Source organism: Mesorhizobium sp. M0174 (assembly GCF_040322275.1).
GTDB lineage: Bacteria > Pseudomonadota > Alphaproteobacteria > Rhizobiales > Rhizobiaceae > Mesorhizobium.
This window is the reverse complement of record NZ_JAMYTB010000013.1, coordinates 1-54,443: the sequence shown is the minus strand read 5'-3', so window position 1 is coordinate 54,443 and position 54,443 is coordinate 1. Positions and strand designations below refer to the sequence as shown.

The 54,443-nt window shown below is 63.3% G+C and carries 58 protein-coding genes and 1 tRNA gene (1 of these 59 running past the window's edge); 35 read left to right on the top strand and 24 right to left on the bottom strand.

Annotated elements, in window-relative coordinates; genetic code table 11:
• Both rlmN and NKJ13_RS22555 read left to right on the top strand, forming a co-directional pair.
• Positions 1 to 611, top strand: the end of a protein-coding gene (gene rlmN, locus NKJ13_RS22560; protein WP_352738363.1) for a dual-specificity RNA methyltransferase RlmN. The gene continues 622 nt to the left of window position 1, outside the view; only the last 611 of its 1,233 coding nucleotides appear in the window; its start codon lies off the left edge, out of view; its stop codon occupies positions 609 to 611.
• A complete protein-coding gene (locus NKJ13_RS22555; protein ID WP_352738365.1) occupies positions 608 to 1,060 on the top strand; it encodes a hypothetical protein in 453 nt (150 codons plus the stop codon). Before rlmN ends, NKJ13_RS22555 begins: the two co-directional genes overlap by 4 nt.
• Positions 1,061 to 1,106: 46 nt before the next feature.
• On the opposite strand, the gene NKJ13_RS22550 is transcribed toward NKJ13_RS22555, so the two are convergent.
• Positions 1,107 to 1,748, bottom strand: a complete 642-nt coding sequence (locus NKJ13_RS22550; RefSeq protein WP_254817881.1) for a LysE family translocator — start codon at positions 1,746 to 1,748, stop codon at positions 1,107 to 1,109.
• 168 nt (positions 1,749 to 1,916) lie between these two features.
• Here NKJ13_RS22550 and NKJ13_RS22545 point away from each other — a divergent pair, with 168 nt between their 5' ends.
• Together NKJ13_RS22545 and NKJ13_RS22540 are read left to right on the top strand one after the other, a co-directional pair.
• Positions 1,917 to 3,140, top strand: coding sequence for an argininosuccinate synthase (locus NKJ13_RS22545; protein WP_352738366.1), 1,224 nt, complete (start codon positions 1,917 to 1,919; stop codon positions 3,138 to 3,140).
• A 149-nt stretch (positions 3,141 to 3,289) separates the two neighbouring features.
• Positions 3,290 to 3,877 carry a hypothetical protein gene (locus NKJ13_RS22540; protein ID WP_352738369.1) on the top strand — a complete coding sequence of 196 codons (588 nt, stop codon included), beginning with the start codon at positions 3,290 to 3,292 and terminating at the stop codon, positions 3,875 to 3,877.
• Positions 3,878 to 3,968: 91 nt separating this feature from the next.
• On the opposite strand, the gene NKJ13_RS22535 is transcribed toward NKJ13_RS22540, so the two are convergent.
• The gene (locus NKJ13_RS22535; RefSeq protein ID WP_352479692.1) at positions 3,969 to 4,763 is read right to left on the bottom strand and encodes a lytic murein transglycosylase; all 795 of its coding nucleotides are present in this window, start codon (positions 4,761 to 4,763) and stop codon (positions 3,969 to 3,971) included.
• Between the two features lie 185 nt (positions 4,764 to 4,948).
• On the opposite strand from NKJ13_RS22535, the gene NKJ13_RS22530 reads away from it, so the two are divergent.
• The 8 genes from NKJ13_RS22530 (at position 4,949) to rpsP (ending at position 11,696) form a co-directional block, all read left to right on the top strand.
• Positions 4,949 to 5,686 (top strand): flavin monoamine oxidase family protein, encoded by a 738-nt coding sequence (locus NKJ13_RS22530; protein WP_352738371.1) that lies wholly within the window; start codon positions 4,949 to 4,951, stop codon positions 5,684 to 5,686.
• Positions 5,683 to 5,904: an FAD-dependent oxidoreductase gene (locus NKJ13_RS22525; protein WP_352778362.1), complete on the top strand. Its 222-nt coding sequence runs from the start codon at positions 5,683 to 5,685 to the stop codon at positions 5,902 to 5,904. The genes NKJ13_RS22530 and NKJ13_RS22525 overlap by 4 nt, the downstream gene beginning before the upstream one ends.
• 90 nt (positions 5,905 to 5,994) lie before the next feature.
• Positions 5,995 to 7,089, top strand: a complete 1,095-nt coding sequence (locus NKJ13_RS22520; protein WP_352701222.1) for a zinc-binding metallopeptidase family protein — start codon at positions 5,995 to 5,997, stop codon at positions 7,087 to 7,089.
• Positions 7,090 to 7,152: 63 nt separating this feature from the next.
• Entirely contained in the window at positions 7,153 to 7,755 is a 603-nt protein-coding gene (locus NKJ13_RS22515) for a DUF1236 domain-containing protein (RefSeq protein WP_352479695.1), read from the top strand.
• Between the two features lie 147 nt (positions 7,756 to 7,902).
• On the top strand, positions 7,903 to 8,871 hold the full coding sequence (locus NKJ13_RS22510; protein ID WP_352738375.1) for a CPBP family intramembrane glutamic endopeptidase: 969 nt from the start codon (positions 7,903 to 7,905) through the stop codon (positions 8,869 to 8,871).
• Positions 8,872 to 9,281: 410 nt separating this feature from the next.
• Complete coding sequence (ffh, locus tag NKJ13_RS22505) at positions 9,282 to 10,910, top strand: signal recognition particle protein (protein WP_352738377.1); 1,629 nt, start codon at positions 9,282 to 9,284, stop codon at positions 10,908 to 10,910.
• 7 nt (positions 10,911 to 10,917) lie between these two features.
• Complete coding sequence (locus NKJ13_RS22500; protein ID WP_254817890.1) at positions 10,918 to 11,244, top strand: chorismate mutase; 327 nt, start codon at positions 10,918 to 10,920, stop codon at positions 11,242 to 11,244.
• A gap of 50 nt (positions 11,245 to 11,294) precedes the next feature.
• The gene (gene rpsP / locus NKJ13_RS22495; RefSeq protein ID WP_254817891.1) at positions 11,295 to 11,696 is read left to right on the top strand and encodes a 30S ribosomal protein S16; all 402 of its coding nucleotides are present in this window, start codon (positions 11,295 to 11,297) and stop codon (positions 11,694 to 11,696) included.
• 71 nt (positions 11,697 to 11,767) lie between these two features.
• On the opposite strand, the gene NKJ13_RS22490 is transcribed toward rpsP, so the two are convergent.
• Positions 11,768 to 12,031 carry a YMGG-like glycine zipper-containing protein gene (locus NKJ13_RS22490; protein ID WP_023680734.1) on the bottom strand — a complete coding sequence of 88 codons (264 nt, stop codon included), beginning with the start codon at positions 12,029 to 12,031 and terminating at the stop codon, positions 11,768 to 11,770.
• 142 nt (positions 12,032 to 12,173) lie between these two features.
• Complete coding sequence (locus NKJ13_RS22485; protein WP_352778360.1) at positions 12,174 to 12,584, bottom strand: DoxX family protein; 411 nt, start codon at positions 12,582 to 12,584, stop codon at positions 12,174 to 12,176.
• A gap of 255 nt (positions 12,585 to 12,839) precedes the next feature.
• On the opposite strand from NKJ13_RS22485, the gene NKJ13_RS22480 reads away from it, so the two are divergent.
• Positions 12,840 to 13,247: an ACT domain-containing protein gene (locus NKJ13_RS22480; protein ID WP_352479699.1), complete on the top strand. Its 408-nt coding sequence runs from the start codon at positions 12,840 to 12,842 to the stop codon at positions 13,245 to 13,247.
• 186 nt (positions 13,248 to 13,433) lie between these two features.
• On the opposite strand, the gene NKJ13_RS22475 is transcribed toward NKJ13_RS22480, so the two are convergent.
• On the bottom strand, positions 13,434 to 14,468 hold the full coding sequence (locus NKJ13_RS22475; protein WP_352479700.1) for an aspartate-semialdehyde dehydrogenase: 1,035 nt from the start codon (positions 14,466 to 14,468) through the stop codon (positions 13,434 to 13,436).
• A gap of 106 nt (positions 14,469 to 14,574) precedes the next feature.
• Entirely contained in the window at positions 14,575 to 14,724 is a 150-nt protein-coding gene (locus NKJ13_RS22470; RefSeq protein ID WP_352778358.1) for a hypothetical protein, read from the bottom strand.
• Positions 14,725 to 14,926: 202 nt separating this feature from the next.
• Between NKJ13_RS22470 and NKJ13_RS22465 the strand changes: the two genes are divergently transcribed.
• The 3 genes from NKJ13_RS22465 to NKJ13_RS22455 all read left to right on the top strand — a co-directional run bounded on the left by NKJ13_RS22465 (position 14,927) and on the right by NKJ13_RS22455 (position 18,362).
• Complete coding sequence (locus NKJ13_RS22465; protein ID WP_352778356.1) at positions 14,927 to 16,774, top strand: DEAD/DEAH box helicase; 1,848 nt, start codon at positions 14,927 to 14,929, stop codon at positions 16,772 to 16,774.
• 88 nt (positions 16,775 to 16,862) lie between these two features.
• Positions 16,863 to 17,576 (top strand): DUF805 domain-containing protein, encoded by a 714-nt coding sequence (locus NKJ13_RS22460; protein WP_352507361.1) that lies wholly within the window; start codon positions 16,863 to 16,865, stop codon positions 17,574 to 17,576.
• Positions 17,577 to 17,684: 108 nt separating this feature from the next.
• Complete coding sequence (locus tag NKJ13_RS22455; protein WP_352738381.1) at positions 17,685 to 18,362, top strand: DUF805 domain-containing protein; 678 nt, start codon at positions 17,685 to 17,687, stop codon at positions 18,360 to 18,362.
• On the opposite strand, the gene NKJ13_RS22450 is transcribed toward NKJ13_RS22455, so the two are convergent.
• From NKJ13_RS22450 to leuD, 6 genes are all read right to left on the bottom strand, one after another.
• Positions 18,319 to 18,804, bottom strand: a complete 486-nt coding sequence (locus tag NKJ13_RS22450; RefSeq protein ID WP_352738383.1) for a GNAT family N-acetyltransferase — start codon at positions 18,802 to 18,804, stop codon at positions 18,319 to 18,321. The genes NKJ13_RS22455 and NKJ13_RS22450 overlap by 44 nt on opposite strands.
• Positions 18,805 to 18,808: 4 nt before the next feature.
• Positions 18,809 to 19,912, bottom strand: coding sequence for a 3-isopropylmalate dehydrogenase (gene leuB / locus NKJ13_RS22445; protein ID WP_352738385.1), 1,104 nt, complete (start codon positions 19,910 to 19,912; stop codon positions 18,809 to 18,811).
• 138 nt (positions 19,913 to 20,050) lie between these two features.
• Complete coding sequence (locus NKJ13_RS22440) at positions 20,051 to 20,395, bottom strand: VOC family protein (protein WP_352738405.1); 345 nt, start codon at positions 20,393 to 20,395, stop codon at positions 20,051 to 20,053.
• 51 nt (positions 20,396 to 20,446) lie between these two features.
• On the bottom strand, positions 20,447 to 20,830 hold the full coding sequence (locus NKJ13_RS22435; protein WP_352738387.1) for a RidA family protein: 384 nt from the start codon (positions 20,828 to 20,830) through the stop codon (positions 20,447 to 20,449).
• A gap of 318 nt (positions 20,831 to 21,148) precedes the next feature.
• On the bottom strand, positions 21,149 to 22,078 hold the full coding sequence (locus NKJ13_RS22430) for an Ivy family c-type lysozyme inhibitor (RefSeq protein WP_352738388.1): 930 nt from the start codon (positions 22,076 to 22,078) through the stop codon (positions 21,149 to 21,151).
• Positions 22,079 to 22,139: 61 nt separating this feature from the next.
• Entirely contained in the window at positions 22,140 to 22,745 is a 606-nt protein-coding gene (leuD, locus tag NKJ13_RS22425; protein ID WP_352738391.1) for a 3-isopropylmalate dehydratase small subunit, read from the bottom strand.
• Positions 22,746 to 22,900: 155 nt separating this feature from the next.
• On the opposite strand from leuD, the gene NKJ13_RS22420 reads away from it, so the two are divergent.
• The 4 genes from NKJ13_RS22420 to NKJ13_RS22405 all read left to right on the top strand — a co-directional run bounded on the left by NKJ13_RS22420 (position 22,901) and on the right by NKJ13_RS22405 (position 24,702).
• Positions 22,901 to 23,326 (top strand): GNAT family N-acetyltransferase, encoded by a 426-nt coding sequence (locus tag NKJ13_RS22420; RefSeq protein ID WP_352479709.1) that lies wholly within the window; start codon positions 22,901 to 22,903, stop codon positions 23,324 to 23,326.
• 92 nt (positions 23,327 to 23,418) lie between these two features.
• Positions 23,419 to 23,730, top strand: coding sequence for an ArsR/SmtB family transcription factor (locus NKJ13_RS22415; RefSeq protein WP_031213186.1), 312 nt, complete (start codon positions 23,419 to 23,421; stop codon positions 23,728 to 23,730).
• Entirely contained in the window at positions 23,730 to 24,176 is a 447-nt protein-coding gene (locus tag NKJ13_RS22410; protein ID WP_352479710.1) for an SRPBCC family protein, read from the top strand. The genes NKJ13_RS22415 and NKJ13_RS22410 overlap by 1 nt, the downstream gene beginning before the upstream one ends.
• Before the next feature lie 37 nt (positions 24,177 to 24,213).
• Entirely contained in the window at positions 24,214 to 24,702 is a 489-nt protein-coding gene (locus NKJ13_RS22405; protein ID WP_352738393.1) for an SRPBCC family protein, read from the top strand.
• 36 nt (positions 24,703 to 24,738) lie between these two features.
• Here NKJ13_RS22405 and NKJ13_RS22400 read toward each other — a convergent pair whose 3' ends face one another.
• From NKJ13_RS22400 to NKJ13_RS22380, 5 genes are read right to left on the bottom strand one after another with little or no spacing between them, the layout of a single operon-like run.
• Positions 24,739 to 25,905, bottom strand: a complete 1,167-nt coding sequence (locus tag NKJ13_RS22400) for an NAD(P)/FAD-dependent oxidoreductase (RefSeq protein WP_352738395.1) — start codon at positions 25,903 to 25,905, stop codon at positions 24,739 to 24,741.
• A gap of 30 nt (positions 25,906 to 25,935) precedes the next feature.
• On the bottom strand, positions 25,936 to 27,522 hold the full coding sequence (locus tag NKJ13_RS22395) for an ATP-binding protein (RefSeq protein WP_352751425.1): 1,587 nt from the start codon (positions 27,520 to 27,522) through the stop codon (positions 25,936 to 25,938).
• A complete protein-coding gene (locus NKJ13_RS22390; RefSeq protein WP_352507373.1) occupies positions 27,510 to 28,202 on the bottom strand; it encodes a response regulator transcription factor in 693 nt (230 codons plus the stop codon). The genes NKJ13_RS22395 and NKJ13_RS22390 overlap by 13 nt, the downstream gene beginning before the upstream one ends.
• 4 nt (positions 28,203 to 28,206) lie before the next feature.
• The gene (locus NKJ13_RS22385; RefSeq protein WP_352778354.1) at positions 28,207 to 29,319 is read right to left on the bottom strand and encodes a DUF4153 domain-containing protein; all 1,113 of its coding nucleotides are present in this window, start codon (positions 29,317 to 29,319) and stop codon (positions 28,207 to 28,209) included.
• The gene (locus NKJ13_RS22380) at positions 29,211 to 29,759 is read right to left on the bottom strand and encodes a hypothetical protein (RefSeq protein ID WP_352778351.1); all 549 of its coding nucleotides are present in this window, start codon (positions 29,757 to 29,759) and stop codon (positions 29,211 to 29,213) included. The genes NKJ13_RS22385 and NKJ13_RS22380 overlap by 109 nt, the downstream gene beginning before the upstream one ends.
• Before the next feature lie 278 nt (positions 29,760 to 30,037).
• On the opposite strand from NKJ13_RS22380, the gene NKJ13_RS22375 reads away from it, so the two are divergent.
• Entirely contained in the window at positions 30,038 to 30,919 is an 882-nt protein-coding gene (locus NKJ13_RS22375; protein ID WP_352507375.1) for an HpcH/HpaI aldolase/citrate lyase family protein, read from the top strand.
• A 28-nt stretch (positions 30,920 to 30,947) separates the two neighbouring features.
• A complete protein-coding gene (locus NKJ13_RS22370) occupies positions 30,948 to 31,154 on the top strand; it encodes a DUF1737 domain-containing protein (RefSeq protein ID WP_352470863.1) in 207 nt (68 codons plus the stop codon).
• Positions 31,155 to 31,448: 294 nt separating this feature from the next.
• Here NKJ13_RS22370 and NKJ13_RS22365 read toward each other — a convergent pair whose 3' ends face one another.
• The gene (locus tag NKJ13_RS22365; protein ID WP_023680515.1) at positions 31,449 to 31,871 is read right to left on the bottom strand and encodes a metallopeptidase family protein; all 423 of its coding nucleotides are present in this window, start codon (positions 31,869 to 31,871) and stop codon (positions 31,449 to 31,451) included.
• Positions 31,872 to 32,104: 233 nt separating this feature from the next.
• On the opposite strand from NKJ13_RS22365, the gene NKJ13_RS22360 reads away from it, so the two are divergent.
• The 4 genes from NKJ13_RS22360 (at position 32,105) to NKJ13_RS22345 (ending at position 38,827) form a co-directional block, all read left to right on the top strand.
• On the top strand, positions 32,105 to 32,857 hold the full coding sequence (locus tag NKJ13_RS22360; RefSeq protein WP_352507376.1) for a DUF3800 domain-containing protein: 753 nt from the start codon (positions 32,105 to 32,107) through the stop codon (positions 32,855 to 32,857).
• Between the two features lie 171 nt (positions 32,858 to 33,028).
• On the top strand, positions 33,029 to 34,111 hold the full coding sequence (locus NKJ13_RS22355; RefSeq protein WP_352507377.1) for an ImuA family protein: 1,083 nt from the start codon (positions 33,029 to 33,031) through the stop codon (positions 34,109 to 34,111).
• On the top strand, positions 34,044 to 35,522 hold the full coding sequence (locus tag NKJ13_RS22350) for a DUF6504 family protein (protein WP_352507378.1): 1,479 nt from the start codon (positions 34,044 to 34,046) through the stop codon (positions 35,520 to 35,522). The genes NKJ13_RS22355 and NKJ13_RS22350 overlap by 68 nt, the downstream gene beginning before the upstream one ends.
• Positions 35,519 to 38,827: an error-prone DNA polymerase gene (locus tag NKJ13_RS22345; RefSeq protein ID WP_352507379.1), complete on the top strand. Its 3,309-nt coding sequence runs from the start codon at positions 35,519 to 35,521 to the stop codon at positions 38,825 to 38,827. The genes NKJ13_RS22350 and NKJ13_RS22345 overlap by 4 nt, the downstream gene beginning before the upstream one ends.
• Before the next feature lie 31 nt (positions 38,828 to 38,858).
• Here NKJ13_RS22345 and NKJ13_RS22340 read toward each other — a convergent pair whose 3' ends face one another.
• The 4 genes from NKJ13_RS22340 to NKJ13_RS22325 all read right to left on the bottom strand — a co-directional run bounded on the left by NKJ13_RS22340 (position 38,859) and on the right by NKJ13_RS22325 (position 41,610).
• Positions 38,859 to 39,098: a Trm112 family protein gene (locus tag NKJ13_RS22340; RefSeq protein WP_352507380.1), complete on the bottom strand. Its 240-nt coding sequence runs from the start codon at positions 39,096 to 39,098 to the stop codon at positions 38,859 to 38,861.
• Between the two features lie 84 nt (positions 39,099 to 39,182).
• Positions 39,183 to 39,854, bottom strand: coding sequence for an LON peptidase substrate-binding domain-containing protein (locus NKJ13_RS22335; RefSeq protein ID WP_023675985.1), 672 nt, complete (start codon positions 39,852 to 39,854; stop codon positions 39,183 to 39,185).
• Between the two features lie 163 nt (positions 39,855 to 40,017).
• On the bottom strand, positions 40,018 to 41,010 hold the full coding sequence (trxA, locus tag NKJ13_RS22330) for a thioredoxin (RefSeq protein WP_352507381.1): 993 nt from the start codon (positions 41,008 to 41,010) through the stop codon (positions 40,018 to 40,020).
• A gap of 102 nt (positions 41,011 to 41,112) precedes the next feature.
• Positions 41,113 to 41,610 (bottom strand): prolyl-tRNA synthetase associated domain-containing protein, encoded by a 498-nt coding sequence (locus NKJ13_RS22325; RefSeq protein ID WP_254817917.1) that lies wholly within the window; start codon positions 41,608 to 41,610, stop codon positions 41,113 to 41,115.
• Positions 41,611 to 41,842: 232 nt separating this feature from the next.
• Between NKJ13_RS22325 and NKJ13_RS22320 the strand changes: the two genes are divergently transcribed.
• Positions 41,843 to 41,917, top strand: a tRNA-Gly gene (locus tag NKJ13_RS22320).
• Positions 41,918 to 42,058: 141 nt separating this feature from the next.
• On the opposite strand, the gene NKJ13_RS22315 is transcribed toward NKJ13_RS22320, so the two are convergent.
• Entirely contained in the window at positions 42,059 to 42,931 is an 873-nt protein-coding gene (locus NKJ13_RS22315; RefSeq protein WP_352778349.1) for a ferritin-like domain-containing protein, read from the bottom strand.
• 380 nt (positions 42,932 to 43,311) lie between these two features.
• Between NKJ13_RS22315 and NKJ13_RS22310 the strand changes: the two genes are divergently transcribed.
• Positions 43,312 to 43,650 (top strand): hypothetical protein, encoded by a 339-nt coding sequence (locus NKJ13_RS22310; RefSeq protein ID WP_254817926.1) that lies wholly within the window; start codon positions 43,312 to 43,314, stop codon positions 43,648 to 43,650.
• A gap of 187 nt (positions 43,651 to 43,837) precedes the next feature.
• Positions 43,838 to 45,076 carry a M24 family metallopeptidase gene (locus tag NKJ13_RS22305; protein WP_352738398.1) on the top strand — a complete coding sequence of 413 codons (1,239 nt, stop codon included), beginning with the start codon at positions 43,838 to 43,840 and terminating at the stop codon, positions 45,074 to 45,076.
• Between the two features lie 9 nt (positions 45,077 to 45,085).
• Here the strand turns inward: NKJ13_RS22305 and NKJ13_RS22300 are convergent, their stop codons facing one another.
• Positions 45,086 to 45,958 carry a helix-turn-helix domain-containing protein gene (locus tag NKJ13_RS22300; RefSeq protein ID WP_352701197.1) on the bottom strand — a complete coding sequence of 291 codons (873 nt, stop codon included), beginning with the start codon at positions 45,956 to 45,958 and terminating at the stop codon, positions 45,086 to 45,088.
• Positions 45,959 to 46,064: 106 nt separating this feature from the next.
• On the opposite strand from NKJ13_RS22300, the gene NKJ13_RS22295 reads away from it, so the two are divergent.
• From NKJ13_RS22295 to NKJ13_RS22270, 6 genes are all read left to right on the top strand, one after another.
• On the top strand, positions 46,065 to 47,336 hold the full coding sequence (locus NKJ13_RS22295) for an extracellular solute-binding protein (RefSeq protein WP_352738400.1): 1,272 nt from the start codon (positions 46,065 to 46,067) through the stop codon (positions 47,334 to 47,336).
• Positions 47,337 to 47,570: 234 nt separating this feature from the next.
• Positions 47,571 to 48,431 (top strand): carbohydrate ABC transporter permease, encoded by an 861-nt coding sequence (locus tag NKJ13_RS22290; protein ID WP_254817930.1) that lies wholly within the window; start codon positions 47,571 to 47,573, stop codon positions 48,429 to 48,431.
• Positions 48,428 to 49,294 carry a carbohydrate ABC transporter permease gene (locus NKJ13_RS22285; protein WP_352701196.1) on the top strand — a complete coding sequence of 289 codons (867 nt, stop codon included), beginning with the start codon at positions 48,428 to 48,430 and terminating at the stop codon, positions 49,292 to 49,294. The genes NKJ13_RS22290 and NKJ13_RS22285 overlap by 4 nt, the downstream gene beginning before the upstream one ends.
• A gap of 8 nt (positions 49,295 to 49,302) precedes the next feature.
• Positions 49,303 to 50,400 carry an ABC transporter ATP-binding protein gene (locus tag NKJ13_RS22280; RefSeq protein ID WP_023675944.1) on the top strand — a complete coding sequence of 366 codons (1,098 nt, stop codon included), beginning with the start codon at positions 49,303 to 49,305 and terminating at the stop codon, positions 50,398 to 50,400.
• 55 nt (positions 50,401 to 50,455) lie between these two features.
• On the top strand, positions 50,456 to 52,489 hold the full coding sequence (locus NKJ13_RS22275; RefSeq protein ID WP_352614659.1) for an aldo/keto reductase: 2,034 nt from the start codon (positions 50,456 to 50,458) through the stop codon (positions 52,487 to 52,489).
• Positions 52,490 to 52,628: 139 nt separating this feature from the next.
• Positions 52,629 to 54,410: an NAD(P)-binding domain-containing protein gene (locus NKJ13_RS22270; protein ID WP_352738402.1), complete on the top strand. Its 1,782-nt coding sequence runs from the start codon at positions 52,629 to 52,631 to the stop codon at positions 54,408 to 54,410.
• The last annotated feature ends 33 nt before the right edge of the window (positions 54,411 to 54,443 follow it).

Sequence of the window (54,443 nt, the reverse complement as noted above, 5' to 3'; positions counted from 1 at the left end):
AGCCGCTCTATAATTTCGAGGCGGTGAAGAAGGCGCTGCTGATCGCATCCGACGGCGACGGGCTTTCCCTCTCGAAGAGGCGCATCACGCTCTCGACATCGGGCGTCGTGCCCGAGATCTTCCGCACCGGCGAGGAGATCGGTGTGATGCTGGCGATCTCGCTGCACGCCACCAATGACGATCTGCGCGACCTTTTGGTGCCGATCAACAAGAAGTATCCGCTGAACGAGCTGATCGCTGCCTGCCGGGCCTATCCCGGTCTGTCCAACGCCAAGCGGATCACCTTCGAATATGTGATGCTGAAGGACGTCAACGATTCGATCGAGGACGCCAAGGCGCTGGTCAAGTTGCTCAAGGGCATCCCCGCCAAGATCAATCTGATTCCGTTCAATCCGTGGCCGGGCACCAACTATCAGTGCTCGGACTGGGAAACGATCGAGAAGTTCGCCGACTACATCAACAATGCCGGCTATGCTTCGCCGATCCGCACGCCGCGCGGCCGCGACATCCTCGCCGCCTGCGGCCAGCTCAAGTCGGACTCCGAGCGTATGCGCAAGGTCGACCGGCTGGCGCTGGAAGCGATGATGATCGCGGGGCATGGCGAGGTGTGAATCGCGTCGTCGCCTATCTGATCCGCTTCGCCGTCATCCTGGTCGGCTATGGCGTTGCTTCGCTGGCGGCAAGCGCCTTCCTTAACATCATGGTCCTGGCGTCTCTTGGGCTGATGACGGACGAGACGCAACCGGCGGCGCAGGCTTCGCTGTGGTTTTCAATCCCCTTCGTCGGGCTGTTCGTCGCTTATTTCGCTTTCATGCCGGCGGCGATCGCCATCCTGGTTTCCGAGATCCTTGGCCGGCGGGACTGGCTGTTCTATGCACTGGCGGGCGCGGCGGTAGCGGCGGTCTTCCTCGGCTTCGTCCACCAGACGGCCGATGCCAATTTCGAGGTTACCAACACAAGCGTCATGCTGGCGGTGATCGGCTGCGGTATGGTCGGCGGTATTTTCTACTGGCTGAGCGCCGGGCGCTCGGCCGGAAGCTGGCGCCAGATCAGCGCATGACCCCGAACCAAAGGCTCGGAAAGGATCATGCGCAAAATGAAAGTACCTATTTCGCCTGGGCCGTCAGGATCTTGAGCGCGAAGGCCGAAAAAACTCCGGCAAACAGATAGTCGACGACGCGGGTCACACGCGGGCTGGATTTCATCGCGGCCGAGAATTTTTCCGCCGCCAGCACCATCGGCGCCGTCACCGGGATCGCCAGCACGACGAACATCACGCCGAGGAAGAACAGCTTTCCCGGCGCGTTGGGATCATGCGCGGAGACGAATTGCGGCAGGAAGGTCATGAAGAACAGGATGATCTTCGGGTTGAGCAGATTGACCCCGAGCCCCGCGGCCCAGCTGCGGAACAGCGAGATCTGCGGCCCGCTCTTCTTCTCCGGTGAAAACGCCGACCCTTTTGTGATCGCCTGCCATGCCAGGAAGACCAGATAGCCGGCGCCGAAAATCTTCAGCACGAAGAACGCCATCGGCGAGGCGACGATCAGCGCCGAGACGCCGACCACCACCAGCGTGGTGTGAATCAGTGTGCCGCACAAGGCGCCGGCCATCGAGGCAAAGCCGGTGGCACGGCCCTGGCTCAGCGTGCGCGAGACGAACAGCGTCATGTCAGGCCCGGGCGTGATCGCCAGGATGAAGGTGGCGATGGCGAACTGGATAAGCGTCGTACTGTCGGGGATGAAGGACATGGCTCGTCTCCTAGCGGCAAAAGACGGCGCAGCCATAGCGCAGGACCCGTGTGCTCGCCAGCCTCTGAGCGATACAGCATCTGGTCCAAGCATCGTTCGTCCCTTGCGCTGGCCTAAAACGCCGTGATACCTCGCCCGCGAAGAACCCCTGTCGCGGAACTGCCCACCATGTCGAAAGCAAAAGCCGTCAAGAAAGTCGTGCTCGCCTATTCCGGCGGCCTCGATACCTCGATCATCCTGAAATGGCTGCAGACCGAGCTCGGCGCCGAGGTCGTCACCTTCACCGCCGATCTCGGCCAGGGTGGCGAACTGGAGCCGGCTAGGCGCAAGGCCGAGATGATGGGCATCAAGGACATCCGCATCGTAGATGTCCGCGAGGAGTTCGTATCCGATTTCGTCTTCCCGATGTTCCGCGCCAACGCCGTCTATGAAGGCAGCTATCTGCTCGGCACCTCGATCGCCCGGCCGCTGATCTCGAAACATCTTGTCGAGATCGCCAGGGAGACCGGCGCCGACGCGATCGCGCATGGGGCCACCGGCAAGGGTAACGATCAGGTGCGTTTCGAGCTTTCCGCTTATGCGCTGAACCCCGACATCAAGGTCATCGCACCCTGGCGCGACTGGTCGTTCAAGTCGCGCACCGACCTGATCAACTTCGCTGAGCAGCACCAGATCCCGGTGCCGAAGGACAAGAAAGGCGATGCGCCGTTCTCGGTCGACGCCAACCTTCTGCACTCCTCCTCCGAGGGCAAGGTGCTAGAGGACCCGTGGAGCGAGCCGCCGGAATTCGTCCACCAGCGCACCATCTCGCCGATGGATGCGCCCGATGAGGTCACCGAGATCGAGATCGAATTCCTCAAGGGCGATCCGGTTGCGCTCGACGGCAAGAAACTGTCGCCGGCGACGATGCTGGCGGCGCTCAATGATCTCGGCCGCGACAACGGCATTGGCCGGCTAGATCTGGTCGAGAACCGTTTCGTCGGCATGAAATCGCGCGGCGTCTACGAGACCCCCGGCGGCACCATCCTGATATCGGCCCACCGGGCGATCGAATCGATCACGCTCGACCGCGGAGCCGCCCATCTCAAGGACGAGTTCATGCCGCGCTACGCCGAGCTGATCTATAACGGCTTCTGGTTCGCGCCCGAGCGGCTGATGCTGCAGGCGATGATCGACAAGAGCCAGGAAGACGTTGAAGGCACCGTGCGGCTGAAGCTCTACAAGGGCAACGTGATTGTCACCGGCCGCAAGTCGAGGAATTCGCTCTATTCCGATGCGCTGGTCACCTTCGAGGACGACCGCGGCGCCTATGATCAGAAGGATGCCGAAGGCTTCATCCGCCTCAACGCGCTCAGGCTGAGGACACTAGCGGCGCGTAGCCGCAAGGGTTGAGCCAAATACTATTCCAGGAAAACCCGGCGGAGACGCCGGGTTTCTATTTGGTATCTCTAACATAAGAAAGTCAAACCAGCTAAATTGGCTCCTGTTGACCTTTTAAACGCCTCATCTAAATTCCCTCGCGCGACGGAGGGATTCTGATAATGAAAAACGCCATTTTTCTCCTGCTTGCGGCAGCCATCGTCTTTATTGGATGCCAGTCCTCGCAGGCGGCCTCGAAACGCGAGCAGAATCCAGACGGGTGCATCTCTGCTGTCCACCTGTGGAGCATCACGTTCAAGCACGAAATCGCCTCTTTCATGGGCGTCTCACAGGAGCGCATGCCGGCCTTGTTCTGCCAGCGCCTTGGCGAAGGAATACGCACCGGACGCATCAGCTACTCCGACATAAACGGCCTGCAGCTCGACCAATCGACCGAAATCTGGCTGGTCATCAAGGGCAAGTCAAAGGCGGCTGCTAGGGCCACCCCGGCGCCGCGGAACCCCAAATTCCGTACCTGCTCAAATGTTATCACCGGCTCCTTCGAGGTTGCCGCTTCCGAGAAATGCCCCTTGGGCGGCAGCTACTCGCAAGCTGCCGGAGTCCCGACGGTGATCGAGGGCAGGCCAAAGGCGGCTCCTTCAACGCCACCGAACTCCAAGTTCCGTACCTGCTCAAATGTTTACTCAGGCTCCTTCGAGGTTCCCGCTTCCAAGAAATGCCCATTGGGCGGCGGTTACGTGAACAATTGAGAGCCCAGGCGCTCGCCGCTCTTGGCATGCCACACGCACCGACAAAAAGCCCGGCACACGGCCGGGTTTTTTGTCGAACGGACATTTCTAGTCAGCCGCCGTCGATCGCGTCGGCGATATGGGCGATGGCCTGTTGGTAGACGCTCGCGGAATTCCAGCCGGCAATTGCACCGATATTCGCCTGCGCGCTGGCGCCCGGTCGCCAACCATGACTCTTGAGGAAGTTGGCGGTAGAAGCCAACGCAGTGGCCTTGTCGCGCAGGTTTTTGTTACCTACGCCATATGTCAAAACATTTCCGGGCAGGAACTGCGTGTGACCAATCTCGCCATGCGCGGCACCGACCGACGAGGCGCTCAACGCTCCGCGATCAACCAGCTTCAGGGCCGCAATGGCATGCGGGTAGAAGAACTCCGGACGGCGGCAGTCATAAGCAAGCGTTAAAATGGCGGAGACCGTATTCTGGTTGCCCATGGCGGAACCGAAGCCGGTCTCCATGCCCCAGATGGCGAGCAACACGCCCGGCGACACGCCGTAATTCTGTTCGATCTTGTCGAACAGCGCAGCATTGGCCTTCTTCAGCGCGCGGCCCCTGGCAATGATCGCGGACGCGCCACGGCGCTTCATGAAAGCTTCCACCGAGCCGCTGAAAGCCTTATGGATGGCGCGGTCGACGGAGATCGTCTTTGTCGCGTAGGTTGCGCGAGCCAGAGCGGCCAGACCCTTCGAGCCGACGCCGTCGGCCTTGGCCTCCGCGGCGAACTCCGGTTTCCACGCCTCGAAGCCGGCGCCGCTCTTGCCACAGCTGGCCGCCTGCGCGCCCGTCGCCAGCGCAAGCACCGCCACCACCGTGGCCACTACAAACATCTTCTTGGCAAGAAATGCCATGCTGCTCTCCTGGTTGCCGGAATCACGTTCCCAATTGCGAACTTGCCTGCGAAACACCTGCTTGTCACTGCCCCGGCGCCACGCCGATGCACTCAATACAGCAGGAACCTCAAATCCACCACACTGGCGGACGCCCGGGAATTTGCCTACGATCAAGTAATTATTGTGGCGGGGGCAGAATAAGCATGGAAGACGTTGACGTCGTGATCATCGGCGCCGGTTCAGCCGGGCTTTCGGCTGCCAAGACTCTGCGCGCTGCCGGTTTTTCCTTCAAATTGTTGGAAGCGATGAACCGCATTGGCGGCCGCGCCTGGACCAGCGATCAGCATTTCGGCGTGCCGTTCGACATCGGCTGCGCCTGGTTGCATGCCGCGGACCGCAATCCTTATTTTCCCGAGGCGAAAGCCGCCGCCTGGACGCTTCATCACCACGACATGAATGTCGATCATCTCTACTACCGCGAGCGAAAGGCAAGCGAAGCCGAAGAGGCGGCGATGAAGGTTGCCGACGCAAGGCTGTTCGAACTGGTGGCGGCACATCAGGTGAGGGAAGGCGACGACGACCGTCTTTCGGCATTGCTCGCCAAGGGACACGCGCCGCGCGCCGCCGCAACCTTCGCCGGGCCGATGGATTTCGGCGCCGACGAGGACGAGATATCGATCCGCGACTTTCAGGCGGCCGCCGATCTCGATCCGAACTATTTCACCAGGGAAGGCTTCGGTACGCTGGTTGCGCGCTTCGGCGCCGATGTGCCGGTGGCACTGTCGACGCCGGTGCGCAAGATCGTCTGGGATGGGCCGGGCGTAGCCTGCGTCACCGATCGCGGTACCATCTGCGCCAAGGCGGTTATCGTCACCGCCTCGTCGACCGGCTCTGCGGCATCTTTGGCGGCGACGTGCGAAAACATGTCGGACGCGCGATGATGACCAATTGGGGCGCTGAGCGGTTCGTGCGCGGCGCCTATGCGGCGGCGCGGCCAGGCCGCTCGCAAGCGCGCGCCACGCTGATGCAGCCGGTGGCGGAAAAGATCTTCTTCGCCGGCGAGCATTTGGCCGGTCCGCTGATGCAGACGTGCGGCGGCGCCAGGCTATCGGGCGCGGCAGTGGCCAAGGAGGTCGTCGCCCAGCTTGCGGCAAAATAGCGTCGGCCGGCAGGAACGTGGGCAGCTGACAGGCGTTTGGCGTTCTCCTGCTCGTATCGTCCTTCGCATTTCCAATGATTTGAGACGCCAATGAAGCTTTTCGACTGCCCGCATTGCGGCCATCGTCTCTATTTCGAGAACGCGCAATGCCTGAACTGCGCCAGCCTCGTGCTCTACGATCCCGAGCATGCGTGCTTCGCGCTGTCCGGCGGCGACGTCTTCCATTGCACCAATGCCGACGAATGCGCCTGCAACTGGATGGCGGAGCCCGGCCACGCCTTCTGCCGCGCCTGTGCGCTGAACCAGCTGATTCCGGATCTGTCGGTCGACGGCAACCGCCGCCGCTGGATCCGTGTCGAGGCGGCAAAGAAGCGTGCCGTGTATTCGCTGCTCGCCTTCGGCCTGCCGGTCGCACCCAAGCAGAATCCCGGCGACGAGATCGGCCTCGCTTTCGATTTTCTTGCCGATCCGATCGGCGGCGGTCCCGGTGGCGAGCGTATCTTGACCGGCCACGACAACGGCCGGATCACGCTCAACGTCGCCGAGGCGGATTCGGCAGAGCGCGAGCGACGGCGCGTCGAGATGGGCGAGAACTACCGCACGCTGCTCGGCCATTTCCGCCATGAACTCGGCCATTATTACTGGGACCGCCTGATCCGCGACGATCCGCAAAGGCTTGCCGGTTTTCGCGCTTTGTTCGGCGACGAGCGCGCCGATTACGAACAGGCGCTGAAGACCTATTATGCCGATGGCGCGCCGCCCGACTGGCAGCAGCGCCATATCTCGGCCTATGCGACGTCGCACCCATGGGAGGACTGGGCCGAGACATGGGCGCATCACATGCACATCACCGACACGCTGGAGATGGTGCATGCCCTGAATTTCCCGCTCGGCCGGTTGGAGACCGTTGAAGCCAACGAGCTGCCGCGCGCCGATACCGGCGGCAAGTTGCAGCCGGCACCATCGGAACCCGCCCCCAGGCCAGAGCCCTTCGAAAGGATTCTCGAGCGCTGGCTGGTGCTGTCGGAGGCGTCCAACTCGATCAACCGCTGTATGGGCCTGCCCGATCTCTATCCCTTCGTCATCTCGGACGTGGCGGCGCAAAAACTTGCTTTTGTTCACGAGCTTTTGACCGACCTGCCGAAAACGACTGGAACAAATCGTGAGCCGGCCGAAGCCTTTTAGCCGGAACGCATGCGGCTTTGCTTCGTTTTCGGTCCCGAGGGACTGTGAAACGGAGAGAAAACCATGAAACGCATATTGTTTCCGGCGGTGGCCGGAGCGCTCATAGCGATGTCGGGCTCTGCTTTGGCCGACACCGCCGTCTCGGCCATCACCGATCTCAATGTACGCGCCGGCCCCGGCCCGCAATATCCGGTCATCGGTGTGCTCGCGGCCGGCCAGTCGGCGACGCTCGACGGCTGCATCGCCAACAGCAAATGGTGTACCATCGCCGAGGCCAACGGCCAGGGCTGGGTCTATTCCGACTATGTGACGGCCGATTTCGGCGGCAGCCGTGTGGTCCTGACACAGCGTCCGGCCAGCGCCGACATTGCCGTCGTGACACCGCCTGCCGATAGCGCCGAATATTCCGACACCTATACCGGAGCGATCGTTGCCGGCGAGGCGATCGAGCCCATCCGCAGACCGCCGGCCGAGATCCGCACCTATGTCCGTACGCATCGGCTCGAACCGGTCTATCTCGAGGGCGAGGTGGTGACCGGCGCGACGTTGCCTGACACCGTCGAGCTGCGCGAGATTCCGGACTATGATTACCGCTATGTCTATGTGAACGGCCAGCCGGCACTGGTCGATCCAGGCACCAGGCGCATCATGTACGTCGAGCGCTGACAATACAAACAGGGCGGTCACCGTATAGCGGCGGCCGCTCGCACTGCCGACATTGCCACAAGCCGGTACTGCCGCTGCAATACCGGTTTCCACATTGCGGCCGATGTTCTAGACCTTGCGAGCCGAAGCACCAGCCAGCGAGCCCGCGTGACGATCGACCCAACCGCCTTCCAACAGTACCGGCACACCACCAACAACAAGACCACTTTGCCGCGGCTTCTGCTTGGAGCGGTGGTCGTCATCCTGTTCTGGCTCGGAACCACTGCCGCCGTGCTGTTCGGCGGCACATATGCCTTTGCCGTTTGGCAGGCGTCATCTGGCACCGCCCCGCTAGGTGGAGGAGCGGTGCAGGATTTCATGGCCTCTCCTGCGGGCATCCTCGCGGCGCTGGCTTCATTTGCCGGAATCTGGCTCGGCCTTTGGGCTGCAATGGGCTGGATCCATCGCGAAAAGCTGACCGCCCTGATTGGCGTCAGCCGGCGCATTTCTTGGGCGGGGTTCCTGAAAGGGTTGACCGCGGTGCTGATCACCTCGCTGCTTTCCGAGATCCTGCTTTATGGTTTGCAGCCCGACATCGCGCGCGGCGCGATCGGCCTGTCCTGGTGGCTTTTGTTCCTGATCCCGATCGCCACCCTGACCTTTCTGCAGACCTCGTCGGAGGAGATGCTTTTTCGCGGTTATCTGCTCAGGGGCCTGGCGAGCCGGTTCCAGAACCCTTTCATCTGGGCGCTGCTGCCGGGATTGCTGTTCACCTCCCTGCACTGGAGCCCAGGTTCGAGCGCCGCCATCAATGCCTGCGTGCTGGCCTCGATCGCCGCCTTTGCGCTGTTGCTGACCCTTCTGGTCTATGCCACCGGCAATCTCGGTGCCGGCTTCGGCGCCCATCTCGGCAACAATCTGACCGGTTTCCTGCTGATTTCGCACCAGCAAAGCTATAATTCCTTCGCCCTGTTCAACGCCAAGCCGCTCGAATCCGCCGGCTGGACGACTTTAGACGCCGTCCTCATCGCCGTGATCGGCATCGTCAGCACCCTGTTGACTGTTCTGTTGCTTTTGCATCCGCGCTCACCGCTGAAGGTCGAGCCGGATATGCCGCTCGCCGGCGGCGTGCGCTGATGCGCCTTGCCTGCCGCCCCGAGCATATTTGGCGCAAAGCCTGACGAAAGCTTGACTCTGCAGCCGATTTCCTGTCTACACGCCGCGAAATCCGCGACGAGTATTCCTCCGAGCAAACCGACCGGGACGCCGAAACCTCCTTGAGGTGAAGTGCTGTAAATCGATCCCGGAGGCCAACACCCGGCAGCGCTATGCGCCCCCGGGTGCTTTTTGGCTTTGGGCTTTTGCCCGGACCGGCTTTTGCTTGGACAGTTGGCGCGAACGCATTACCTCTCGGGCATCATCCGGGTGCCAGGGAAAAGGAAAAAGAATGTTTGAATCGCTACAGGAACGCACAAGAGGCGTGGAGGGCCATCGGCCCGACAGGGATCAAAATCAATCCAAGGCGCTGTCGCGCGGTGGGTTGACCAATGTTTGAGTCCCTGCAAGAGCGCCTTGGTTCGATCCTGAACGGCCTCACCGGCCGCGGCGCCTTGTCGGAGGCTGACGTCTCGGCGGCGCTGCGCGAGGTGCGCCGTGCGTTGCTCGAGGCCGACGTGGCCCTGGAAGTGGTGCGTTCCTTCACCGACAAGGTGCGCGAGAAGGCCGTCGGCGCCGCCGTGGTCAAGTCGATCAAGCCCGGCCAGATGGTCGTCAAGATCGTCCATGACGAATTGGTCGAGATGCTCGGCGCCGAGGGCGTCGCCATCGATCTCAATGCACCGGCTCCGGTCGTCGTCATGATGGTCGGCTTGCAGGGTTCCGGCAAGACGACGACCTCGGCCAAGATCGCCAGGCGCCTCACCGACCGTCAAAACAAGAAGGTTTTGATGGCCTCGCTCGACACGCGGCGTCCCGCCGCGCAAGAGCAGCTCCGCCAGCTCGGCGAGCAGGTCAAGGTCGCCACATTGCCGATCGTCGCCGGCCAGACGCCGGTCGATATCGCCCGCCGCGCCGTGCAGGCGGCCAAGCTCGGCGGCCATGACGTCGTCATCCTCGACACTGCCGGCCGCACCCACATCGACGAGCCGCTGATGGTCGAGATGGCCGACATCAAGAAGATGTCGTCGCCGCACGAGATCCTGCTGGTTGCTGATTCGCTGACCGGCCAGGACGCCGTCAATCTGGCAAAAAGCTTCGACGAGCGCGTCGGCATCACCGGCCTCGTGCTGACTCGCATGGACGGCGACGGCCGCGGTGGTGCGGCGCTCTCGATGCGCGCCGTTACCGGCAAGCCGATCAAGCTGATCGGCACCGGCGAAAAAATGGACGCGCTGGAGGAATTCCATCCCAAGCGTATCGCCGACCGCATCCTCGGCATGGGCGACATCGTCAGCCTCGTCGAAAAGGCGGCCGAGAACATCGACGCCGAACAGGCGGCGGCGATGGCCAGGAAGATGCAGTCGGGCAAGTTCGACCTGAACGACCTCGCCGGCCAGCTTCAGCAAATGTCGAAAATGGGCGGCATGGGGGGCATCATGGGGATGATGCCCGGTATGGGCAAGATGAAGGATCAGATGGCCGCCGCCGGTCTCGACGACAAGATGTTCGGCCGCCAGCTCGCCATCATCTCGTCGATGACCAAGGCGGAGCGCGCCAACCCCGATATTCTGAAGCACTCGCGCAAGAAGCGCATCGCCGCCGGCTCGGGCACCGACGCGGCCGAAATCAACAAACTGTTGAAGATGCATCGCGGCATGGCCGACATGATGAAGGCGATGGGCGGCAAGGGCAAAGGCGGCGGCCTGATGCGCGGCATGATGGGCGGCCTCGCTTCCAAGATGGGGCTCGGCGGCATGATGCCTGGCGGCCCAGGCGGTCCCGGAGGCGGCATGATGGGCGGCGGCATGCCGGATCTCTCCAAGATGGACCCCAAGCAGCTCGAAGCCTTGCAGAAGCAGGCGCAGGCGGCCGGGCTCGGCGGCATGAAGGGCCTGCCCGGCGGTCTTCCCGGTGGCGGTGGCCTGCCTGGGCTGCCCGGCGGCATGAAATTTCCCGGCCTGCCGGGCGGTGGCGGGCTGCCAATGCTTGGCAAGAATGGCCTCGGCAAGAAGAAGTGAGGGCGCCATGAACGAAGAGAAGGACATGGCGGACGCACGTGCGGCGCTGGCCAATTATCGCGCCTCGATCGACAACATCGACGCGGCGCTGATCCACATGCTGGCCGAGCGCTTCCGCTGCACCAAGGCAGTCGGTGTGCTGAAGGCGGAACATGGCCTGCCGCCTGCCGACCCGGCGCGTGAGCAGGAGCAGATCGCCCGTCTTCGCCAACTGGCCAAGGACGCCCATCTCGACCCGGATTTCGCGGAGAAATTTCTGAACTTCGTCGTCCGCGAAGTGATCCGCCATCACGAGCAGATCGCCGCATCCAACGGCGTGACGAAAACCGGCTGAGGACCAGCCACCAACCGATCAACCAAATCAGAGCTTTTAGGAGAAGAGAAATGCCACTGAAAATCCGATTGGCCCGTGCGGGCTCGAAGAAGCGTCCCTATTACCATGTCGTCGTCGCCGACGCGCGTTCGCCGCGTGACGGTCGTTTCATCGAGTCGCTAGGCTCGTGGAACCCGCTGCTGCCCAAGGACGGCGAACGCGTCAAGGTCGACGCCGAGCGCGTCAAGCATTGGCTGTCGCATGGCGCCCAGCCGACCGACCGCGTGCTGCGCTTCCTCGATGAAGCCGGCATCGCCAAGCGCGAAGCCCGCTCCAACCCGAAGAAGGCCGAGCCCGGCAAGAAGGCGCAGGAGCGCGCAGCCTTGCTGAAGAAGGCGCAGGAAGATGCCGCCGCGGCCGTTGCCGCCGCTGCAGCCGCGCCGGCCGAGGCGGAAGCCGCCAGCGCCGAATAAATCATCTCCACAACCACGAAACGGCGGGCCTTGCCCGCCGTTTTGCTGTTCGTCCGCATGGTGCGGCCCGATCAATAGCCCTCTGGGCAACTCGCAACGTACACACGACCGTTACGATCGCGATAACGGCACTGGCCGCTTTCGCTGGCACGGCCGATCAGCGCACCGGCCAAAGCGCCGGCCGCACCACCGATCACCGCGCCCTTGGTTGGGTTGCCGGCCACCGCAGCGCCGACCGCCGCACCGCCCAGGCCACCAACTGCCGCGCCTTGCTCAGTGCGGGAGCAGGCACCGAGCGGTACCAGCAAGGCCATCAAGATCATCACCTTTTTCATTGTCGTTCCTCTCCAACAGGGTGCCGTCCTCGCCGCTGAACCTCCTAACTCGCAACCAGGCGATTTGATCCAAAGAAGAAGATCGGCTGCCGCCCGGCGCTCTGGCGGCGTGGCCACCATCGAACGGCTTTCGAAGTCGCCGCTATTGGCTGAATGGGAACAACCCGCGCACCCTTGGATCGCGCAGATACAGGCCACCCCAGAGGATGGCGCCGAGATAGACGCCGAACAGTATGTGCGAGAACAAAGGGCTGCCGATCCGCACATGCGTGGCGACGGCGCCGCCGAGATAAGCGGTGAGCAGGATGGCGCCGAGCACCGAGGTGCGCGGCAGCGCGTAAAGCGCTGTCGAGACCAGTCCAATGATGCCGAGAATGCGCGAGACATTGGCATCGGCCGGCCAGCCGAGCTGCACCATGGTCTGGGTGACGGTTTCGAGCGGCGGTAGCTTGATCACGCCGTCGAAGATCATGAACAGCACGACGACGGCGCTGAGCACGCGGCCGGCCCACAAGGCACGCGATGAGACGGGTGCTGCCTGAGACATGGTCATTGATGTTCCCTCCGGTCGTTGTGAGCACTGGCTCCTCCGCCAGCTCGAACCAAGGACGCGGCCCATTACGGCGATCCGACATGCCTCCAGTTCTTTTCACTCCAGCGGCGAACCTTGGGTGTGTACGTTCAGTCAGCAACGAACCTGGCCAAGTCCACCTTGCGGGGTGAGGTGGAGGGCGTTATCGAAAATCCATAGAAGTGTCTTCGAGCGCTCGACGCAGCAGCCGCCTAGTCGCACAACGAAAGCAAATCGATGGCCGGAGAGACCGACCTGAAACAGTTGCTGGCGGCAATGACGCCGGAATTGCTTGCCGGGGTTCATGTGTTCACCACGTTGCCACCCGATGCGCCCGTTCCCGACAGGCTCCACCCGGTGATGCTATTTCGCGAGCGCGAGGGCATGACGCTGATCGTGCATGAAGACCATGCCAAGGCCGCTGGACTGAAAACCGTGTTCCGCTGCCGGATGCTGACGCTGAACATCCATTCGTCGCTGGACGCGGTCGGCTTCCTCGCCGCCATCACCGCACGACTGGCCGCGGCCGGCATCGGCGTCAATCCGGTCTCGGCCTTCTACCACGATCACCTGTTCGTGCCCGCCGACCGGGCGGAGGAGGCGCTGGAGTTGCTGTTGGACCTAGCGGAGGAGAACCGGCTGTGACGCCGGCACCTTGCTGGCCATTTGAGACGCCTGCGCTGCCCCTCATCCTCCTGCCGGAACCTTCTCCCGTGAGCGGGGAGAAGGGCGCTAACGGCCGAAGGCCGAGCCCGCGACTGCGGGCCGCCGGCCTTCCGGCGCCCCCGCGGAGGGCCAGCCGCGATAGCGGCGATACGGCCGTGAGCGAAACTACGCCGCCTTCTTCTTTGGCTGTATCAGCCCGCGCTCGACCAGCAGCTCGGCGATCTGAACCGCATTGAGTGCTGCGCCCTTGCGCAGATTGTCGGAGACGATCCACATCGAAAGGCCGTTGTCGATGGTCGAATCCTCGCGGATGCGCGAGATGAAGGTGGCGTCCTCGCCGGCCGATTCCAGTGGCGTGATGTAGCCGCCGTCCTCGCGCTTGTCGATGACCTGGCAGCCCGGCGCCTCGCGCAGGATCTCGCGCGCCTCATCGGCGGTGATCGGCTTTTCGAACTCGATGTTGACCGCTTCCGAATGACCGATGAACACCGGCACCCGCACGCAGGTCGCCGTCAGCTTGATCTTGGGGTCGAGCATCTTCTTGGTCTCGGCCACCATCTTCCACTCTTCCTTGGTGAAGCCGTCGTCGAGGAAGACGTCGATATGCGGGATGACGTTGAAGGCAATACGCTTGGTGAACTTCTTGACGTCGACGGTGTCGGCGACGAACACCGCGCGCGTCTGCGTGAACAATTCGTCCATGCCTTCCTTGCCGGCGCCGGAGACCGACTGGTAGGTGGCGACGACGACGCGCTTGATGGTGGCAGCGTCATGCAGCGGCTTCAGCGCCACGACCAGCTGCGCCGTCGAGCAGTTCGGGTTGGCGATGATGTTCTTGCGCGTGAACAGCGAGATCGCATCCGGGTTCACTTCCGGAACGATCAGCGGCACGTCCTGGTCGTAACGGAAGGCCGACGAATTGTCGATGACGACGCAGCCCTGCTTGCCGATCTTCGGCGACCATTCCTTGGAGACGTTGCCGCCAGCCGACATGATGCAGATGTCGGTGTCTGAAAAATCATATTGGTCGAGCGCCCTGACCTTCAGCGTGCGGTCGCCGAACGACACTTCCGTGCCTTGGCTGCGCCGCGAGGCCAGCGCCACCACCTCGCTTACCGGAAAGCCGCGTTCCTCCAGTATGTTGAGCATTTCCCGGCCCACATTGCCCGTGGCGCCGACGATCGCAACCTTGAAACTCATCGAAATCTCCTGTCCCTCTCCGCTCGGTTTCTGGAGAAAACCCGCCGGCCGATGCGGGTTTCAACCCCCGGGCCGGACCCGGGAGAGGGTGGTTAGGCCAAGGGAATCAGACCGTTTTGGTGGTCGTTTTGCCGGTTTTTTTGAGCAAGAACGTGATTTTGCTGGAACGAGGAGACGCAGCAACGCGCCCGGCCCAATGGTTCGCATTGGGGCCGGGGATGTCGAAGGCAGAAAGCGCCATCAAAGGGCCGCGCATCGAAAACTATCCCGTTCGGTGCCGGCTTTTACGCGGTTTACGTCTAGAGTCAATCGCAAGCAGGCCGACCCGCCCGCCCTGTACAATGACGGCGGCACCAAGTACGAACGAGCATCGTCTGGCTCGTGGCGCCCGTCTGTGGGCGCTTGCCGACATTTGACCCGTCGCCGGGTATTCAGAATCCGAATTTCGAAAGAGCAAGATGTCCAACTTCGAAGCTATTGTTCCCGCGCTGGCAAAGGCGCTGGAAAAACGCGGCTATGTCGAGCTGACGCCGGTGCAGAACGCCGTTCTCGAGCTTGGCCAGGCCGATGCGCTGGTTTCGGCCCAGACCGGCTCCGGCAAGACCGTCGCCTTCGGTCTGGCTTTGGCGCCGACCCTTCTCGATGGCGCGGAGCGCTTTTCCCACGCGGCGGCACCCCTGGCGCTGGCCGTGGCGCCGACGCGGGAGTTGGCCCTGCAGGTAACGCGCGAGCTGGAATGGCTCTACGAACTGACCGGCGCCACGGTGGCGTCCTGCGTCGGCGGCATGGACATGCGCACCGAACGGCGCGCACTGGAGCGCGGCGCCCATATCGTCGTGGGCACGCCCGGCCGCCTGCGCGATCACATCACCCGCAATTCGCTCGACATGTCGGCGCTCAAGGCAGTGGTGCTCGACGAGGCCGACGAGATGCTCGATCTCGGCTTTCGCGAGGATCTGGAATTCATCCTCGATGCCGCGCCCGCCGACCGCCGCACGCTGATGTTTTCCGCGACCGTGCCGCGCTCCATCGCCACGCTGGCCAAGGGCTACCAGCGCGATGCTGTGCGCATCTCGGCCTCCGGCGAGGAAAAGCAGCATCTCGACATCGAATACCGGGCGCTGAGCGTCGCCCAGGCGGACCGCGAAAACGCCATCATCAACGTGCTGCGCTATTACGAGGCCAAGAACGCGCTGGTGTTCTGCAACACGCGCGCCGCCGTCAACCATCTGACGGCACGCTTCAACAACCGCAACTTTTCCGTCGTGGCGCTGTCCGGCGAGCTTAGCCAGAACGAGCGCAGCCACGCGCTGCAGGCGATGCGCGACGGCCGCGCAAAAGTCTGCATCGCCACCGACGTCGCGGCACGCGGCATCGACCTGCCCAACCTCGAACTGGTCATCCACGCCGACTTGCCGACCAACCCGGAGACGCTCCTGCACCGAAGCGGGCGGACGGGACGGGCAGGACGCAAGGGCGTCAGCGCGCTGATCGTGCCCAACAATGCCCGCAGGCGCACCGAACGCCTGCTGCAAAGCGCCGGCCTTGCGGCGACGTGGGCGAGCCCGCCTTCGGCCGACGACGTCTTGCGCCGCGACGACGAACGCATCCTCGCCGACCCGGTCTTCAGCGAGCCGGTGACGGACGATGAGCGCGGCTTCGTCAACGCGCTTCTCGACCAACGTGGCGCCGAACTGGTGGCGGCAGCCTTCGTGCGTCTCTGCCGCTCCAGCCGCTCGGCGCCCGAGGATCTCTTGGACGTCGCTCCGTTCATGCCGTCGGGCGACAGACCCGCTGGCGACAGAGCCGCCCGCCGCGACGAGGCACCGAGCCGCCGCGACGATTTCGGCGACAGCGTCTGGTTCTCGCTGTCGGTCGGACGCCGGCAGAACGCCGAGCCGCGCTGGCTGATCCCGATGCTGTGCCGGGCAGGCGGCATTTCCAAGCGCGAGATAGGCGCGATCAAGATGCAGCCGGAGGAAACCTTCGTGCAGATCGCGGCGGACTGGGCCGAGCGCTTCCTCGCTGCGATCGGTCCCGACCGCAAGCTGCAGGGCAACATTGCGGTCAAGCGGCTGGACGCTACGCCGGATTTGTCGCGAGCCGGCTATCAGGAACCGCGGCCCGACAAGAAGCCGCATCGCGGCAAGCGCACCTTCGATCAGCACGCGCCCAAATTCGAGAAGCGCGCACCGGCCGACCAGCGCCCGGCATTCGAGGCGAAGCCCTGGGCCGGGAAACCGGCCAAGGCGAAGTTCGAAGGCGGACCTGCGAAACACAAGAAATCGAAGAAACGGCCGGGGTAAATAGCCAGCACTCTCCATTTCCGCACGCCCCTTGCGGTCTGCCGGAACTTTGCACAGTCTGGGGCGGGGAAATGGGGGTGGGCAGGACATGCGCGGCGAAGTTCTTCATTACGACGAAGACCAGGGTTTTGGTTTCATCACCGGAGCCGACGGCAACCGCTACACTTTGGCGCGCGAAGATTTGCGCCGCGAAGCATCGGTTGCCGGAGGTACGACCGTCGAATTCCAGCCGGCTGGCGGACGGGCACGCGATGTTTTTTCGATCCGCGTCCAACCTCGCAGTGCGCCTGCCGACGCCTCCACTGCAACCGCCGTGCCATCTCAGGCCGGCAATGCGCCAGCGGCACGTCAGCCGCAACATTTCGGCCGTTCCGCTGAACAAAGTCCGGCCGAATCCGCCGGCCTGTGGAACTATTTCTGGCTGGGTCTGACCGAGAATTACTTCAACTTCGCCGGCCGTGCCCGCCGCAAGGAATATTGGGGGTATTGCCTGTTCTGGACGATCGCGCTGATTGTGGTCATAGGCATCGGCGTCTTCATCGACGACGCCATGGGCAATCTCGACAACAGTGAATTGCCGGCAGTGACGGTCGGCCTTTTCGGCCTCTTTCTGCTGGCGACAGCCCTGCCGTGGTTCGGGCTGAACGTGCGTCGCCTGCACGACATCGGCCTGACCGGCTGGCTCTTCCTGCTTTTCCTGATCCCGACCTTCGGCACCGTGATCATCCTGATCTTCGCGCTGATCCCGACCCAGCCGCGTGAAAACCAGTGGGGTCCGGTGCCGGCAGGCGTCAGGGTTTAGCTGGCGCCGTGCCTAGCAGCCGCTCCATTCGCACATGTGATGCGTGCATATTGCAATTGAAAACAACCTTGGATAGTATCCGTACGGCACAGTATTTGGGGGCAAGCAGTGCGCGGCGCGATTTATCATTATGACCAGGATCAGGGTTTCGGATACATCAATGGAGCCGACGGCAAGCGTTACATCGTCGGGCATGAGGATCTGAGTCCCGGCGTGGCGTTGGTCAGAGGCGCACCCGTCGAGTTCCAGCCGGACCATGGGACTGCGCGCGCCGTCATTGCAGGAAGGCCAAGGGCTGCCGAATCCCGCAGCCTCATTCCCAACGGCGTTGAACCTGCCCAATCCACCGGATTATGGGCTTATTTCTGGCGCGCATTCAAAGTGAGACCTGTCAGCTTCACCGGCCGCGCCCGCCGCAAGGAATTTTGGGGCTTTTTTCTGCTCACGCTGATCGTGTTCTTCGCGCTTCTTGCGTTCGGCGTCCTCATCAATGCAGCGATCACAGCTGTCAGAGGCGACCTGGAATTTGGAGCTTTGGGTTATGCGCCAGCCTTCGTGTTCCTGCTACTGACTGTCCTGCCGTGGTTTGCCCTTATGGTACGACGCCTGCACGACATCGGCCTGAGCGGCTGGTTCGTTTTGCTGTACTTCGTTCCCGGCTTCAACACGCTGGGTCTGTTGGCGCTTGGGCTTATCCCATCCAAGGTCGGTGAAAACCTTTGGGGTCCGGTGCCGGCGGGCGTCAGGGTTTGGCGATCGCCTTCAGCGCCTCGCTCGAAAGCCTGAGGAAGACCTTCCGGCCCTGGCGCTCCGCGCCGAGCCCGACGTAGAAGCGCAGCGCACGCTCGTTCCAGTCCTCGGTGGTCAGGTCGATGCGGCCGATGCCTTCGCGCAGGCAATGGCCGGCAAGGAATGCCATCAGCGCTCGACCGACACCGCCATTGCGGGCATCATCGCGTACGAATAGGTCCTTGAGGAACAGCAGCCGCTCGAGATCGATGCCGGGATGCGCGATCGCAACCGAGGCCAGCCCGCAAACTTCACCATCGACGAAGGCGAGCGCAAAATGCGGATAGGCCGGACTTTCGTCGCCAAGCCATTTCTGCGCCGCCGACAAAGCTTGGCTGGCGTCGAGTGGCGGCTGCCGGTAATGCACCGCCATTTCGCAAAGCATGGCGGCGAGTGCGGCGGCATCCCCGGTCGTCGCCCAGCGGACGTCGACCGACACGGGATCAGCCCAGGAACTTGGCGATGATCGCGTCGCCCATCTCAGCGGTGCCGACCTCGGTCATCCCCGGCGAATGAATATCCCTGGTGCGCAAGCCCTGGTCGAGAACGGCGGCGATCGCGCCTTCCAGCCGGTCGGCCTCTTCAACCATGCCGAAGGAATAGCGCATGCACATGGCGAAGGAGGCGATCATGGCGATCGGATTGGCGATGCCCTTGCCGGCGATGTCGGGTGCCGAGCCGTGCACCGGCTCGTAGAGCGCCTTGCGCTTTTTTGTCTTCGCATCCGGCGCGCCGAGCGAGGCGGACGGCAGCATGCCGATCGAGCCGGTCAGCATGGCGGCGATGTCGGACAGCATGTCGCCGAACAGATTGTCGGTGACGATGACGTCGAACTGCTTCGGCCAGCGCACCAACTGCATGCCGCCGGCATCGGCCAACATGTGATCGAGCTTGACGTCGGCATAGCGCGCCTTGTGCGTCTGGGTGACGACCTCGTTCCACAGCACGCCAGATTTCATCACATTGCGCTTTTCCATCGAGGTGACGTGGTTCTTGCGCGTGCGTGCCAACTCGAAGGCAACGCCCGAAATGCGCTCGATCTCGAACGTATCGTAGACTTGGGTGTCGATGCCGCGCTTCTGGCCGTTGCCGAGATCGATGATCTGCTTCGGCTCGCCGAAATAGACGCCGCCGGTGAGCTCGCGCACGATGAGGATATCGAGCCCTTCGACCACCTCCTGCTTGAGCGAGGAGGACGCCGCCAGCGCCGGATAGCAGATTGCCGGCCTGAGATTGGCAAACAGCTCCATGTCCTTGCGCAGCCGCAGCAGACCCGCCTCCGGGCGGACCTCGTAAGGCACCGCATCCCATTTCGGTCCGCCGACGGCGCCGAACAGCACCGCGTCCGCGGCCATCGCCTTGGCCATGTCGGCGTCGGAGATCGCCGCGCCATGCGCGTCATAGGCGCAGCCGCCGACAAGGCCCTCATCGGTGACGAAATCGCTGCCGAGCCTGTCGTCCATGGCGGCGATCAGCTTCTTCACCTCGGCCATCGCCTCGGGGCCGATGCCGTCGCCGGCAAGCAGGAGAAGATTTTTCGAAGCCATGAGAACCGTCCCGATTGTTTAGCGCATGAACGCGGCCTTGCTAAACGCCAAGCAGCCGGCGCGCAAGCCTGCGGTTCATAGCATCGGACCCAAAAGTGGAAACCGGTTTGGCAGAATCCGATGCTCAAGCCAAAACGCCTACAGATGCGAAAGGATATTGACCAGCCTGCCGAACGGGTCGCGTACGAAGAAGCGCCGCACGCCCCAGGGTTCGTCCGCCGGACCGTATTCGATGGCAAAGCCGGCCGTCCTCATGCTTTCAAGCGCGGCATCGACGTCGTCGACTTCGATAGAGATGTCCGGCACCGGCGTTCCTGATCCCCCTTCGGCCATGAAACTGACCTGCATCGTCTCTTGCGAGCCGTAGGTAGCGATCCAGCCCATATCCATCTTGAGATCGAGGCCGAGCACATCCTGATAGAAGGGTTTTGCCGCCGCGATATCCTGCGTGTCTATGTTTGCAACGATGCGCCTGACCTTCACCATGGGCCGATCCTCGTGCTAACCGTGTCGTTGTCGCAACCGTGACAGGCATCAGGCTGTGCGCCGCAGCGCCGTCACCTCGATCTCGATCTTCATCTCCGGCTTGTTGAGCTGGCACACGATCATCGTTGCCGCCGGCCTGATCTCGCCAAAGGCCTCGCCGAGGATCGGGAACACCACATCCACGAAAGCCGCATCGGTGATATAGTAATGTGCCCGCACCACATCGGCCATCTCGAAGCCGCCGTCTTGCAGTGCCTTGGCGATGGTAGAAAGGCAATTACGCGTCTGTGCCTCGACCGTCTCCGGCATCGTCATAGTGGCATAATCGTAGCCGGTCGTTCCGGACACGAAACACCAGTCGCCCTGCACCACGGCACGCGAATAGCCGGCGGTCTTCTCGAAGGGCGAACCGGTGGAGATCAGTTTTCGCATGGGCGGCCTCGTTGGGTTGCTGAGCGTCGTCTAGCAGAGGGGGCCGGGCGGGCCATGAGCCAAGCTAGGCAAATTGTTGTCACGAGGCGGCAAGACGCTAACCTTGGAGATTGGCCGGAGCATCTATCCGTCGTCATCCTATGGCGGAGCAAGGAGCGTAGCGACGCAGCGTAGACCATAGGATCCATGCCGAGACATCATGGCTTTGCCACGGTGCAGAATTTCTGCTCAGCCGCGCCTTCCGACAACGGTCGCGGCATGGATCCTCGGGTCAAGCCCGAGGATGACGAATGCGCAGTGCGACCCCTTGTCGAAACCTTAATTCGCCGACCCCAGCGCCTTGTCCAGCGCTTCCTTGACGTCGGCCGGCCATGTACTCACCGCCGGCCACGCGTCCGGCTCGGGCTTGTCGCCGCGGCGGGCGAAATAGAGCTTATGGTTGACCGGGTCGACGGCCATGAAACCGTCATTGCCGCCGCAATCATGCGGCACGCAGCCGCTGGCAAAAAAGGCGCCCGAAGCGGTCGCCTCAGTACCGCCGCCGACCAGCAGGCTGGTCGCCATGTCGGGCATGTCCTTGCCGAGCAGCGTCTCGGCTAGCCTGTAGACGGCCTCGTTGTGAAAGGCATCAATGATGTTGTCGTATTTCGACGGATCGACGTCTTTCCAGTCGGTGCCCGGCTCCGGCATGTAGGTCAGAATACCGGACGTCGTCAGCCCGTCCGTCGGCGACCATTGCAGCGCCGGCTTGGAATCGCCCGGCAAAAGATAGGGTACGAAATAGATGGCGCTGTCGGAGATCGCGGCCGGCGGTGCGCCGCATTCATCCTGCTCGACCGTGGTCGTCTGGATCGTGCCGCCTTCCGGCTTCCACACGATCACCTTGGCCGGGCCGCATTGATTGCCGCCGTCGCCGACATCGACCAGCGCCACCTTGACACCGCCGACCTCGACGACCTTGTCGAAGAAGACGTCGTAATTGCGCGCCAGTTCCTTGCCGTCGAAGGCGAGCATCCGTTCCCCGTACTCTTCCTCCTGGGTGATGGTCAGCTGGCCGCCCTCGAACGGGATCGGCGCCTGTTTGTCATTGTCGGCTAGGGCCGCATTGCTCAACGCGCCCTGGTCGGCGGCCCCGCCGGACGCATCGTCAGCCGGCACGAGCACTATGTCGGTCTGTGCATGCGCGCCTGCCACCGGCATCAGAATCCACGCCAGCGCGCAGGCCCCGGCCAGAAGCGAACGTATCATGACTGTCCCCTCCGTTCAGCCGCCACGAACCCGGTCTGTCGCGACCAGGTCATCGTACCGCTCAGGCCCAGGGTCGCTCAGCAGCATTCTTCTTCTCGAACGAAGCGATGGCGCCGGCCTTCTCCATGGTCAGACCGATATCGTCGAGCCCGTTGAGCAGGCAGTGGCGCTTGAACTCGTCGAGGTCGAACTTGACCACGCCGCCGTCCGGCCCGCGGATTTCCTTGGCCTCGAGATCGATCGACAGCGTCGCGTTGGAACCGCGCGAGGCATCGTCCATCAGCTTCTCCAGGTCTTCCGGGCTGACGGTGATCGGCAGGATGCCGTTCTTGAAGCAGTTGTTGTAGAAAATGTCGGCGAACGAGGTCGAGATGACGCAGCGGATGCCGAAATCGAGCAGCGCCCACGGCGCATGTTCCCGGCTCGAACCGCAGCCGAAATTGTCGCCGGCGACCAGGATCTGCGCCTTACGGTAGGCCGGCTTGTTGAGCACGAAGTCCGGGTTTTCCGAACCGTCGTCCTTGTAGCGCATTTCGGCGAACAAGCCGGTGCCGAGCCCGGTGCGCTTGATCGTCTTGAGATAATCCTTGGGGATGATCATGTCGGTGTCGACATTGACGATCGGCATCGGCGCGGCGACGCCGGTGAGCTTGGTGAATTTTTCCATGGTTCTTGCCCGTCTTCTTCTCGTTGCGGGGAATTGCTGGCGCCCGGTTTACACAAAGCCGCGGGCAAATAAAAGGCGGGTGTTTCTGGACTTCCGTCGTCGATCGAAACACAAAACGCTTCAAAACCACCGGCCCATGGTGCACTTTTATCGACATGACAACGCGATCCACGATCCTTTACGCCAGCGAACCGGGCCTCGGCATCGCCGAGTTCCGCCGCGTGCTGGTGGAATCCGGCCTCGGCGAGACACGGCCCGTCGATGACAACACTCGATTGAAGGCGATGTTGTCAGCGGCCAATTTGGTGCTCACCGCGCGTCTCGATACAGAAGGCAAGCCGCTGGTCGGTGTCGCTCGCGGCATCACCGACTTTTCCTGGGTCTGCTATATCTCCGAGCTCGCTGTTTCTGCATCGGCGCAAGGGCTGGGTATCGGCAAGGGTCTGATGGATGAGGCACGCCGGCAACTCGGACCGTCCGTCGCCATCAGCCTGATCTCCATGCCCGACGCCGTCGGCTTCTATGAGCGTATCGGCATGGAGCGCATGCCCAACGCATTCTGGTTCGGCCGCAAGCGCTGAAATCCACTTTCAGCGACCTCAACCTGCGCAGCCTCGGCCAAGGTTCTGCCTCTTGACATGCAACCAGATGGTTGCATATTAGAGTCATGAGCATGGATGCCGTCTTTCGCGCCTTGGCCGACCCGACACGTCGGCGATTACTGGACAGCCTTCATGCAAGGAACGGGCAGACGCTGAACGCGCTGTGCGGTGAGATGGACATGACGCGCCAGGCGGTGACCAAGCATCTGGCGATCCTGGAAGAAGCAAACCTCGTCACCACCATCCGCAAGGGACGCGAGAAGCAACATTATCTGAATCCGGTTCCCATCAACGAGATCGCCGAACGCTGGATCGGCAAATTCGAGCGGGGGCGACTGGGCGCCCTCAGCGATTTGAAGAAACGCCTCGAAAGGGAAGACTGATGAGCAACATTTTCGTTTATGTCACCTACATCCGCACCTCGCCCGAAAAACTCTGGCAAGCGCTGACCGAGCCGGAGTTCCAGCGGCAATATTTCCTCGGCGCCCAGATGCTAAGCGACTGGAAACAAGGTTCGGCGTGGAAGATGGTTTACACCGACGGCCGCGTCACCGACAGCGGCGAGGTCCTCGAGATCGATCCACCCAAGCGCATCGTGCTCAAATGGCGCAACGAGTTCATGCCCGAAGTCAAGGCGGACGGCTACACACGCTGCACCTTCGCCATCGAGCAGGAGGGCGAGATGGTGAAGCTCGCCATCACACACGAGGCCGATGGACCGCACAAGCTGCTTGGCCATGTGGCGAACGGCTGGCCGCTCATCCTGTCCAGCCTGAAGAGCCTGCTCGAAACCGGCAAAGGCCTGTCCCGCCCCGCGTCGAAGGCTTGAGGTTGTTTCGATAGCGAAACGTTTCTGGAGACAGGCGATGTACAGTTCCGCGGTGCACAGCATGACGAATGGCAAGACCGTTATGGCGAGCGCCGATGTTTGCGCGCCGCCCGAGCGGATCTTTGACGCGCTCGTTACACGTGAGGTCGAGCGCTGGTGGGGGTCCGCCGCGACCTACCGGATGACCGGATGGACGGCCGACCTCCACGTCGGCGGCCGCTGGAGCGTCACCGTCGAGACGGCGGCCGGCAGACACCTGCCCGCCAGCGGCGAATTCCTGGAGATCGAAGAGCCGCGCGGGATCGTGCAGACGCGGAGATACGGCTGGGACCATCCGACGCTTGGCCGCCGCGAAACCAAAGTCGCCTGGCTGCTGGAGCCGATCGCCGGCGGCACACGCGTCACCATCTGCCATGGCGGCTTCGCCGGCCTCGCTGCTGCCGCGACGAAGCATGCCGAAGGCTGGGCCCAGGTGCTGGGCTGGCTTCAGGCGTATCTTGGTACGGACGGCTTAGTGGCGGCTTAATCCACCAAGCAACGGTAGCATCCCTTCGGGCTAGCGTTAAATTACATTCAATTCCCGAAACGGCCGCCCATCGGCGATCCGGCTATACCCGAACGCCGAGCAATCCACCGTGCGATAGCCGCCATGCACGATCAGTTCGGCCAGCGCCTTGCCGACCGCTGGAGCCTGCTGCAAGCCGTGACCGGAAAACCCGTTGGCGAAGAGGAAATTACCGACCTCGGGATGCGGGCCGATCACCGCATTCTGGTCGAGCGTGTTGTAGTCGTAATGGCCGACCCAGGCGCGCGTCGGCTTAATCGCCTCGAAGGCTGGAATGCGGGTCGCCAGCACCGGCCAGATCACCTCTTCGAACAGCGGCCAGTCGGGGTCGAAGTCGGCGGGGTCGGCCGGTCCTTCGCCCTCTTCCGGCTCGGCGCCGCCGGTGATGTAGACCGAGCCCTCCGGCCGGACATAGATGCCGCTCGGGTCGACCAGCAGCGGCATGTCGTCATATTTCTCGCGCGCCTCGAAGACGAAGACGTTGCGCTTGCGCGGCTCCACCGGCAGCGCCAGCCCGGCCATTGCCGCCACCTTGCCGGCATTCGGCCCGGCGGCGTTGACGACGGTGCCGGCCTCGAGCCGCTCGCCATTGTCCAGAAATACACCAGTGACGCGGCCGCCTAGCCGCTCGATACCCGTCACCGACGCCGTGATAAAGTCGATGTTCTTCGTGCGCAGTGCCTTGCGGAACAGCATCAGCATCGCATGCGCGTCGAACCAGCCTTCGCCGCTGCGGCCATAGGCGCCGGCGGAAATGCCCTCGACCGACAGCCACGGAAAGCGGCGGACGAGCGCCTCCGCATCCTCGAGCAGGATGTCGGCGCCCTCGGCCATCTGCGCTTCGTGGTTGGCCCGCAGGATAGGCAGCCCGTTTTCGCCGGCAAGGATGAGATAACCGCCTTCGCGAAAGCCGATATCGGCATCCGCGCCAAACTCTTCCCTGAGCCGCCGGAACAGTTTCAGCGTGAACTGCGACAGACGGATGTTTTCCGGGATCGAAAACTGCTGGCGGATGGAGGCGCAGGACAGTGTGGTCGCCGCATGAGAAAATTGCGGGTCGCGCTCGACAAGTGCAATCGAGCCCGAAAACCCTTCCTCGCGCAGATAATAGGCGACCGAGGAGCCGACGATGGCTCCGCCGATGATGACGATGTCATAATGCACCTTTTGGCCCTTCCGATCTGAACCGCCGAGTCACGCCGCCGGCAGGATGATCTCGAAGCGCGTGCCGCTCGCTGAGTCAACCAGCCGGATCGTGCCATCATGCGCTTTCAGGAGGGCCAGCACGATGCCGAGGCCCATACCGGTGCCGCCTGAATCGCGGCGCGTGGTGAAAAACGGCTCGAAGATGCGAGCCTGGTTGCTGGGCGAAATGCCGGCGCCGTCGTCGCTCACCTGGATCGTCGCCTTGCCGTCCGCGCTCGCCGCCGCAACGGAAACGAGCGTTGCGCCATGCCGCGCCGAATTGTCGATGAGATTGGCCAGCACGATTGCCGCGTTCTCGGCCGAGATGCGCAGGCCGATATCGCTGCCGGCCTCGAGGCGCATCGCCAGCCTGTCCTCGGCCGGCAGCAGCGCCAGCGCAGCACCGAGCGACGTGCTTTCGCCGCTCGGCTCGAGATTTTCGGCGCGCGCCAGGTCGAGCAGGCGGCGCACCAGAAGGTTGAGCCGGCCGGCATCGGTGACGATATTGTCCGAAAACCGCCGCCGCTCGGCCTCGTCCATCGCGCTGCCCGAATCGCGCAGCAGTTCGGCGGCCCCCTGGATCGCCGTCAGCGGCGATTTGAGCTCGTGCGAGACGTGGGTGGCAAAGGTCTGGATGCCGTCGGAGCGTGCGTGCAGCTTTTCGGCCATGTCGAGGAAAGCAGCAGAGAGTTCACCCATTTCGCGCGTGCCGTGGTGATCGAGCGGCCTGATCGCCGCGCGGTCGCCGGCGGCGATGCGTTTCGTGCGTTCCATCAGCGCATAGATCGGACGGCTGACGGCGCGCAGGAAGACCAGCCCGATCAGCAGCGCGCCGCCGAGGATGGCGATTGCCGCCAGCGCCACCTTGCCGCGCTCGCCATAGAGATGCTTGACGATGTTGTTCGGCGTCCGCGACAGATAGACGACGCCGGCGACCTTGCCGGAGACCGCAACCGGCATGGCCACGAAGACGCGAACCTTGGTGCCGCGGCTGACCGAATAGAGCGGCGGCGACGGCTGGTCGGGAACCCGCAGCCTGAGCGCGCTGGCGTAGCGGCCGGCAAGCGCTGCGCGAACCTCTTCGACAGCCGCGAGCGACAGGCCGGCCTCCTCACGGCCGGCGATGACCACGCCTCTGGGATCGAGCAGCCGGAAGCCGGCGAGCGTGGTCTTCTGCGTCTCGGCAAGAATGCCCGACAGGCGTGCGCCGATTGCCGCGAAGGCGGGATCGGCGCTGGCCGCGGTGGCCGCGGGCCGGGTCGGCAGGATCCCGTCGGACGCAAGATCGAGGCCCGGTTCGATCGGCTGGTAGGGAGAGGCCCGATCGCTGGTGTTGGGTGAAGGCACGGGTGCGCCTAGCTTTTCCGGGGCAAGGCCGGCCTCGCGAACCTCTTGCGCATAGATCGCGCCAAGGGCGGCGCCTTGGGCGATCAGCTCGGCCTCGGTCTGCCTGATCAGCTGGTTCTCGTAGAGCCGGAAGAAAAACAGGCCGGCCAGCGGCAGCGCCATCACCATGATCAGGATGGCGATGACGACCGTGGCGAGGCGAGGCCGCCATTTGCTGCCAATCAGTTCTTGGGCGCTCACGCGCCGCATCCGCCCAGCCGAAAACCGACGCCGTGCACGGTCTCGATCGCGTCGACGCAGCCGACGGCCGCCAGCTTGGCGCGGATATTGCGGATATGGCTGTCGACGGTGCGGTCTGCGACATGGATATTGGCCGCATAGGCGTTGGCCATCACCATGTCGCGGCCAAGCACATGCGCCGGCCGCGCCAAAAAGCCTTTCAGAATCGCGAATTCGATCGACGTCAGCGCCAGCGGCTTGCCGTCGAAGCTGGCTGTATGGCTTGCCGGAACCAGCAACAGTCTGCCATGCGAGAATTGCCGGTCGTCGGCTGGTTCCGGCGTGGGCCGGGAGCGGCGCAGGATGACGTTGACGCGGGCGACCAGCTCGCGCGGGCTGAACGGCTTGGTGACATAATCATCGCCGCCCATCTCCAGCCCGAGCACGCGGTCGATCTCTTCATCCCGCGCGGACAGGAACAGCACCGGCAGGTCGGATGTGTGGCGCAGCCGCCGGCACACTTCCAGCCCGTCCATTTCCGGCATGCCGATGTCGAGCACGACGAGATCGGGCGCATGGCGCTCTATCGCCTGCAGGGCAGCCGCGCCGTCCGGCACCGCCAGCGTTTTCATGCCGGCCTTTTCCAGCGCGAAGCAGATGATTTCGCGAATGTGCGGGTCGTCGTCGGCGACCAGTATGTGGTTCGGCATCAAATCAGCGGCCCGGCATGAAGGGTTCGGACATCGGAGGAACCACGAACGGGCCACGCCTGTCGAGGGCGCGGTTGAGCCGCCAGTCACGAAAGCTCCAGCCCCGCCAGTTTTCCTGGCCGGCGCGGAAGCGTGCTTCGTCCTGTGCATACCAGCCGGCGAGTTCGCGGATGGAGGCATCCTCCGCGGAAACCGTCCTGCTCTGGTGCTGGACGAAGCGATCGAGCGCTGGCAAGGCGCCGGGCCCGAGCGAGCGCAGGTACCAGACGTCGAGCTGGGTGCCTTGGCCGGTCATTTCGAAGCAATGGTCGACATTGTAGTTGGCGATCAGCGCGGCAAAGTTGATGAACGAGCAGGCATAGAGCGTCGCCGATAGCGTCAGAAGATTGGCGGCAAACAGCCATTCGTTGGACTTTTCGCGCGCGATGCGGGCTATGATCAGGACAAGGCCCGCCGCCACCAGCCCCATCCAGACGAACGCAGCGACACGCCAATAGGTCAGCGCATAGATACCGACATAGAGATCGAGCCGCAGGATCGACGAGACCACCAGGAGGATGTTCTGCGCCACCCAGGCATAAACCAGCCGGCGGATGAGCGGATCGCCGGAGGTCGCACTTCCCGGCCGCAGCGCCGCCAGCACGAAGCCGGCGGCCAGCAGCGCCGTGACGATCAGCGGATAGGCGCCGCGATGCGCGTAGGCGGCATAGGTCAGCCGGTCTGGAAGCGCGATGCCGCCCCACAGATAGGTGGCGTCGAGTGCGCTCTGCACCGCGAACAGGATGTTGAAGACGACGAGCGCGCGGAGGATAGCGGCCTTGCCGAAGACGATGTCCTCGATGGTGGTCCTGGTGGCCGGCGTCGCCGGTGCGCTGGCTGGCGACACCCTGCGGCGGCGGAGAAAGCGCGGCAGGCGCGGCTGCAGAAATGCCCAGACGCAGGCAAGCACGAACAGCCAGAAGGCGAGACGTGGCAGCTGGACGAGGTCGAGCAGTGCCATCAGGTCGATCAGCGAGAACCAATATTCAATGACCGGATTGGCGGCGCCGAACAGCGCGAGGAACACTGCGCCGAGGCCCAGCGGCATGACCCAGACGGCGATCGCCGCAAGGCGCACGCGCCGCCGGCCAAGCCGCCGCGCCGCCGTGCCGCCGTGCGCCAGCGGAAGAAATCAAGGACGAGCCGAAATGGCGTTGCAAGCAGGAACAGCGAGAGTTGGCCGGCAATACGGGCAAGGCCGCGCCGCAACCGTCCGGCCAGTGAAAGCGCGAAGATGGCCAGCCCCGCCAGCGCGATCGAGACGGACAGTGCGCTGACATTTTCCACAAGCGGCAGCAGCGCCATGAGCAGCGCAACCGGCTTGAACCAGAATTTGCCATCGTTGAAGGAGCCGAGAGGATGGAGAGCCATGCTCGCCGCGGCAATCGCAACGCCGAACAGGAAAAGCGTGATGCCCGCCGGTTGGCCATAGAAGAAAAAATCGGCCAGCGCGACGAGCAGGACGGCAACGCCGAAGCGGTTGCAATAGCTCGGCGCCGCCGGGAGGAATACTATCATGATCGGGCTTTCTCGGCGGCTTTGATGCGGCCGGTGGGCGGGGATTTCCGGACGAAAGGGAGGAGGTTTACCGAAGTCCGGGGCGGATCGACGAGCCACCAGCTTTCGCGGCGAAGCCGGTACGGCAGGGACCAACGGGAGTTCGTTTGCTCTTGCATGCCGCCCTTGTCGCATCCGGTCGGGTGGCAAGCGGGGCGGAGACGAGGAGATTTTCCGAAGTTGCGTGCAGTTTTTATGCACGGCTTGCCTCGGCCGGCTGCAGACGGCATAGATCGGAGATGACCACCGAAAGCTACCGCCCGCGCCGCTCGGTGCTTTACGTCCCGGCTTCGAACGACAAGGCGCTGGCCAAGATCCAATCGCTGGCCTGCGATACCGTCGTCATCGATCTCGAGGACGCCGTCGCCCCGGCCGACAAGCCTTCCGCGCGCGAAAAGCTGGTGGCGATTTTCGCCGGCCATTCCAACCGGCGCTGCGAGATGGTCGTGCGCATCAACGCGCTGTCGAGCGAGTGGGGCGGCGCCGACCTGCTGGCCGCGGCAAAATGCTCGCCCGACGCCATCCTGCTGCCCAAGGTCGACACGCCGCGCGACATTCTCGAGGCCGGCGACGTGCTCGACGACAATTTTATCGCCGACGAAGTCAAGCTATGGGCGATGATCGAGACGCCCAGGGCGCTGCTCAATATCGGGCCGATCGCTGAGCTCGGCCGCGACCCGGCCTCTCGACTGGTTTGTTTCGTTGCCGGAACGAACGACCTGGTCAAGGACACCGGCATTCTCGCCACGCCCGATCGGCGCTATCTCGTTCCATGGCTGATGCAGATGGTGCTCGCCGCGCGCGCCGGCGGCCTCGACCTGCTCGATGGTGTCTTCAATGATTTTCGCGATATGGACGGGTTTGCGCGCGAGTGCACGGAAGCGGCCGCCATGGGTTTTGACGGCAAGTCGCTGATCCATCCGGCTCAGATCGAAGCCGCGAACCGCGCCTTTGCACCGTCGCCCGAAGCAATAGCCGAAGCGCGCGCGGTCAAGGATGCCTTCGCGCTCGCCCAAAATACCGGTAGGGCGGTAGTTGCGCTGAACGGCAAGATGGTCGAGCGGCTGCATCTGGCGCAGGCCGAAAAACTGCTGGCGAAGGCCGCCGCTGTTCGCGCATGACTAACGCAACTGACGACAGGATTGAAGAATGAAACTCTACCGTTTTCTGTCCGGTCCGGACGATTCCAGCTTCTGCCACAAGGTGACGGCGGCGTTGAACAAGGGCTGGCACCTGTTCGGCTCGCCGACCTATGCCTATGACCAGGAAGCCAAGACCATGCGCTGCGGCCAGGCCGTGGTGAAGGACATCGAGGGCCAGGAATACGGCCCCGACACCAAGCTCAGCGATTGGTAGGGAGGTTCGCTGAAGCGCTCGTCCTTCGTCATCCTAGGGCGTAGCAGTCGCGAAGCGACGTCGCGGAGTACCCTAGGATCCATGCCGTTACCTCTGCCGAAGGGCACGGCGGATCAGGATTAGTCTAGTGTGATCTACCACCGATCGGGATAGCCCCGTTACCCAGAACGGGATGATGAGCGTTCGGTTCTGCACCGCCGGCGCACTGCATCACTATCACGGCATGGATCCTGGGGTCTGCGCCGCGTCGCTTCGCTCCTTGCTCCGCCCCAGGATGACGAGGAGCGGGGTCGCTCACTCCGCTGCCTCTTCGATCTTCTCCATATCGTCGTCCGACAGGCCGAAATGGTGGCCGATCTCGTGGATCAGCACATGGGTGACGATGTCGCCCAGCGTTTCCTCGTTCTCGGCCCAGTAGTCGAGGATGGCGCGACGATAGAGGGTGATGCGGTTCGGCCCCTCGCCGGTCTGCGGATTCCAGCGCTCGGCGATGCCGCGCCCCTCGAACAGGCCGAGCAGGTCGAAGGGCGTTTCCAGCGAAAGGTCGTCCATGATCTCGTCGGTCGGGAATTCGGCGATCTGAATGACGATCTCGCCGGTCAACTTGCGAAAGTCCTCCGGCAGATGGGCATAGGCCTCCAGCGCCAGGAGCTCGATTTCCTCCATCGTTGGCGAAAGCTGGTCGTGCCAGATGCGTGTTTGGTAGATGCGAGCCATGCTTTGTCCTTTGATCCCGGCATATAGGCTTTCAGGCCGAACTCGGCAAATGGTCGGGCTGCCGCCTTTGCCCCAGGATCATAAGCAGGAATAAATTCAGCGTGTCGTAATTCGCGTACGCACTGAGGAGGTGGTACCGTGCTGAACAAATTTCGAGCCGATGAGTCGACGGAAATGGTGGAAGGCGCGTCCTAGAGTTCCGCGACACCTTTCTTGCCCCTCGGGAAGGTTTGGTGGTCGTGATTGAGGTCTACCTAGACGAATCTGGCACTGACCATGACTCGCAAATTCTTTCCGTATCCGCCGTTTGGGCTTCAAAAGAAGACTGGCAGATCTGGACCCTCGAGTGGATCGTGGCGAAGGCGCCGATAAAAATTCACCACTCGGTCGATTGCCATAACAGGCATGGGGAGTACGAAGGGTGGACCCGTGAAGAGCGAGATAGACACGTCAAGCGCATCCTGCCGGTAGTCAAAAACCACTACATTCGGGGCATTATCGCCGCCGTCGACAGGCGGAAACTGAGCGAGGTCTTGGCTCACAAACATAGCTTAGCCATCAAGCCGGAAGACATGGTACGCGGCTGGTACTACATCTGCCTGCAATGGGCCCTTCGCAGCACGTGGGAGAAACTCGCATCGGAAGGCCACGATAACATCGCATTCGTCCATGAAGCCAACCAGTACAGCGCGGCGGCGACTGAGGCGTTCCAGCAAGTCCAGCGGCATTTTCCGGGAAAATCGGCGACTTTCAATTTCGGCTCAAAAACTAGGCACCCACCGCTTCAATGCGCAGACGTATTGGCATATGAGGGGAACCATCAAATGAGGAATTTTCGCGGTCCCCTACGAAAAACCCTCCAAGCTATCGACCCTAGCTTCAGCCGCTTTAGCTTTCGCAAATATGACGATGAAGAAGTCGATCAAATCGCCGACTTTACCGCCCAATATTTGAGACGCGTCGCTTCAGAATTGGCTTCAGGCTAGAGTCAAAAGCCGCCCCCTTTTTATCAACCCCAGGCTCCCGAGCGGTTTCCTTGAAAAGCTCGGATTGCTCTTTCTGGGAATAAATTCCCCATGACTCCGCTTGACTCTTCGGGCGGCCTCTGGAATCTATAGGAACATAACGGGAACAATTGTGAGTGGAAGCTGACCGTCATGGCGACAAGCGCCGTGGCGCGGGAGACTGTTTTTGCCCTGCGCCGCCAGATCGCGAAGATCGAAGGGACCTTGCCCGAGCGCCTGGAGGCGCCGGCCAGTTCGTCGTTTGACGCGGATGTCCCTCGTCAGAGTCTGACACCCTCTCGGCATCCGACACCCGCTCGGAATCTGACCATTGTCCGGCGCGGCCTCGCCGTGGCGCCGCCCGATGCGTTTTTGCGCACCGGCGCCGAGCGCCTCGATGCTGCGCTGAGCGGCGGCCTGCCGAAGGCGGCGGTGAGCGAGTTTCATGGCGCCGCGACCCGCGATGCCGGGGTCGTTGCCGGTTTTGCCTTGTCGCTCGTCAGCCTGATCCTAAGCCAGGGGCCGCGATTGCCGGTGCTGTGGATCGGCACATCAGAGGTTTTCCGCGAGGCCGGCTTTCCCTATGCCAGGGGGCTTCACGCCTTCTTCGGCATCGAGCCGGAGCAATTGCTGTTTTCCGAGGCGCCAAGGCTGCTCGATGCGCTGTGGATCGCCGAGGAGGCTGCCCGGATGACGGCGCTGGCCGCCGTCATCCTCGAAATCCGCGGCAGCCCGCAGCGGCTTGACCTCACCGCGACGCGGCGGCTGCACGCCCGCGCGCAGAGTGCGGGCCGGCCGCTGTTCCTGCTGCGCCAGGCCGGCGAGCCCGAACCGACGGCAGCGCCCGTCCGCCTCATCCTGTCGGCGGCACCGGCGGCAACGCGTAAGACGCTTGCCGGGCCGCTCGCCGGCTCGATCGGCCGGCCCGCCTTCACCGTCGCCATCGGCAAGAGCCGCACGGCCTTGCCCGGAAAATTCACACTGGAGTGGAACCCCGATGAACGCATATTCGAAGAAAGACGGGGCGAGCAAGGAAGGTCTCAGGAATGGGCCCCAGAACGGCCAAAGAATCCTATCCCTGTGGTTTCCGCATCTCGCCGCCGAGAGAATCCTGCGGCAGCGTCTGGGGCGGTCCTGGCGTTCCCGGCCGTCGGATCACCTGCCGCTGGTGATCAGTCACCGCGACCGGAACGCCCAGCGCATCGCCGCCCTCGACGAGCGGGCCGAGGCGCTTAATCTGAAGCGCGGCATGGGCATAGCCGACGCACGCGCCATGCATCCCTCGATCGACATCGTGGAGGCCGATCCGGAGGCCGACCGGCGCCTGCTCGAAGGCCTCGCCGACTGGTGCGACCGCTATACCCCGCTGGTGGCGCTTGACGGGACCGACGGCCTCTATCTCGACGTCACCGGCTGCACCCATCTTTTCGGCGGCGAACGCTCGATGCTGGACGATATCCTGTCGCGTTTTTTCCATCAGGGCTTCGATGTCCGCGCCGGGCTTGCCGCCACGCCTGGGGCTGCCTGGGCGGCGGCGCGGTTTGCTGGCGACCGCATCGTGCCCGATGGTAAGGAGGAAGCGCTTCTCGCGCCCTTGCCGCTGGCGGCGCTGCGCATCGACCCGGAGGTACGCGCCAGCCTCGAAAGCGTCGGCCTGCGCACGGCGGGCGCCGTCATGGCGGCACCGCGCGCGCCGCTGGCCCGCCGCTTCGGCGCATCGCTGCTCTTGCGTCTCGACCAGGCGCTTGGCCGCCTCGAGGAGGCCGTGTCGCCGCGCCTGCCGGTCGCACCGCTTTCGGTCGAGCGTCACCTTGCCGAGCCGATCATGCTGACCGAGGACATCGAGCGGCTGACCGGCATGCTGGCGACCACCTTGAAGAGCGACCTCGAGCGTCGCGGCGAGGGCGCAAGGCGGCTGGCGCTGCTGCTTTTCCGCGTCGATGGCGGCGTCAGCCGCATCGCCGTCGGCACCTCGCGGCCTCTGCGCGAGCCGCGGCTGATCCAGAAATTGTTCCACGAAAGGCTTGCCGCGCTCGAACAGGATATCGACGCCGGCTATGGCTTCGATCTCGTGCGCCTTTCGGTGCTGACCGCCGCCGCCTTCGACATGCAGCAGGCCGACCTTGCCGGCGAGACGAGCGACGACGGTGCCGATATCGCGCTTTTTGCCGACCGCATCCGCGCCCGGCTCGGCGAAGGTGCGGTCTTGAAACCGGTCGCCGTCGAGAGCCATCTGCCGGAGCGCGCCGTCGCCACCCTTCCCTTCGCGGAAGTGCCGCAGAGAACCTCGCCGCCGAAGCAGCCGGACAAGGCGAAGGACGCTCCCACGACCGTCTTCCAGCCGGAACGGCCGATCCGGCTTTTCCGTGCGCCCGAGCCGATCGAGGTGCCGGCCACCGAAATGCCGGAAGGCCCGCCTTTGAACTTCCGCTGGCGGCGCGCGCTCTACCGGGTCGCGCGCGCCGAAGGGCCGGAGCGCATCGCGCCGGAATGGTGGCGAGGGGCGGCGGGACGAGAAGATGCCCCGACCCGGGATTATTTCCGCATCGAGGATGCCGACGGCCGCCGTTACTGGCTCTATCGCCAGGGCCTTTACGGCGCCTCTCAAGTCCCGCCGCGCTGGTTCATGCATGGGATCTTCGCATGAATGCGCTGACGGCCATCCCCTATGCCGAATTCGGCATTCAGTCGAACTTCTCGTTCCTGCGCGGTGCCTCGAAACCGGAGGAGCTGGTGGTCGCGGCAAAATTCCTGGGGTTTTCGGCGATCGGTCTCGCCGACCGAAACACGGTGGCGGGCGTGGTGCGCGCCTGGCAGCAGGCCAAGGTGGAGGGTGTTTCCTATCATCCCGGCTGCCGCCTGGTTTTTTGCGACGGCACGCCGGACATCCTCGCCTACCCGCAGGACCGCAAGGGCTGGGGTCATCTGTGCCGCATGCTGACGCAGGCCAATCTGCGCGACGAGAACGAAAAGGGCGCAGCGCTTCTCAAACAGAGCGATCTTCTCGAATGGGGCGATCTCCTGTCGCTGGCCATACTGCCGGATCTGTCGGCGGACGCGGAAGCTGGCCTCGAACTGATTAGCCGGCTCAGGGATCGCTTCGGCGAAAACCTGAGGCTGGCGGTTTCGCCGGATTACCGCGGTAACGACCGCTTCCGTATCGAGCAGGCGGCGGCGATGGCCGAGCTGGCCGGCATCCCGCTGATGGCCACCAACGACGTGCTCTACCATACGTCGGAACGGCGCCCGCTGCAGGACGTGCTGACGGCGATCCGCCTCAATGTGCCCGTCGCCGAGGTGGGGCTGGAGCTGGCGGCCAATGCCGAGCGTCACTTAAAGCCGCCGCTGGAGATGGCACGGCTTTTCCGCAGGCATCCGCAAGCGCTGGCGGAAACGCTGCGTTTTGCCGGCGAGCTGACCTTCTCGCTCAGTGATCTGCAATACAACTATCCCGACGAGCCGACGGAATCGGGCCTCGGGCCGCAGGCCGAGCTGGAAAGGCTGGCCAAGGAGGGGGCCGCCATCCGCTACCCCTCGGGCGTGCCCGCTTTTGTGACGCAACGCATCGAGGAGGAGCTCGCCCTGATCGAGCGCCTGAACTACGCGCGCTATTTCCTGACTGTCCACGACATCGTCAAATTCGCCCGCAGCCAGAACATTCTCTGCCAGGGGCGCGGCTCCGCCGCCAACTCGATCGTCTGCTTCTGCATCGGCATCACCGAAGTTGGCCCGGACAAGATCGACACGCTTTTCGAGCGCTTCATTTCCGAGGAAAGAAACGAACCGCCCGACATCGACGTCGATTTCGAGCATGAAAAGCGCGAGGAGGTCATCCAGTACATCTATTCCAAATACAGTACCAAGCGCACCGCGCTGGCCGCTGCCGTCGTCAGCTACCGGGGCCGCTCGGCGATGCGCGAAGTGGCCAAGGCGATGGGCCTGTCGGACGACGTCCGCAGCGCGCTGTCCAGTTCGATCTGGGGCTGGTCGACCTCGGAACTCGGCGAAAAGGAGACAAAAGCCGGCGGCCTCGATCAGACCGATCCATCGACAAGGCACGTGATCGAATGCGCCAACGAGATCATGGGCTTTCCCCGTCATTTGTCGCAGCATGTCGGCGGTTTTGTCATCACCAGGGACCGGCTCGACGAGATCGTGCCCATCGTCAAGACGGCGATGGACGAGCGCAAGATGGTCGAGTGGGACAAGGACGACCTCGACGCGGTGAAAATCCTTAAAGTGGACGTGCTGGCGCTCGGCATGCTGACCTGCCTGCAGCGCGCCTTCACCCTGCTCCGGGATCATTATCCGGAGGCGCGGGACGATTACGGCCAACCCTATGTGCTGGCCACTCTGCCTGCCGAGGACAAGCGTGTCTACGACATGATCTGCCGCGCCGACACGATCGGCGTCTTCCAGATCGAATCCCGCGCGCAGATGTCGATGCTGCCGCGGCTGCGGCCGAAAAACTTTTACGATCTCGTCATCGAGGTGGCGATCGTGCGGCCCGGCCCGATCCAGGGCGACATGGTCCATCCCTATCTGCGCCGCCGGCAAGGCAAGGAAAAACCCGAATACCCCAAGCCGGAACTGGAAAAAATCCTCGGCAGGACGCTGGGCGTGCCGTTGTTCCAGGAGCAGGCGATGAAGATCGCCATCGTCGCCGGCGGCTTCAGGCCGGGCGAGGCCGATGAACTGCGCCGCGCCATGGCGACGTTCAAGCGCACCGGCACGATCGGCAATTACCGCAAGAGAATGGTCGACGGCATGGTCGCCAAGGGCTACGAAAAAGACTTCGCCGAGCGCTGCTTCAAACAGATCGAAGGCTTTGGCGAATACGGCTTTCCCGAAAGCCACGCCGCCTCCTTCGCCCTGCTGGTCTATGCCTCCTGCTGGTTCAAGACCTTCTATCCCGACGTGTTCTGTGCCGCGATCCTCAATTCCCAGCCGATGGGGTTTTACCAGCCGGCTCAGCTTGTCCGCGACGCGCATGACCACGGCGTCGAGATCCGCGACGTCGACGTCAATTTTTCCGGCTGGGATTGCGCCTTGGAGAAATCGCCTTTCGATCCGGATCGTATCCTTGACCGCCATGCCCAGATGCGCGGCGTCATCCGGACCAGCCATGCCGTCCGGCTGGGTTTTCGCCAGGTCAAGGGCCTGTCGAAGGAGCGCATGGAGACCTTTGTGCTGCGACGCGGCGACGGCTACGCATCCGTGCGCGATGTCTGGCTGCGCTCGGGCCTCAACGTCGACGAGATCGAAAAACTGGCACAGGCCGACGCTTTCCGCTCGCTTGGATTGAACCGCCGCGACGCTCTATGGGCGGTCCGCGCGCTCGACGGCAAGAGTGCCGCCGAAAAGCTGCCGCTGTTCGATCAGCCGGCGATCCGCTTGCGCGATCTCGAGCCTGAAACCCGGCTCCCGGCAATGCCGCTCGGCGAGCACGTCGTCCACGACTACCGCTCGCTCGGCCTGTCGCTGAAGGCGCACCCGGTCGCCTTCCTGCGTCAAAGGCTGGATCGGTCCGGCGTCACGCCCAATGCGCGGCTCGGCCAGGTGCGGGACGGCCGCCGCGTTTCGGTCGCCGGCCTCGTGCTGGTGCGGCAGCGGCCGGGCAATGGCAAGGCGATTTTCCTGACGCTGGAAGACGAGAATGCGGTCGCCAATATCATTTTCTGGGAAAGAACCTTCAACCGCTTCCGCCCCATCGTCATGGGCGCGCGTTTCATCCGCGTCACCGGCAAGCTGCAATCGGAATCGGACGTCATCCATATCGTCGCCGAGAAGGTCGAGGATCTGACGCCGTGGCTGTCGGTGCTGCTCGAGGAGGCAAGGCTTGTGGATGAACCTTCGAGCGGCCCCGAGGAGAAGCGGCCCGATAGCATCGCGCAAACGGAACTATTGGGAAAGGCAGAGAAGGTCATGCCCAAAGGGCGCAATTTTCAGTAGAACATGGCTGGCTATTGGCCTCTTCTCTTCGTCAGGCCGTTCCGCCCAGGCGCGGTGGCGTGGGCACGGCATCGTCAATGGTGATCGTACGTGCCTCCGAGGGCAGCATGATCGGAATGCCGTCCCGCACCGGATAGGCAAGCTTTGCCACCCGCGAGATAAGCTCGCCGCGCTCCGGATCCCAGGCAAGCGGCCCCTTGGTCAGCGGGCAGGCCAAGAGTTCCAGCAGCTTGGGATCGACAGTCCTGTTCCCGTCACGTCCATCCGCCATTCGATCCATCCTTTCCACAAGGCGACCGCTTCAGGTTTTTGCGCGTGGCCTCCCCTTCTCCCTTGTGGGAGAAGGAGGGCCAACCTACTGCAAACTCGAACCGAAATCCTCATTGTCGCGCGCCAGCGCCATTTCGGTGATGGCGATCAGGGTCTCGGCGCGTGTCTTCAGATCGGCCGCTTCGAGCAGCGCCTGTTTCTCGGCCGGCCCGTAGGGTGCCATCATCGACAGTGCGTTGACCAGCATGGCGTTTTCGGCGCGGCTGACGCTCTCCCAGTCGGCCTCCAGATCGTTGGCCTGCAGATAGGCGCGAAACGCTTTCAGCAGCGCCGGCCGGTCGATCTCGGCGTCTGCCTGCTCCTCGTCGAGATCGGCGAGAAAAGGTGCCAGCCGGCACTGGCGGAACGGCGTCTTGACCGTGAGTTCCTGAACAATGCGGAACCGGCACACGCCCTGCAGCGAAATCAGGTAACGGCCGTCGCCGCTCTCGGACAGCGCAATGATGCGCCCGGCACAGCCGACATTGCAGAGCTCCGGCTCGCCGTCTGGACGCAGCGCACCGTCGAGGCTGGGCTGGATCATGCCGATCAGCCGCGGCCCGGCGATCGCTTCGTCGACCATCTGCAGATAGCGCGGCTCGAAGATGTTGAGCGGCATACGGCCTCCCGGCAACAGCAATGCGCCCTCAAGCGGAAAGATCGGCATGGTCGACGGTAAGTCCGCAGCGAGCCGGTAATGCGCGTTTCCCGCCTGCACCTCAATCCTCCGATCGCTTTGTCAGGAAGCGCACCAAATCCGTCTCCTCCCGGCCGGCACAAGGCGCAACACCGGAAACCTGAAATCGAACGCCGTCCGAAAACCTAATCTGGCGCAGCTGCCGCCCACCGCAAGCCCGCGCGACAAAACAGTCTGCGCCGGCTCAGGAAAACAGCAGCGACGACAATTTGCGCCGTGCCGACAGCGTTGCTTCGTCGGTCATGCCCCATGCCTCGAAGAGCTGCAGCAACTGGGTTCTGGCGCCGTCGTCGTTCCACGAGCGGTCTGCCTTGATGATCGCCAGCAGATTGTCGGCCGCCGCCATGCGATCACCCTTGCCGTTCTGGATCATGGCAAGCTCGAACCGTGCCTGGTGATCCCCGGGATTTTCGGCCAGCCGCCGTTCCAGTTCCGCCGGATTGCCGAGCACTGCTGCTTGCGCGGCGAGCGCCATTTTGGCCCGCAGCGCGGCGAGCTGGGGCGCATCCTTCTTCGCTTCCGGCGCCCGCGCCAGCACCGCCTCGGCACCTTCGGCATCGCCGGCCTCGAACAGCAGGTCGCCCAAGCCGGCGATCGCCTCGATCGTCTCCGGCGCCTGTTCCAGGATGGCATCGTAGATGTCGGCCGCTGTCTGCACATCCCCGGCGTCGCGCGCCTCGGCAGCCGCGGCCAGCGCTTCGGCCACTTGCGGCGCGCCACCGTTCTTGCCGCCAACCTTCTGGATGAATTGCGTGATCTGGCTCTCGGGAATGGCGCCCATGAAGCCGTCGACCGGCTGGCCGTCCTTGAAGGCAATGACCGCCGGTATCGACTGGATGCCAAGCTGGCCGGCGATCGACGGATGGTCGTCGATATTCATCTTGACCAGCTTGACCTTGCCGCCGGCGGCTTTCACCGCCTTCTCCAGCAGCGGCGTCAATTGCTTGCAGGGGCCGCACCACGGCGCCCAGAAATCGACCAGCACCGGCTGGCGACGCGATTCCTGGATGACGTCTGCAGCAAATCCAGCGGTCGTTGTGTCCTTGATGACGTCGGCCGGCGCCTTCGCAAGCGCGACCTTCTCACGCGCGGCATCGGTGCCGCCATATTGCACGGTGGTGGCATACTGGCGGCCATTGCTGCCAAATGGGCCGCCAAAGGGGTTGCTATCGCTCATCTCTCGTCGCCTTTCGGTCGCGCCGCCGGCCAAGGGACGGGCGCAACATCCTTCTTTAGAACCCGGTTTCAGTCACCCCGGTCTTAGTCACCCATGTGGCGATCATGCCGAGACTTTCAAGATAACAGCATCATGTCCGGTTGCCTCGACGAATTTGACCAGGTCCGCGGCAGCGATGGAAGTCGTCGCTTCATTGGTCAGCGGGTGGGCATTGACCACCGCATGGCTCATCAGCTTCTCGTCCAAAACGACCTTGACCCTTCGCTCGGTGTCGTTGATCAGCCCGAACACCGTGACCGCGCCCGGGACGACGCCGAGAAGCTCCATCAGCATCTCCGGCCGGCCGAAAGACACGCGCCCCGCAGCGCCGATCAGATGGTGGATCTGCTTGAGATCGACCACCGCCTCCTCGTCGACGCTGACCAGGAAGAAATTGTCCTTCTTGTCCTTGAGGAACAGGTTCTTGGTGTGGCCGCCGGCAATCTCACCGCGCAGCGCCTGCGAATCGGCGACCGTGAACAGCGGCGGATGCCGCCGCGTCGATACCTCGATCCCGAGTCCGGCAAGAAAGGCGAAAAGTTCGGCTTCGGTCTTCGGCATCGGTCTTTCTTCTGGTGGCCCGCTTTCAACGGCTTGTTTGGCTAACGCCGTTTACGGCCAATGATGCGGCCAAGACAAGTCCGTCGCGCAACGCGGGGGGTGATTGCCTTGCGACGTCCGGAGGAGCGCTTCTCCGCATTGCCGGCGAAGCAAAAAAGCCTGCGAATTCCCTGTTGCAATCGCCGCGCTCTTCAGCCATATAGGCGCGGCTTGCGGCCCAAAAGCCGCGCGAGCGGGTGTAGCTCAGGGGTAGAGCACAACCTTGCCAAGGTTGGGGTCGAGCGTTCGAATCGCTTCACCCGCTCCATTTCTCTCAAGGGAAATCAAGCATCGAAAAGCCGCGGTCCGCCGCGGCTTTTTCGTTTTTGCGCGCCAACAGGGCGCAGCGCGCCGAATCGGCTGGCCGCGCGCGCAAGTTCATTTGCCACGAGATTCATCCGCAGACCGCTCAGGTGCTTTTGAGCGTTCCGTTCATTCCGTTCGGGTAGAAGCCGCCCTTGCTGACGCCTTTCTGGTCGGTCAGATAGACGATCCGAAGCACTTCTTGCGGCGTCCTCGTGAAGGCGATTGCATCCGGGGTCGATGGAACGATATTGGCTTTGCCGTCCACTCGGATGCCCTGGTCCTTGTCTTCCGGTCCATCGATCTTGTCGCGGGCGTCGGAAACCGCATTGGCGGCCTTCCAGGCATCCTCGCCCATTCGGTAAAGCGACGATCGCGCCATCCCCATGTGGTAGGCCTCAACGGCCAGAATGCCAGCGGCGGCGGCCTGGAAATCCTTGTTTTTCAGAAGGGGCGCGGCGCCGGCATAGGCAGTGACGCCGACATCCTCGAACAGCATGCCGCCGAGCACGAAGTTCATCTGGTTGCCGAAAGGATCGAAGTCCGCTCCGAGCCCCGCCGCCTTGGCAACCGCCGCAAAGCCCGCATCGAAATCGATTGCCGGCCGGTCGACGGCATCGCTTCCAAGTGTCTTGCGATAGAACCTGACATGGGCAAGTTCGTTTTCGGCGACCTCACGCATGAACTCGCCGATTGCAGGCGTGTCAAAGCGAACCTGTTTGCCGCCAGCCACAGCGCCGGCCTTCGGGCCGGCATCCGAGTCATCGATCCCTTTTCCGGTTGTGCCGCGCAGGTAATATTCGGCTTCCATATGTTCGAGATTGAGGGCGAACCGGAAAATGTCTTCGTCTTTGACCTCATCCTGCGCATAGGCGCGGGAAACCGGGGCAAGCCCGGTGGCCGAAGCGAGCGTCGCTCCCAGGCCAAACTGCAATGCGCGGCGGCGTGAAACACGAAATGCAGGCGTGACGCGGATCATGGCTTCCTCCCAAAAGCCCGCCGGCATCAAACATTTTGGCACCTCAAAAGCGGGCCTGCGCTCCCAACTTCACGAACTGTGGAATGTTCCTCAATCGCCTTAAATGATCTCGCCGGATGGCGAGCACCGAGGTTTCCTCGATTGTAACCTCATGTCAGCCGACGCACATGCGCTGTAGCGGCGCTGGATCTGACGGCAGCAAAATCCAGCCGTTGCTGTCGATAAAATTCAGGACTTTTGCGTGCCGGTTTCGGACCAAGGTCCATCTTGCAGAATACTGTATTTGAACAAAGCTAGTAACAGCCGGCTTTCACATTGGAAGTCCTGACGTTTTTCATCTGGAACCCATCCTGGCGGGAGGGCGACTCGAAGGAGGAACTATGAAAACGCGCACCTGTCTATTCGCGACTGTAGCCGCTCTCACCCTTGTCGCATCTCCGGTACTCGCTGCTCCCGGCGGCAATGGCAATGGCAACGGCAATGGCGGCAGCAACGGCAACGGCGGAAACTCGGCCGGGGCCGGCTCGCAGGGACACGGAGCCGCCACTTCCGCCGCGGCCAGGGACAAGTCGACGCACGGAGTTGCTCACGCAGCGGCGGTCGTTGCGACGACACCGGCCTCGCCACAGGCCACGTTGGCCTTGCAGGCAGCGCTAGCAAGACAGACCGCAGATGACGCGGCAGACACTGCCGACGACACTTCCGACGAAACCGAATAAGCTTTCGAAGCAGCCGCTTGTTGTGTTGAAAAGCCGCGGTTCGCCGCGGCTTTTTCGTTTCCCGACGACGAACTCTCAAGGTGAACAGCGCTTCCAGAAAAAAGCTGCTCCACGGCCGCACTGAAACTACGCTAAGGCCAAACGCCGCCGCATCGGCGTCGGTTTCGATTGCATATGAGGAGACCCCATGACCGGCTTTGTCGACCGCGAGCGCGCGACTGACCTGATGCAGCGCGCCGGCATCGAGGCGCTGGTGCTTTGCGAGCCCGAGGCGTTCCAATATGCCACCGGTGCCTGGATCGGCCCGGCCGGCCTGTTCCGGCGGGCCGGCGCCGGTTTCGTCGTTATTCCCAAGCGAGGCGACCTGCCGATCGGCGTCGTGGTGGCGGATTTCCAGGCTGCCCAGCTCCCGGCGGCGATGGCCGGCGCCGTGCTGCGCACGCATCCGATCTGGATCGAATCGGCGTCGCTCGAGCCGGCGACTGCCGACCGGCCTGTTGCGCAGCGCATCGAGGCCGGCCTGGTTGGCCGCGGCCCCGGTTTTTCACGTCCGGCGACCTTCGAGCTTGCCCGCTCCGTCCGCGAGCTGAAAACGATCCTCGCAGAATTCGGGCTGGAGCGTGCGACGCTCGGCATCGAGCTGGATTTCGTCTCGGCCAGCGATTTTTCCGCGATGCAGGCGATGTTGCCAGGCACTGCCCTGGTCAACGGTTCGCCGATCCTCGACCGGCTGCGGGCGATCAAGTCGCAGAGCGAGATCGACCTTCTGCAGCAGGGCATCGTCCTGTCGGAGGCCGGCCTGTCGCGGCTGCAGCAGCATGCAGCGGCCGGCATGCGTCAGTCTGAGCTGGTCGCGCTTTACCGGCAAGGCGTCGCGGATGCAGCCGCCGGGTCGTCGCAGCAAATCTCGACGGCGGAATACGTCACGCTGGGCGCCCGCCCAAAAGGCGCCGCTGCCGTGGCCGCCGCCGGCGATCCGCTGAAGGCCGACATGGTGTGCAGCGTGAACGGCTATGCCTCGGATATGTCGCGGAATTTCACCTTCGGGCCGCCGTTGCCCGAACAGGCCGAATTGCATGCCATAGCCGAACGCGCCTTCGCCGACGGGCTTGCCGCGCTTATGCCCGGAAAGCCGTTGGCCGCCGTGCATCGCGCCGCCAGCGAAAGCCTGGCGCGCCAGGGCCTGCGTTCCTATCGCCGCGGCCATTTCGGCCACGGCGTCGGCCATTCCGTGTTTTCCGAGCAATGGCCGTTCATCTCGGCCGACAGCAATGCCGTGATCGAGGCCGGCATGGTGCTGGCATTCGAGATCCCGCTCTACATCGACGGTCTCGCCAGCTTCAATCTCGAGGACCAGTTCCTGATCACGGCCAACGGGCCGTCGCCGATGAACCGCCTGCCGACACGTCTGGGGGTTATCGGCTGAATCCAGCCGTTATCTGGCGCCGGCCACGCCCCTGCGGAAATCCGACGGCGACATGCCGGCAAGCTTGCGGAACGACTTGTTGAAGGCACTGAGCGAGCCGAAGCCCGATTCCATGGCGACGCGCAGCACATTGGCATCCTGATGCATCAGCAGCGCCTGCGCGTAGCTGAGGCGCAGCAGATTCACATATTCATTGAGCGTCATGCCGGTCGATTTCTTGAAGATGCTCATGGCGTATTTGGGATGGATGTCGGCCGCCGCGGCGATGTCGACGCAATCGATCTCGTAGAGGAAATTCTCGGCGATAAAGTCGCACATGCGCCCGACATTGCGCAGCGATTGCTGATCGAACGGGCTGCCTAGCTCCTGTTCGACCGGCGTTTCCGGCACCAGCCGGTAGGGCTCGAACCGCACCCGCTCAAGCCGCAGCAAAAGCTCGTTGACGGCATGCTCCGCCTTGACCGGGTCGCCGGAGCGGGCATAGCGGTTCCAGCGCTCGAAATTGTGGTCGTCCGACCGGTCGGTGGCGTCGGTCACCAGCGTCGCGCCGGTCATCAGCCTGTTGCGGACGTCGACGGGCAAATGCAGCCGGAAGAAATGAACCAGCGGCAGATGCGCACCGGCGTAGATGGCATCGTCGGAGGCTTCGTCCATCTGGTGCGGCAGGCCGCCCCAGAACAGGCACATGTCGCCCGCAGAAAGCGAAAGCCCGTGCCCGTCCATGCGGTAATGCACGGCGCCACGCACGATGAAATTCACCTCGACCTGGGCATGCCAATGTGGCTTGAGCATCACCAGGGGCTGGGTGTGGAACATTTGCAGCAGCAGCGGCAGGCCCTCCACGCTGCTGGCGCCAGGCTGGTAAAACGGCCTTTCCGGCATCTTACTTTCCGCTCATTTCTTATTCCCTTTGTCGCGGACAAGGCTTTCCCGAAGCCTAGTCTAGCCACGCTCGCAAACAGAGAGCAACTGAAATGGGAGGATTTCAATGCGCTTAAAATTGACCTGCGCCGCGCTCGCGCTTGCCTTAGGCTCCAGCCCGGCCTTTGCGCAGTCCGGTGAAATCACGATCTGGAGCTGGAACATCGCCGCTTCGTCGCTGAAGGCCACCATAGCGGGCTTCAACAAGCAGTATCCCGACATCAAGGTCACGGTCGAGGACCTCGGCAACCAGCCGACCTACGACAAATCAATCGCCGGCTGTGCCGCCGGCGGCGAGGGCCTGCCGGACATCGTGACGATCGAGAACGGCGAAGCCGAAAACTACTGGAGCCAGTTCCCGGATTGCTTCGTCGACCTGCATACGCTCGGCTACACCGCGGAAGACCAGGCAAAATTCCCCGACTTCAAGCGTACCGAGCTCGAGGTTGACGACAAGGCCTATGCGATGCCCTGGGATTCGGGCCCTGTAGCGATGTTCTACCGCCGCGACTTCTATGAGAAGGCCGGCGTCGACCCGTCTTCGATCAAGACCTGGGACGATTTCATCGCCGCCGCAAAGAAGATCCAGGCCGCCAATCCCGGCGTGACGATGACCAACGCCGATTTCAACGGCGATTCCGAATTCTTCCGCATGATCTCCAACGAGCAGGGCTGCGCCTATTTCTCCGCCGATGGTCAATCGATCACCGTCAATCAGCCCAAATGCGTCGATGCCATGACCAAGATCAAGGAGATGAAGGACGCCGGCATCATTTCCTCTGCCGACTGGAGCACCAAGATCACCAACAACACCGCCGGCAAGGTCGCCAGCCAGATGTATGGCGGCTGGTATGAAGGCACCATACGCACCGAGTCGCCCGATGGCGCAGGCAAATGGGGCGTCTATCTGATGCCGAGCCTGACCGCCGACGGTCCGCGCGCCGCCAATCTCGGCGGCTCCTCGCTCGCCATCACTTCGGTGTCGAAGAACAAGGAAGCCGCCTACGCCTATCTGAAATACACGCTAGGGACGAATGAGGGCCAGATCACCATGCTGAAAGGCTTCGGCCTGGTACCGTCGCTGATCTCGGCGCTCAACGACCCTTACGTCTCCGAAGGCCTGCCCTATTGGGGCGGCCAAGCCGTGTGGAAGGACATCCTCGGCACCTTGCCCAAGGTCGTCCCCAGCCGCGGCACTCCGTTCCAGAGCGACGCCGAAATCATCATCCGCGCGGTGCAGACCAAATATCTGGCCAGCGGCTATCCCGACGCCAAGGCAGCGCTCGACGATGCCGCAAGCCAGATCGCCGCGGCGACCGGCCTGCCGGTCAAGTCGTGATCTGATACGGGATGGCTCCAGACTTCGTGATCTATTTCGAACGCTGGCGCTGCCCCTCACCCTTACCCTCTCCCCATAAAGAACGGGGAGAGGGGGATCGCCAGCGTTGCGGCCAAGCCGGCAGGCGGATGAGGGGCGACGCTGGCCTTCGAACAAGCCGCCGTTTGCGGCGGCGCATCACCTGAACATCAACACCGCGCGCCCCAGCAGGCGAAAGCAGAAAGGAGGAAAGGAATGCGCTACCAGAACGCCACGGCTTATCGCTTTCTCGCGCCCTATCTGCTGATCTTCTCGATCTTCTGGCTGTGGCCGATCATCGATTCCTTCCTGATCTCGTTCCAGGCGACGCGCACCGTGCCGTGGCGGTTCGCGCCGACCTTCAACTGGGGCCGGCTGATCGGCGATCCCGCCTTCTTCAATGCCTTGAAGAACACATTGCTGATCCTCGTCATCCAGGTGCCGGTGATGATTTCCCTGGCGATAGTGATGGCGGTGCTTTTGAATTCGCCGCTGCTCAAGGCACGTGGCCTGTTCCGCTTTGCCTTCTTCGCGCCAGTCGTGGTCGGTGAGGTCGCCTATTCGGCGGTTTTCCGGCTGATGTTCAATCTCGACTACGGCATCATCAACAAATTGCTGAACAGCATCGGCCTGCCCAGTGTCGACTGGTTTACCAACGTCACCCCGGCGATGGCGGTGATCATGATGGCGGTGACCTGGCGCTGGGCCGGCTACAACGCCATCATCCTGCTCGCCGGCCTGCAGTCCATCCCCGAGGATGTCTACGAGGCGGCGACCCTGGACCGGGTCAGCAAGGTCAAACAGTTCTTTTACATCACGCTGCCGCTGCTCAAGCCGATCATCGTGTTCTGCGCCGTGCTGTCGATCATCGGCACCATGCAGCTGTTCACCGAGCCCTTCCTGATTACCGAGCGCGGCGGGCCGGGCGGCGGCACCGAAACGCTCGGGCTGCTGCTTTACCGCCAGGGCTTCCGGTCGCTCAATTTCGGCTACGCTTCGGCCGTCGCCTACACCATGGCCGGGCTGGCGATTGCCATTTCGCTGGTGCAGATATGGCTGACGAGGGAACCGAAATGACCTCGCGCTCCCCAATCAGCCATTCCCAGGTCAGCCGTTCCCAGGCCAGATTGGGCCGCAGCATCGCGCTGCATCTGTTCCTGACGCCGCTGGCGCTGGTCTGGCTGTTTCCGCTGTGGATGATGGTGGTCTTTTCCACGATGCCCGACAATGGCATCTTCAGCCCCGACATCGAGCTTTTGCCGCACGGCAATTTCCTCGACAATGTCAGCAATCTGCAGCGCGGCACCAATTTCATCGGCGCCATCGGCATCTCCGTCTCGGTGGCGGTGACCTATACCTTCCTGTCGGTGATGCTCACCTCGATGGCCGGCTGGGCGCTGGCGCGTTACAACTTCTTCGGCAAGGGCATGGTCGTAGCCATCATCTTCGGCACCATCACGCTGCCCTATGCGGTCGTGCTGATCCCGCAATTCATCATGGTGGCGCGCGACTTCAAGCTCGCCAACACCTGGGTGGCGCTGATCGTGCCGCCGCTGTTCAACTCGCTGGGCGTGCTGTTCATGCGGCAGAGTTTTTCGATGATGCCGCACGAGCTGTTCGACGCGGCCAAGGTCGAGGGCGTCAAGGAATGGCGGATATTCCTGTTCGTCGCATTGCCTCTGGCGCGGCCGATGCTGGCGGCGCTCGCCATCATTCTCTTCCTTGCTTCCTGGAACAATTATCTGTGGCCGCTGCTGATCAATTCCAAGCCGGGCGCAATGACCGCGCCGGTGGCGCTCGGCACGCTGATCGGTCTCACCAAGGTGTCCTGGGGCGGCATCATGGCGGGCGCGGTGATGCTGACGGCGCCAATGCTCGTCGTGTTCGTGCTTCTGCAGCGCCATTTCGTCGCCGGCATCGCCGCCGGCGCCATCAAGTAAGGATCAGCATGGCTGCAGTCACACTCAAAAACGTCATCAAGCGCTTCGGCGTCTTCGAAATCGTCCACGGCGCCAATATCGATATCGATGACGGCGAATTCGTCGTCTTCGTCGGCCCTTCCGGCTGCGGCAAGTCCACGCTGCTCCGGATGATCGCCGGGCTCGAGGACATCAGCGACGGCGAGATCGCCATTGGCGGCAAGGTGGTGAACGACGTCGAGGCGGCCGATCGCGGCATCGCCATGGTGTTCCAGTCCTACGCGCTCTATCCGCACATGACGGTCGAGCAGAATCTGAGCTTCGGCCTGAGAATGACCGGCAACCCCAAGGCAGATACCGAGCGGCGGGTGAAGCGGGCTTCCGAAATCCTGCGCATCGCCGAGCTGATGAAGCGGCGGCCGCGGCAATTGTCGGGCGGCCAGCGCCAGCGCGTCGCCATCGGCCGCGCCATCGTGCGCGAGCCGCAAGTGTTCCTGTTCGACGAACCGCTCAGCAATCTCGACGCCGAGCTCAGGGTGCAGATGCGCGTCGAGATATCGCGCCTTCACAAGGAGCTTGGCGTTACCATGGTCTATGTGACGCACGACCAGACCGAGGCGATGACACTGGCCGACAGGATCGTCGTCCTCAACGCCGGCAACATCGAGCAGATCGGCGCGCCGCTCGATCTCTACGACGACCCCGCCAACCGCTTCGTTGCCGGCTTCGTCGGCTCCCCGAAAATGAACTTTCTGGCGGCGAAAATGGTCGGGGCCGACAACGGCGCTGCGGTCGTCGAACTGGTCAATCATCGCGGCGCGCGACTGCGCAAGCCGCTTTCGGATGCTCTGCCTGCGACAGGCGGCGATGTCGTGCTTGGCGTGCGGCCGGAGCATTTCTTCGACGCCGGCCAGGGCGATTGCGACCTTACCCTCAAGGCCGACGTCGCCGAGCACTTGGGATCGGTGAGTTATGTCTATGCCAATTCCGGTACCGGGGGCGGACGCGAGGAACTGATCATCGAGCGCGAGGCCTCGCGGCATCGCGCGAATGGCGACGACCTGGTGGTGTCGATCAAAGCCGACCGCTCGCTTCTCTTCGACGCCACCGGCGCACGCATTCGCTAACCCATCTTTCTTTTGTCCGATCGCGATTGCTCGCGGCCACCCACGGAGATTTGACATGACGTCCAAACCAGAAAAAGTTCGCTGGGGCATTCTCGGGCCCGGCAACATCGCCAAGGCTTTTGCCGGGGGCGTCGCCCATTCGCGCACCGGCACATTGGTCGCCTTAGGGGCGCGCAATCCCGGCAAGGCGGGGCTCACCGAGGCTTTCCCCGGCGCCCGCATCCTGGACGGCTACGAGGCTTTGGTTGGCGATCCGGATGTCGACGCGATCTATATTTCGACGCCGCATCCGAGCCATGCCGAATGGGCGATCAAGGCGGCCGAGGCCGGAAAGCACGTGCTTTGCGAAAAGCCGCTTGGCCTGACCGCATTCGAAGCCGACGCCATGATCCATGCCGCGCGCAAGGCCGGCACCTTTCTCGGCGAAGCCTTCATGTACCGGCTGCATCCGCAGACGGCCAAGCTGGTCGAGCTGATCAGGGCCGGCGCGATCGGCGACATCAAGATGATCAAATCCAGCTTCGGCTTCGCCATGCCGGGCTTCATGCCGGAGCACCGGCTTTACGCCAAGGATCTCGCCGGCGGCGGCATTCTCGATGTCGGCGGTTATCCCGTCTCGATGGCGCGGCTGATTGCCGGCGCAGCAGTGGGAAAGCCCTTCGCCGAGCCGGACAAAGTCGTCGGCGCTGCGCATCTCGGCCAATCCGGCGTCGACGAATGGGCGTCGGCGCTGTTGCATTTTCCGGGCGGCATCGTCGCGGAAGTGTCCTGCAGCATCTCGCTCGCTCAGGACAATGTCTTGCGTATTGTCGGCAGCAAAGGCCGCATCGAGGTGGCGGATTTCTGGTATGCCAGCGGCCAGCAAGGCGGCACCGGCGAAATCCGCATCATCCGTCCGGGTGACACCGAGGTGGTCGAGGTCACGGAGGACGGCTGGCTGTACGCATTTGAGGTCGACGCCGCCGGCGAGGCCATTCTCGGCGGAATGCAGGAGTTCGCCTGGCCCGGCATGGGCTGGGCCGACAGTCTTGGCAATCTGCGCGTGCTCGACAAATGGCGGGCCGCGATCGGGCTCGAATACGACATCGAGAAACCAGCAAAGCGCGTCAACACGATCTCCGGACGGAAGCTGCGCTCCGGCGGAACCGCCATCCCCAAGCGCAGCATTCCGGGCCTGCCGCGGCCGGCCTCGTGCCTGGCGCTCGGCTTCGAGGATTTCCGCACCTTTTCGTCGGGCGCCATCCTGCTCGATGCCTATTTCGAGGCCGGCGGCAATCTGTTCGACACCGCCTTCGTCTACGGCTCCGGCTATACCGAGACGCTGCTCGGCCAGTGGCTGAAGAACCGCGGCGTGCGCGAGCAGTCGGTGGTCATCGGCAAGGGCGCGCACTCGCCGCTCTGCTATCCCGACGTCATCGGCAAGCAGCTCACCCAGTCGCTCGAACGGCTGCAGACCGACCATATCGACGTCTATTTCATGCACCGCGACAATCCGGACGTGCCGGTCGACGAGTTCGTCGATGCGATGGACCGCGAGGTCAAGGCCGGCCGCATTCGCGGTCCGTTCGGCGGCTCGAACTGGACGATGGACCGCATGGACAAGGCGATTGCCTATGCCGAGCGCACCGGCAAGCAGAAGCCCGGCGCGCTTTCCAACAATTTCTCGCTGGCCGAGATGCTGGAGCCGATCTGGGCAGGCTGCGTCACCTCCTCCAGCGACGAATGGAAGGCCTGGCTCGCCGCCCGGCAGATGCCGAATTTCGCCTGGTCGAGCCAGGGCCGCGGCTTCTTCACCGACCGCGCCGGGCGCGACCGGCGCGATAATGAGGAGCTGGTCCGGGTCTGGTATTCGGAGAGGAATTTCGGCCGTCGCGACCGCGCCATCGAGCTCGCCAAACGGCTGGGCAAAAGCCCGATCCACGTCGCGCTAGCCTATGTGCTGGCGCAGCCGTTTCCGTCCGTCCCGCTGATCGGGCCGCGCACGCTCGACGAGTTGGAAGACAGCCTCCAGGCGCTCGACATCTCACTTTCGCCGGACGATCTCGCATGGCTGGATAGCGGTTCGGATCAGGCCCGCGCGCGGGCCTGACGGCAGCGGCAGTCGCTTCGGCCTACGCTGCGCCCTTAGCTTCCGGACTGTTTGCACGGCCCTTACCCTCTCCCGCAAAGAACCGGGAAAGGGTAAGAATGAGGTCAGCGCAAAGGCCACTGGAAGTTAGGCAAGACAGATGCTCGACATCGCACCGACGAAACAGGCTGCCACCTGGCTCGATTCCTTTGCCCGGGCGCTCGAGGCCGGCGACGTCGAGGCGGCAACCAATTTGTTCGTCGAGGACTGCTACTGGCGCGATCTCTTGACCTTCACCTGGAACGTCAGGACGATGGAGGGCCGCGTCGCGATCCGCGACATGCTGGCGGCGACGCTGGCAACGACAAAACCTGCCCGGTGGCAGCTCAGCGGCGAAGCGACTTCGGACGAAGGCACGATCGAAGCCTGGTTTTCTTTCGAGACGTCATCGGCGTGGGGCCAAGGCATCATGCGCCTCAGGGACGGCAAATGCCGGACACTGTTTACCGCGATGAGCGATCTCAAGGGGTTTGAGGAGCGCAAGGGCCCGGCGCGGCCGCTGGGTGTCCGCCACAAGGCCGATCCGGAGCGCGAGACCTGGCTGGAGGCGAGGGCGCGCGAGACGCGTGAACTCGGCGCCGGCCAGCAGCCTTATTGCCTGGTCATCGGCGGCGGCCAGGGCGGCATCATGCTGGGCGCCCGGCTCCGGCAATTGGCCGTGCCGGCCATAGTCATCGAGAAGAACGCTCAGGCCGGCGATTCCTGGCGCAATCGCTACCGCTCGCTCGTGCTGCACGACCCGGTCTGGTACGACCATCTGCCCTACATACCGTTTCCCGAGAACTGGCCCGTGTTCACGCCCAAGGACAAGATGGGCGACTGGCTGGAGATGTATACGCGCGTCATGGAGCTCAACTACTGGACCTCCACGACATGCGTGAGCGCGTCCTATGACGAGACCGAAAGGGTCTGGACGGTCGAGCTCGATCGCGCCGGCGAGCGCATCACGCTAAGGCCGAAGCATATCGTCTTTGCGACCGGCGCCTATGGCCCGCCCAGGCGCATCGACCTGCCGGGTGCCGATGTCTTCAACGGCGAGATCCTGCATTCCAACCAGTATTCCAGCGGCGAGAAATTCCGCGGCAAAAAGGTCGCCGTCATCGGCGCCGCAAGTTCCGGCCATGACGTCAGCGTCGACCTCTGGGAGAGCGGCGCCCAGGTGACGATGGTCCAGCGCTCGCCGACGACGGTGGTCAAGTCGGACACGCTGATGGAGATCGGTTTCGAGATCTTTTCGGAAAAGGCGCTGGCCCGCGGCATCACCACCGAGAAGGCCGACATGATCGTCGCCTCGACGCCGTTCGCGCTGCTGCCGCAAGGCCAGCGGGCGCTTTACGACATCATCAAGGCGCGCGACGCGGCCTTCTACGATCGTTTGCGCGGCGCCGGCTTCGCCATCGATTTCGGCGACGACGAGACCGGGCTCCTGATGAAGGCCTACCGCACCGGCTCGGGCTTCTACATCGATGTCGGCGCTTGCGACCTGATCATCGACGGCGAGATCGGCATCCGCAGCGGCGTCGGGATCAAGTCGCTGACGCCGACAGGCATCCTCTTCGACGACGGCACCGAACTGGCGGCCGACGCAATCATCGCCTGCACCGGCTATCTCTCGATGAACGAAACGGTGGCGGCGATCGTCTCGCGCGAAGTCGCCAACAAGGTCGGCCCGTGCTGGGGGATTGGCTCGGGCGTGAAAGGCGACCCGGGTCCATGGCAAGGCGAATTGCGCAACATGTGGAAGCCGACGGCACAGGAAGCGCTGTGGTTCCACGGCGGCAATCTGGCGCTGTCGCGCTTCTATTCGAAGTTCGTCGCGCTGCAGATCAAGGCGAGGATGGAAGGCATTGCGACGCCGGTTTATGGAGCGGCGGGGCGGTGAAGCTGTGATCTCCCCCTTTGAGGGGGAGATGGC

Bases quoted from the DNA above. Each gene is read 5' to 3' on its own strand.
- NKJ13_RS22550 (WP_254817881.1), bottom strand. From the start codon at position 1,748: ATGTCCTTCATCCCCGACAGTACGACGCTTATCCAGTTCGCCATCGCC.
- NKJ13_RS22545 (WP_352738366.1), top strand. From the start codon at position 1,917: ATGTCGAAAGCAAAAGCCGTCAAGAAAGTCGTGCTCGCCTATTCCGGC.
- NKJ13_RS22540 (WP_352738369.1), top strand. From the start codon at position 3,290: ATGAAAAACGCCATTTTTCTCCTGCTTGCGGCAGCCATCGTCTTTATT.
- NKJ13_RS22535 (WP_352479692.1), bottom strand. From the start codon at position 4,763: ATGGCATTTCTTGCCAAGAAGATGTTTGTAGTGGCCACGGTGGTGGCG.
- NKJ13_RS22530 (WP_352738371.1), top strand. From the start codon at position 4,949: ATGGAAGACGTTGACGTCGTGATCATCGGCGCCGGTTCAGCCGGGCTT.
- NKJ13_RS22525 (WP_352778362.1), top strand. From the start codon at position 5,683: ATGATGACCAATTGGGGCGCTGAGCGGTTCGTGCGCGGCGCCTATGCG.
- NKJ13_RS22520 (WP_352701222.1), top strand. From the start codon at position 5,995: ATGAAGCTTTTCGACTGCCCGCATTGCGGCCATCGTCTCTATTTCGAG.
- NKJ13_RS22515 (WP_352479695.1), top strand. From the start codon at position 7,153: ATGAAACGCATATTGTTTCCGGCGGTGGCCGGAGCGCTCATAGCGATG.
- ffh (WP_352738377.1), top strand. From the start codon at position 9,282: ATGTTTGAGTCCCTGCAAGAGCGCCTTGGTTCGATCCTGAACGGCCTC.
- NKJ13_RS22500 (WP_254817890.1), top strand. From the start codon at position 10,918: ATGAACGAAGAGAAGGACATGGCGGACGCACGTGCGGCGCTGGCCAAT.
- rpsP (WP_254817891.1), top strand. From the start codon at position 11,295: ATGCCACTGAAAATCCGATTGGCCCGTGCGGGCTCGAAGAAGCGTCCC.
- NKJ13_RS22490 (WP_023680734.1), bottom strand. From the start codon at position 12,031: ATGAAAAAGGTGATGATCTTGATGGCCTTGCTGGTACCGCTCGGTGCC.
- NKJ13_RS22485 (WP_352778360.1), bottom strand. From the start codon at position 12,584: ATGACCATGTCTCAGGCAGCACCCGTCTCATCGCGTGCCTTGTGGGCC.
- NKJ13_RS22480 (WP_352479699.1), top strand. From the start codon at position 12,840: ATGGCCGGAGAGACCGACCTGAAACAGTTGCTGGCGGCAATGACGCCG.
- NKJ13_RS22475 (WP_352479700.1), bottom strand. From the start codon at position 14,468: ATGAGTTTCAAGGTTGCGATCGTCGGCGCCACGGGCAATGTGGGCCGG.
- NKJ13_RS22470 (WP_352778358.1), bottom strand. From the start codon at position 14,724: ATGCGCGGCCCTTTGATGGCGCTTTCTGCCTTCGACATCCCCGGCCCC.
- NKJ13_RS22465 (WP_352778356.1), top strand. From the start codon at position 14,927: ATGTCCAACTTCGAAGCTATTGTTCCCGCGCTGGCAAAGGCGCTGGAA.
- NKJ13_RS22460 (WP_352507361.1), top strand. From the start codon at position 16,863: ATGCGCGGCGAAGTTCTTCATTACGACGAAGACCAGGGTTTTGGTTTC.
- leuB (WP_352738385.1), bottom strand. From the start codon at position 19,912: ATGGCTTCGAAAAATCTTCTCCTGCTTGCCGGCGACGGCATCGGCCCC.
- NKJ13_RS22435 (WP_352738387.1), bottom strand. From the start codon at position 20,830: ATGCGAAAACTGATCTCCACCGGTTCGCCCTTCGAGAAGACCGCCGGC.
- NKJ13_RS22430 (WP_352738388.1), bottom strand. From the start codon at position 22,078: ATGATACGTTCGCTTCTGGCCGGGGCCTGCGCGCTGGCGTGGATTCTG.
- leuD (WP_352738391.1), bottom strand. From the start codon at position 22,745: ATGGAAAAATTCACCAAGCTCACCGGCGTCGCCGCGCCGATGCCGATC.
- NKJ13_RS22420 (WP_352479709.1), top strand. From the start codon at position 22,901: ATGACAACGCGATCCACGATCCTTTACGCCAGCGAACCGGGCCTCGGC.
- NKJ13_RS22415 (WP_031213186.1), top strand. From the start codon at position 23,419: ATGGATGCCGTCTTTCGCGCCTTGGCCGACCCGACACGTCGGCGATTA.
- NKJ13_RS22410 (WP_352479710.1), top strand. From the start codon at position 23,730: ATGAGCAACATTTTCGTTTATGTCACCTACATCCGCACCTCGCCCGAA.
- NKJ13_RS22405 (WP_352738393.1), top strand. From the start codon at position 24,214: ATGTACAGTTCCGCGGTGCACAGCATGACGAATGGCAAGACCGTTATG.
- NKJ13_RS22395 (WP_352751425.1), bottom strand. From the start codon at position 27,522: ATGCGGCGCGTGAGCGCCCAAGAACTGATTGGCAGCAAATGGCGGCCT.
- NKJ13_RS22390 (WP_352507373.1), bottom strand. From the start codon at position 28,202: ATGCCGAACCACATACTGGTCGCCGACGACGACCCGCACATTCGCGAA.
- NKJ13_RS22380 (WP_352778351.1), bottom strand. From the start codon at position 29,759: ATGATAGTATTCCTCCCGGCGGCGCCGAGCTATTGCAACCGCTTCGGC.
- NKJ13_RS22375 (WP_352507375.1), top strand. From the start codon at position 30,038: ATGACCACCGAAAGCTACCGCCCGCGCCGCTCGGTGCTTTACGTCCCG.
- NKJ13_RS22370 (WP_352470863.1), top strand. From the start codon at position 30,948: ATGAAACTCTACCGTTTTCTGTCCGGTCCGGACGATTCCAGCTTCTGC.
- NKJ13_RS22365 (WP_023680515.1), bottom strand. From the start codon at position 31,871: ATGGCTCGCATCTACCAAACACGCATCTGGCACGACCAGCTTTCGCCA.
- NKJ13_RS22355 (WP_352507377.1), top strand. From the start codon at position 33,029: ATGGCGACAAGCGCCGTGGCGCGGGAGACTGTTTTTGCCCTGCGCCGC.
- NKJ13_RS22345 (WP_352507379.1), top strand. From the start codon at position 35,519: ATGAATGCGCTGACGGCCATCCCCTATGCCGAATTCGGCATTCAGTCG.
- NKJ13_RS22340 (WP_352507380.1), bottom strand. From the start codon at position 39,098: ATGGCGGATGGACGTGACGGGAACAGGACTGTCGATCCCAAGCTGCTG.
- trxA (WP_352507381.1), bottom strand. From the start codon at position 41,010: ATGAGCGATAGCAACCCCTTTGGCGGCCCATTTGGCAGCAATGGCCGC.
- NKJ13_RS22325 (WP_254817917.1), bottom strand. From the start codon at position 41,610: ATGCCGAAGACCGAAGCCGAACTTTTCGCCTTTCTTGCCGGACTCGGG.
- NKJ13_RS22315 (WP_352778349.1), bottom strand. From the start codon at position 42,931: ATGATCCGCGTCACGCCTGCATTTCGTGTTTCACGCCGCCGCGCATTG.
- NKJ13_RS22310 (WP_254817926.1), top strand. From the start codon at position 43,312: ATGAAAACGCGCACCTGTCTATTCGCGACTGTAGCCGCTCTCACCCTT.
- NKJ13_RS22305 (WP_352738398.1), top strand. From the start codon at position 43,838: ATGACCGGCTTTGTCGACCGCGAGCGCGCGACTGACCTGATGCAGCGC.
- NKJ13_RS22300 (WP_352701197.1), bottom strand. From the start codon at position 45,958: ATGCCGGAAAGGCCGTTTTACCAGCCTGGCGCCAGCAGCGTGGAGGGC.
- NKJ13_RS22295 (WP_352738400.1), top strand. From the start codon at position 46,065: ATGCGCTTAAAATTGACCTGCGCCGCGCTCGCGCTTGCCTTAGGCTCC.
- NKJ13_RS22290 (WP_254817930.1), top strand. From the start codon at position 47,571: ATGCGCTACCAGAACGCCACGGCTTATCGCTTTCTCGCGCCCTATCTG.
- NKJ13_RS22285 (WP_352701196.1), top strand. From the start codon at position 48,428: ATGACCTCGCGCTCCCCAATCAGCCATTCCCAGGTCAGCCGTTCCCAG.
- NKJ13_RS22280 (WP_023675944.1), top strand. From the start codon at position 49,303: ATGGCTGCAGTCACACTCAAAAACGTCATCAAGCGCTTCGGCGTCTTC.
- NKJ13_RS22275 (WP_352614659.1), top strand. From the start codon at position 50,456: ATGACGTCCAAACCAGAAAAAGTTCGCTGGGGCATTCTCGGGCCCGGC.
- NKJ13_RS22270 (WP_352738402.1), top strand. From the start codon at position 52,629: ATGCTCGACATCGCACCGACGAAACAGGCTGCCACCTGGCTCGATTCC.